This is a genomic window from Nocardioides sp. BGA-UO-ETr-FS32 (genome assembly GCF_059567905.1).
The window spans coordinates 1-56145 of sequence record NZ_JCAQOX010000001.1; the positions used below are offsets into that span (position 1 = coordinate 1).

Annotated in this window: 56 protein-coding genes; 47 read left to right on the top strand and 9 right to left on the bottom strand. The window is 69.1% G+C overall.

The features are described from left to right. Positions 1 to 202 precede the first annotated feature (202 nt). Both AC57BS_RS00005 and AC57BS_RS00010 read left to right on the top strand, forming a co-directional pair. Positions 203 to 514: a winged helix-turn-helix domain-containing protein gene (locus tag AC57BS_RS00005; protein ID WP_496409502.1), complete on the top strand. Its 312-nt coding sequence runs from the start codon at positions 203 to 205 to the stop codon at positions 512 to 514. Further along, complete coding sequence (locus AC57BS_RS00010; RefSeq protein WP_496409503.1) at positions 511 to 948, top strand: hypothetical protein; 438 nt, start codon at positions 511 to 513, stop codon at positions 946 to 948. Before AC57BS_RS00005 ends, AC57BS_RS00010 begins: the two co-directional genes overlap by 4 nt. Positions 949 to 1021: 73 nt before the next feature. Here AC57BS_RS00010 and AC57BS_RS00015 read toward each other — a convergent pair whose 3' ends face one another. The 5 genes from AC57BS_RS00015 to AC57BS_RS00035 all read right to left on the bottom strand — a co-directional run bounded on the left by AC57BS_RS00015 (position 1022) and on the right by AC57BS_RS00035 (position 4486). Next, entirely contained in the window at positions 1022 to 1309 is a 288-nt protein-coding gene (locus tag AC57BS_RS00015) for a hypothetical protein (RefSeq protein ID WP_496409504.1), read from the bottom strand. A gap of 337 nt (positions 1310 to 1646) precedes the next feature. Further along, positions 1647 to 2423 (bottom strand): hypothetical protein, encoded by a 777-nt coding sequence (locus tag AC57BS_RS00020; RefSeq protein ID WP_496409505.1) that lies wholly within the window; start codon positions 2421 to 2423, stop codon positions 1647 to 1649. Next, entirely contained in the window at positions 2420 to 2656 is a 237-nt protein-coding gene (locus AC57BS_RS00025) for an antitoxin VbhA family protein (RefSeq protein ID WP_496409506.1), read from the bottom strand. The genes AC57BS_RS00020 and AC57BS_RS00025 overlap by 4 nt, the downstream gene beginning before the upstream one ends. Continuing rightward, on the bottom strand, positions 2653 to 3771 hold the full coding sequence (locus AC57BS_RS00030; protein ID WP_496409507.1) for a hypothetical protein: 1119 nt from the start codon (positions 3769 to 3771) through the stop codon (positions 2653 to 2655). The genes AC57BS_RS00025 and AC57BS_RS00030 overlap by 4 nt, the downstream gene beginning before the upstream one ends. A gap of 241 nt (positions 3772 to 4012) precedes the next feature. Further along, positions 4013 to 4486 carry a hypothetical protein gene (locus AC57BS_RS00035; RefSeq protein ID WP_496409508.1) on the bottom strand — a complete coding sequence of 158 codons (474 nt, stop codon included), beginning with the start codon at positions 4484 to 4486 and terminating at the stop codon, positions 4013 to 4015. Between the two features lie 322 nt (positions 4487 to 4808). Between AC57BS_RS00035 and AC57BS_RS00040 the strand changes: the two genes are divergently transcribed. From AC57BS_RS00040 to AC57BS_RS00060, 5 genes are all read left to right on the top strand, one after another. Then, the gene (locus AC57BS_RS00040; RefSeq protein ID WP_496409509.1) at positions 4809 to 5516 is read left to right on the top strand and encodes a hypothetical protein; all 708 of its coding nucleotides are present in this window, start codon (positions 4809 to 4811) and stop codon (positions 5514 to 5516) included. A 19-nt stretch (positions 5517 to 5535) separates the two neighbouring features. Beyond that, positions 5536 to 6144, top strand: a complete 609-nt coding sequence (locus AC57BS_RS00045) for a DUF3145 family protein (RefSeq protein WP_496409510.1) — start codon at positions 5536 to 5538, stop codon at positions 6142 to 6144. An 80-nt stretch (positions 6145 to 6224) separates the two neighbouring features. Beyond that, entirely contained in the window at positions 6225 to 7286 is a 1062-nt protein-coding gene (locus AC57BS_RS00050) for a DUF4192 domain-containing protein (RefSeq protein WP_496409511.1), read from the top strand. A gap of 20 nt (positions 7287 to 7306) precedes the next feature. Then, the gene (locus AC57BS_RS00055; protein ID WP_496409512.1) at positions 7307 to 7465 is read left to right on the top strand and encodes a hypothetical protein; all 159 of its coding nucleotides are present in this window, start codon (positions 7307 to 7309) and stop codon (positions 7463 to 7465) included. A 188-nt stretch (positions 7466 to 7653) separates the two neighbouring features. Then, entirely contained in the window at positions 7654 to 8580 is a 927-nt protein-coding gene (locus AC57BS_RS00060; protein ID WP_496409513.1) for a hypothetical protein, read from the top strand. Between the two features lie 305 nt (positions 8581 to 8885). Here AC57BS_RS00060 and AC57BS_RS00065 read toward each other — a convergent pair whose 3' ends face one another. Next, positions 8886 to 10175 carry a DUF1173 domain-containing protein gene (locus AC57BS_RS00065; protein WP_496409514.1) on the bottom strand — a complete coding sequence of 430 codons (1290 nt, stop codon included), beginning with the start codon at positions 10173 to 10175 and terminating at the stop codon, positions 8886 to 8888. 344 nt (positions 10176 to 10519) lie between these two features. Here AC57BS_RS00065 and AC57BS_RS00070 point away from each other — a divergent pair, with 344 nt between their 5' ends. The 10 genes from AC57BS_RS00070 to AC57BS_RS00115 all read left to right on the top strand — a co-directional run bounded on the left by AC57BS_RS00070 (position 10520) and on the right by AC57BS_RS00115 (position 23687). Further along, entirely contained in the window at positions 10520 to 10795 is a 276-nt protein-coding gene (locus AC57BS_RS00070; protein ID WP_217996768.1) for a hypothetical protein, read from the top strand. Positions 10796 to 10968: 173 nt separating this feature from the next. Continuing rightward, positions 10969 to 16161, top strand: coding sequence for a helicase-like domain-containing protein (locus AC57BS_RS00075; RefSeq protein WP_496409515.1), 5193 nt, complete (start codon positions 10969 to 10971; stop codon positions 16159 to 16161). Positions 16162 to 16315: 154 nt separating this feature from the next. Next, positions 16316 to 16657 (top strand): hypothetical protein, encoded by a 342-nt coding sequence (locus tag AC57BS_RS00080; RefSeq protein WP_496409516.1) that lies wholly within the window; start codon positions 16316 to 16318, stop codon positions 16655 to 16657. A gap of 43 nt (positions 16658 to 16700) precedes the next feature. Continuing rightward, the gene (locus AC57BS_RS00085; RefSeq protein ID WP_496409517.1) at positions 16701 to 17168 is read left to right on the top strand and encodes a hypothetical protein; all 468 of its coding nucleotides are present in this window, start codon (positions 16701 to 16703) and stop codon (positions 17166 to 17168) included. Positions 17169 to 17283: 115 nt separating this feature from the next. Continuing rightward, on the top strand, positions 17284 to 18693 hold the full coding sequence (locus AC57BS_RS00090) for a hypothetical protein (protein WP_496409518.1): 1410 nt from the start codon (positions 17284 to 17286) through the stop codon (positions 18691 to 18693). A gap of 143 nt (positions 18694 to 18836) precedes the next feature. After that, complete coding sequence (locus tag AC57BS_RS00095; RefSeq protein ID WP_496409519.1) at positions 18837 to 19277, top strand: hypothetical protein; 441 nt, start codon at positions 18837 to 18839, stop codon at positions 19275 to 19277. Positions 19278 to 19956: 679 nt separating this feature from the next. Next, positions 19957 to 20904, top strand: coding sequence for a ParA family protein (locus AC57BS_RS00100; protein ID WP_496409520.1), 948 nt, complete (start codon positions 19957 to 19959; stop codon positions 20902 to 20904). Between the two features lie 284 nt (positions 20905 to 21188). Beyond that, positions 21189 to 21515, top strand: a complete 327-nt coding sequence (locus tag AC57BS_RS00105; protein ID WP_496409521.1) for a hypothetical protein — start codon at positions 21189 to 21191, stop codon at positions 21513 to 21515. A 274-nt stretch (positions 21516 to 21789) separates the two neighbouring features. Further along, positions 21790 to 22353 carry a hypothetical protein gene (locus tag AC57BS_RS00110; RefSeq protein WP_496409522.1) on the top strand — a complete coding sequence of 188 codons (564 nt, stop codon included), beginning with the start codon at positions 21790 to 21792 and terminating at the stop codon, positions 22351 to 22353. Between the two features lie 299 nt (positions 22354 to 22652). Beyond that, complete coding sequence (locus tag AC57BS_RS00115; protein ID WP_496409523.1) at positions 22653 to 23687, top strand: PDDEXK nuclease domain-containing protein; 1035 nt, start codon at positions 22653 to 22655, stop codon at positions 23685 to 23687. 79 nt (positions 23688 to 23766) lie between these two features. On the opposite strand, the gene AC57BS_RS00120 is transcribed toward AC57BS_RS00115, so the two are convergent. The 3 genes from AC57BS_RS00120 to AC57BS_RS00130 form a co-directional block, all read right to left on the bottom strand. Next, entirely contained in the window at positions 23767 to 25911 is a 2145-nt protein-coding gene (locus AC57BS_RS00120) for a hypothetical protein (RefSeq protein WP_496409524.1), read from the bottom strand. A gap of 587 nt (positions 25912 to 26498) precedes the next feature. Next, positions 26499 to 26918, bottom strand: a complete 420-nt coding sequence (locus AC57BS_RS00125) for a hypothetical protein (RefSeq protein WP_496409525.1) — start codon at positions 26916 to 26918, stop codon at positions 26499 to 26501. A 207-nt stretch (positions 26919 to 27125) separates the two neighbouring features. Beyond that, complete coding sequence (locus AC57BS_RS00130) at positions 27126 to 27500, bottom strand: ArsR family transcriptional regulator (protein ID WP_496409526.1); 375 nt, start codon at positions 27498 to 27500, stop codon at positions 27126 to 27128. A gap of 446 nt (positions 27501 to 27946) precedes the next feature. On the opposite strand from AC57BS_RS00130, the gene AC57BS_RS00135 reads away from it, so the two are divergent. The 30 genes from AC57BS_RS00135 to AC57BS_RS00280 all read left to right on the top strand — a co-directional run bounded on the left by AC57BS_RS00135 (position 27947) and on the right by AC57BS_RS00280 (position 56014). Then, the gene (locus AC57BS_RS00135) at positions 27947 to 28594 is read left to right on the top strand and encodes a hypothetical protein (protein ID WP_496409527.1); all 648 of its coding nucleotides are present in this window, start codon (positions 27947 to 27949) and stop codon (positions 28592 to 28594) included. Positions 28595 to 29058: 464 nt separating this feature from the next. Then, positions 29059 to 29523, top strand: coding sequence for a hypothetical protein (locus AC57BS_RS00140; RefSeq protein ID WP_496409528.1), 465 nt, complete (start codon positions 29059 to 29061; stop codon positions 29521 to 29523). An 11-nt stretch (positions 29524 to 29534) separates the two neighbouring features. Beyond that, positions 29535 to 30266 carry an SAF domain-containing protein gene (locus tag AC57BS_RS00145; RefSeq protein WP_496409529.1) on the top strand — a complete coding sequence of 244 codons (732 nt, stop codon included), beginning with the start codon at positions 29535 to 29537 and terminating at the stop codon, positions 30264 to 30266. Positions 30267 to 30426: 160 nt separating this feature from the next. Continuing rightward, positions 30427 to 31038: a hypothetical protein gene (locus AC57BS_RS00150; protein WP_496409530.1), complete on the top strand. Its 612-nt coding sequence runs from the start codon at positions 30427 to 30429 to the stop codon at positions 31036 to 31038. Beyond that, complete coding sequence (locus AC57BS_RS00155; RefSeq protein WP_129479776.1) at positions 31035 to 31340, top strand: hypothetical protein; 306 nt, start codon at positions 31035 to 31037, stop codon at positions 31338 to 31340. The genes AC57BS_RS00150 and AC57BS_RS00155 overlap by 4 nt, the downstream gene beginning before the upstream one ends. Beyond that, a complete protein-coding gene (locus AC57BS_RS00160) occupies positions 31333 to 32631 on the top strand; it encodes a TadA family conjugal transfer-associated ATPase (RefSeq protein ID WP_496409531.1) in 1299 nt (432 codons plus the stop codon). The genes AC57BS_RS00155 and AC57BS_RS00160 overlap by 8 nt, the downstream gene beginning before the upstream one ends. A 5-nt stretch (positions 32632 to 32636) precedes the next feature. After that, a complete protein-coding gene (locus tag AC57BS_RS00165) occupies positions 32637 to 33539 on the top strand; it encodes a type II secretion system F family protein (RefSeq protein WP_496409532.1) in 903 nt (300 codons plus the stop codon). Continuing rightward, a complete protein-coding gene (locus AC57BS_RS00170; RefSeq protein WP_496409533.1) occupies positions 33536 to 34435 on the top strand; it encodes a type II secretion system F family protein in 900 nt (299 codons plus the stop codon). The genes AC57BS_RS00165 and AC57BS_RS00170 overlap by 4 nt, the downstream gene beginning before the upstream one ends. 136 nt (positions 34436 to 34571) lie before the next feature. Further along, entirely contained in the window at positions 34572 to 34754 is a 183-nt protein-coding gene (locus AC57BS_RS00175) for a hypothetical protein (RefSeq protein ID WP_129479768.1), read from the top strand. Positions 34755 to 34848: 94 nt separating this feature from the next. Next, complete coding sequence (locus AC57BS_RS00180; protein WP_496409534.1) at positions 34849 to 35214, top strand: TadE family protein; 366 nt, start codon at positions 34849 to 34851, stop codon at positions 35212 to 35214. Positions 35215 to 35249: 35 nt separating this feature from the next. Further along, the gene (locus AC57BS_RS00185; protein WP_496409535.1) at positions 35250 to 35636 is read left to right on the top strand and encodes a TadE/TadG family type IV pilus assembly protein; all 387 of its coding nucleotides are present in this window, start codon (positions 35250 to 35252) and stop codon (positions 35634 to 35636) included. Between the two features lie 16 nt (positions 35637 to 35652). Further along, positions 35653 to 36084, top strand: coding sequence for a TadE/TadG family type IV pilus assembly protein (locus AC57BS_RS00190; RefSeq protein ID WP_496409536.1), 432 nt, complete (start codon positions 35653 to 35655; stop codon positions 36082 to 36084). A gap of 275 nt (positions 36085 to 36359) precedes the next feature. Then, positions 36360 to 39371, top strand: a complete 3012-nt coding sequence (locus AC57BS_RS00195; RefSeq protein WP_496409537.1) for a LysM peptidoglycan-binding domain-containing protein — start codon at positions 36360 to 36362, stop codon at positions 39369 to 39371. 403 nt (positions 39372 to 39774) lie between these two features. Then, positions 39775 to 40524: a hypothetical protein gene (locus AC57BS_RS00200; RefSeq protein WP_496409538.1), complete on the top strand. Its 750-nt coding sequence runs from the start codon at positions 39775 to 39777 to the stop codon at positions 40522 to 40524. 78 nt (positions 40525 to 40602) lie between these two features. Continuing rightward, positions 40603 to 40851: a hypothetical protein gene (locus AC57BS_RS00205; protein WP_496409539.1), complete on the top strand. Its 249-nt coding sequence runs from the start codon at positions 40603 to 40605 to the stop codon at positions 40849 to 40851. After that, positions 40848 to 41774, top strand: coding sequence for a hypothetical protein (locus AC57BS_RS00210; RefSeq protein ID WP_496409540.1), 927 nt, complete (start codon positions 40848 to 40850; stop codon positions 41772 to 41774). The genes AC57BS_RS00205 and AC57BS_RS00210 overlap by 4 nt, the downstream gene beginning before the upstream one ends. Positions 41775 to 41789: 15 nt before the next feature. Then, complete coding sequence (locus AC57BS_RS00215) at positions 41790 to 42125, top strand: hypothetical protein (protein WP_496409541.1); 336 nt, start codon at positions 41790 to 41792, stop codon at positions 42123 to 42125. A 1-nt stretch (position 42126) separates the two neighbouring features. Continuing rightward, on the top strand, positions 42127 to 42945 hold the full coding sequence (locus AC57BS_RS00220; protein WP_496409542.1) for a DUF8175 domain-containg protein: 819 nt from the start codon (positions 42127 to 42129) through the stop codon (positions 42943 to 42945). After that, a complete protein-coding gene (locus AC57BS_RS00225; protein WP_496409543.1) occupies positions 42942 to 44375 on the top strand; it encodes a TrbL/VirB6 family protein in 1434 nt (477 codons plus the stop codon). Before AC57BS_RS00220 ends, AC57BS_RS00225 begins: the two co-directional genes overlap by 4 nt. Further along, the gene (locus AC57BS_RS00230) at positions 44372 to 45910 is read left to right on the top strand and encodes an SCO6880 family protein (RefSeq protein ID WP_496409544.1); all 1539 of its coding nucleotides are present in this window, start codon (positions 44372 to 44374) and stop codon (positions 45908 to 45910) included. The genes AC57BS_RS00225 and AC57BS_RS00230 overlap by 4 nt, the downstream gene beginning before the upstream one ends. A gap of 213 nt (positions 45911 to 46123) precedes the next feature. Beyond that, entirely contained in the window at positions 46124 to 46435 is a 312-nt protein-coding gene (locus tag AC57BS_RS00235; RefSeq protein WP_496409545.1) for a hypothetical protein, read from the top strand. Beyond that, positions 46384 to 47973 (top strand): putative type IV secretion/conjugal transfer ATPase, encoded by a 1590-nt coding sequence (locus AC57BS_RS00240; protein ID WP_496409546.1) that lies wholly within the window; start codon positions 46384 to 46386, stop codon positions 47971 to 47973. Before AC57BS_RS00235 ends, AC57BS_RS00240 begins: the two co-directional genes overlap by 52 nt. Before the next feature lie 13 nt (positions 47974 to 47986). Next, a complete protein-coding gene (locus AC57BS_RS00245) occupies positions 47987 to 50647 on the top strand; it encodes an endonuclease/exonuclease/phosphatase family protein (protein ID WP_496409547.1) in 2661 nt (886 codons plus the stop codon). 93 nt (positions 50648 to 50740) lie between these two features. After that, positions 50741 to 51328 carry an ATP-binding protein gene (locus tag AC57BS_RS00250; RefSeq protein ID WP_496409548.1) on the top strand — a complete coding sequence of 196 codons (588 nt, stop codon included), beginning with the start codon at positions 50741 to 50743 and terminating at the stop codon, positions 51326 to 51328. Then, on the top strand, positions 51325 to 51849 hold the full coding sequence (locus tag AC57BS_RS00255) for a hypothetical protein (protein WP_496409549.1): 525 nt from the start codon (positions 51325 to 51327) through the stop codon (positions 51847 to 51849). Before AC57BS_RS00250 ends, AC57BS_RS00255 begins: the two co-directional genes overlap by 4 nt. After that, positions 51849 to 53315, top strand: a complete 1467-nt coding sequence (locus AC57BS_RS00260) for a type IV secretory system conjugative DNA transfer family protein (protein WP_496409550.1) — start codon at positions 51849 to 51851, stop codon at positions 53313 to 53315. The genes AC57BS_RS00255 and AC57BS_RS00260 overlap by 1 nt, the downstream gene beginning before the upstream one ends. Before the next feature lie 89 nt (positions 53316 to 53404). Further along, positions 53405 to 54016: a hypothetical protein gene (locus AC57BS_RS00265; protein WP_496409551.1), complete on the top strand. Its 612-nt coding sequence runs from the start codon at positions 53405 to 53407 to the stop codon at positions 54014 to 54016. 5 nt (positions 54017 to 54021) lie between these two features. Then, positions 54022 to 54726, top strand: a complete 705-nt coding sequence (locus AC57BS_RS00270; protein WP_496409552.1) for a helix-turn-helix domain-containing protein — start codon at positions 54022 to 54024, stop codon at positions 54724 to 54726. A 4-nt stretch (positions 54727 to 54730) separates the two neighbouring features. After that, entirely contained in the window at positions 54731 to 55465 is a 735-nt protein-coding gene (locus AC57BS_RS00275) for a hypothetical protein (RefSeq protein WP_496409553.1), read from the top strand. A gap of 54 nt (positions 55466 to 55519) precedes the next feature. Further along, on the top strand, positions 55520 to 56014 hold the full coding sequence (locus AC57BS_RS00280; RefSeq protein WP_496409554.1) for a hypothetical protein: 495 nt from the start codon (positions 55520 to 55522) through the stop codon (positions 56012 to 56014). Positions 56015 to 56145 lie beyond the last annotated feature (131 nt).

Sequence of the window (56145 nt, forward strand, 5' to 3'; positions counted from 1 at the left end):
CCGGCAAGTTTCAGCACGGAGCGTGGGAGGCCGCTGAGCAACGATGGCCGGGTTGACCTGCAGAAACGTGTTCAGACTCGAGGAACGGGAGTAGTCGCATCCACTTCTACTCCCGTCCTTTCGCCGCCGATAACTAACCTTATGTTAACTAGTGCCCTGATGCCCTCTAGTCCTCACGAGTTATCTGCGCTATGATCGTAGCATGGCTCGCTACCGAGAGATCTACGAAGACTTGCGCCGGCGCGTCCTGTCCGGCGAGTTCCCCGTCGGTGAGCGTCTCCCGTCGATCGCCGACCTGCAGGCGCACTACGACGTGCCCGGGCTCAACACGATCCGCCAGGCGCAGCAGCTGCTCGTCGACGACGGCCTGGTTGAGACCCGGCAAGGCGTCGGAGCGTTCGTTATCAGCCACGAGCCCAGCGACCGCGCGGTCGATATCGTCGCCGAGCTCCGCGCTGCCCGCGCCGCGATCGACAAGGCGCTGACTGCGCTCACTCGAGGTGACGGGCGATGAGAAAGCGCCTGCGGATCATCAAGATTCGTCGCGGACGATTCGAGGTCAGCGTCGACGGACACTCTCTGGGGCACGTTGTTCGCAAGCCCTACAGCTCTGAGCCGTTTGGTTGGTGGTGGGCAGAACCGTCACGCCCGGTGGTCAGCGACAACCGTGAGGTCGACCAGAACCCAGAGAACCCCCTCTGGTGGGGCCTCCGGCTCGTGGGCCGCCCAGGAGTGCGGCCGATGCGGCGACGGACGGAGGCCGTCCTGACCTTGTTCGACATGCAGGGCCTGGTGGAGCCCATCGCTGAAATGCTCTGGGCCGGCCAGGCCGTCGATGAGGCGGACGAAGAGTGGATTGCCCGGGTAGTCGAGGGATTCTCCGAAGTCGACGAGTACCACGCATTCATCGCGGTCTGGAAGTCCCGGCACCGTATTGGCGGATTGTGAACTGATCGGCAACGCGCGGCCCTTGCCATCGGGCACGGCAGAGGCAAGCTCGAGTCCGACCTTGGTTCTGCGCTCAGTCCGCGACGCAAAGGGCCGGCCGGCGGCCGCAAGGGCCGGTGGTGGGCGGCATGCTCTGCGCGGCCTCGACGATCGTGTCGGCGAGGATCGTTGGGAGGTTCGCCGGCGCGTACCCCAGTGCGGTCCGTGGGGTCACGCGCATGACCTCGGCGACGGCATCGATCCGGTTCCGCAGGATCTGGTCGACCACGTCGGGGTCGATCTCCAGGCCGTGCTCGGCCAGCTGGTCCTCGACGGCGCTGGCCAGCTCCCCGAATCGCTGGGTCCTGCGCGTGAGCGCCACAGCTAGGAGCCTAGGCAGCAATCGCACTTGGCGTCTTCCGAACGGGGACGAAGCCGACCCGTGGGACCGTGGCCTAGAGGCTCGTGGGTCGAGCCTCTGAGCGCGGCGGGGAGTCGAAAGAGGCTTCGGCTGGTGTCTCGGGTCACCAGCCGAAGCCGTGGTGGAAACCTACACCTGCATCTCAGGGTCGGGCAGGAGATCGCCCCAGCTGGCGACACTGATTGCCCTCCCTCACCTCGGGTACCGCGGGCAGTACGTGGAGTCGGAGGCTGCAGCGTCCAACACCTCGAGGCTCTCGGGGTTCAGCAGATTGCCCCGAGGGCCGCCTCTACGAGGGTCAGTCGTCGTCGAGGAGCGACCGAATCTCCTCGCGCTCTCTCTCGGGCCAGTCCAGACTCTTGACGCGCTCGAGATAGGCGTCCCGGCACTCTTCCGCGGTCCACTCCCCCGTGGCCGCGGCGAGGTCGCTCCACGTGGCCCCAGCTTTCAGGGCAGGTAACGGCGCGTAGTGCTGCGCGGTGTCTACGGCGTCCTGGATAGCCTCGACCGCAGCGACCAGCGCTGTGAGCGCACGACGGTCCTCGGGTCCGATCTGGTCCCAGCGGCGAGGGCAGTTGGCCCGGACATGCTGGAAGTTCGCGATCGCTTCGTCGAGTCCGCCAACCGTGTGAGCCCACTCCCCCGACAGGTCGAGGCTGACGGTGAAAGTGGACCATCCGCCGACCACCGCGGTGAGGGGGTCGGAGTCCGTTTCACGAGGTGGGGCGAGCTGTCGCTGTTGGCAGGCAGCTCGGTCGGAGCAGACGTACCGCCACGTTCCGTCCTTCTCGACGGGTTGGTAGCGCCGCCACGGTGCGCGCCACTTCGGCGGCTGGGTGGGGTCCACTGGCGTGACGTGGCCGCAGTCCGCGCACGCGGTCGGCTCAGTGACGCCGTGCTCCCGGACGAGCGCAGCGACAGGGTCGATCTCGCGGGAATCGACGAAGGGCCCCCACTCACCGCAACTACACCGGGCCGCGTGGAGGCGACGGCCGTCATCGGTCTGCTGGGGGCGGACGGTTCGGACGAGGGGGATGTGAATCGGGAGGGAGCGTAGGCGGTCGTGATCGGTCATTGAGACCCCCCGGCGAGGGCCAGTGTCGGGCGGGTGCCTGAGCAGCGTCGTGCGTACTCGTCCGGGGTGATCTCGCCGACGACGTACTGCACCGTGTCGTCGACCTCGGCCCGAGTCGGCTCCGTGCCCTCGGGGTGCGTCTGAGCGAGATTGCGGACGACTGTGCGCCTCTGTCCGGGGGTGAGGCCGACAAACAGTTCGGGCCACTGCACGGTGACGCTGAGGCGGCTCATTCGCTCTGTGTCTTCCGCTGGGTCTTGGGCTTGCTCGCCGCGGCGCGGAGTTGGTCGACCTGTGCCTGGAGGCCGCTGCGTTCGCTTCGGAGTTCGTCGAGCTGCTCGCCGAAGCTGGTGCGTAGGTCGGCGAGGCGCTGCTCGCCGTGGCTGCGTTCGCGTTCGACTTCGGCGCGGGCGGCGTCGCGCTCTGCCCTGGCGGTGGCTTCGGCGGCGCGGAGTTCTCCCATCTGCTCGCGAAGCTCGTCGACCTGGCCGCGTGCCACGTCGATCTGCTCGCGCGCGGCGGTGGCTGCCTGCTCAGCGCGGTCGGCGCGGGTGGTCTCGGCGGTGGCCCGCTCGACGGCTCCCCGGGCTCGCTCGTCGGCCTCGGCGCGGGCTGCCTGGGCGGCGTCGAGCTCCGCGGCGAGATGGTCGCGCTCGCCCTCTAGGACGGTGATCCGCTCCTCGAGGCGAGTCTGCAGCGCGGTGAGTTCGTTGCGAAGCGCGGCGATGGTCGCCTCCGCTTCCGCCGCAGCCGTGGCCGCGGCCTCCCGGGTCGAGGAGAGTTCCTCCTGCAGGGCGTTGGCCTCGTTCTGGTAGCCGTCGGCCTGGGCGCTGGCGTCGGCGAGCTCCTCCTCCAGACGTGCGACGGCCTCAGTGGACTCGAGGGCGGCGGCGTCAGCCTCCTCGCGCTCGGCCTCGGCGCGCCGCTGCGCCTGCTCGGCCCGGGATGCTCGGGCCGCCGCGGCCGCGATGCGCTCCTCGGCCTCGGTGGTCACCGACTCGATCTGCGCCTCGGCCGCGTCGAGGTCGCCGGCCGTGCGAATCTCCTCGATCGCTCGGGGCAGCTGATCCAGGAACAACTCGGCCATCCCGGTCAGCTGCGCCGCCAGCTCGCTGGCCCTCCGGCGGGCCGCCTCGACAGGCCGCGCCTCGTCACCAGCATCGCGAGCATCGGTCTGGCCGGTGCCCTTGAGGCGCTGGCGCTCTCTCCACCCCGCCGCCCGGTTGTGGCCGGGATCGTCGCAGTACTCCGGGGGCCGGCCGGTGCCGGCGTCACCTGCGGCCGCGGGGCGGTCGCAGCCGGGGAAGCGACACGTCCGCTGCTCTGTCTGCTGCACCTGATCGCTCATAACGTCACCATAGCATGACGCAATACGTAACGAAACGAAATGACGCAACGAAAGACGAAACCCGCAATCGTCGCCTCGCTCGTCGTTGCATGCGGGTGGCGAGCGCCGGGACGTGTGTCGGCGGTGCGTGCGCTGCTCGCGCCGGAGAGCCCCGTCGCTGACCCGAGACGCCTGCGGGATCTCGGCCTGTTCCGTCACGGCCGGCCCGCCCCGGAGCGCGCACGGGCCAGCCCGCCCGGGCTCAGCGGCTTCGGCGGCCTGCCTTGCGGATCTGCGCGGAGACGTCGGCGACGACCTCACCCAGGGAGACCGGTGCGGAGTCGTCCGCGAGTTGGTCGAGCAATTCTTCCGTGGGCTCTCCGAGTTGTGGGGCGGCGTAGGCGTCCCACAACTCGGTGGCTCGGTCGAATCGGGCGTAGGCCTCGGAGTCGGTGGGCGCTGCCGCGTGCAGCCAGACGGACGCGGTTGTTGTCACCAGGTGCGCGAGTCGGGTCGCCTCTTCGTCCGTGGCCCGAAGCACCTCACGTGCCGCCCGGCGTAGCTGGGCGGCCACATCGTCCGCTGCGGGCTCGTCGAGTGTCGGGGCGACGTACGCGTCCCACGCACTGGTGGCGACGACCAGACGGCGGTAGGCCTCGGTGTCGGCCTTCGTGCGGCGCCAGGCGGATGCCGCCATCGCCACCTGCCGCTCGAGCAGGGCCGCCTCGTCGTCCATGGCCAGCAAGTGTCGACGACTGGGCGCCGACACGGAAGACCACACGCGTCCCCCTCCCCCACTCCCCCGGGTCCACGAAGTTCGCCATGGCTGTCCGATCCAGTGCGCGACCGGTTGCTTCTCCGCAGCAGAGCACACGTCTCACGAGGAGAAGAACCTTGATGAACCAGTCCCCGAACGACTCCCCGAGCACCGCCGGCCGTCCCCACTTCCACCCGGTCGCGCTGCGGGATCAACTGACTCAAACCATGACGGCTGCGAAACAGCTCAGGTCGATCCTCGCCACGGTGGACGACCCTGGTCGCCGGCTGGGTGAGCACCGATGAACGAGCGCGAGGTGCTCGCGGCCGCCGACGCCGTCTTCGACGCGGAGCGAGCGCTGCGGCTGGCCGCGGACACCGTCGACGAGCTCGGCGACCTTGCCGCGTCGTCTCTGCGGGTCCTCGACGATGCCGCAACCGACGCCTTCTACGCGCACCAGGAGGAGCGGCGGGACTTCCACCTGGAGTCCGCCGGCGACCACCTGGCGCGGCTGCGCAACAGGTCCGGTCTGATGAACGAGCTCGGCGAGGACCTCACCCGCCACCTCACCGCCGCCGGCAGCGCCATCGAGCGCGCTGGCGACGAGCTCGCGCGCGGCATCGACGGGGATGACCGTGACACGGACGTCCGGGCACTGCGCACCCAGATCGACATCCTGACCGAGGTCGTCACGCTGGCGCGGCCGGTCGCGGAACAGATCACCCGCCACGCCCAGCACGCCGCTGAGTCAGCGGCCGCGACCGATGCACTGATGCTCCTCGACTCGCGGGTCCACCACGCCGGGCAGGAAGTGACCCGGGCCGACGAGGGCGTGTCGATGATGCGCTCGGTGATCGAGAGCGCACAGTCGCGGGCGCGGACCTCAGCGGCGCTCGCCGGTTCCCTCAGCTACACGGCCACGCACACGAGCAGCCAGTCGTGGTCCAGCGGCCCTCCGCAGCAGACCCACCAGCCCGACAATCCAGCCGACCCCGGCATCGCCATCTGAAAGGAAAGGTGCACGCGCCATGGGTGATCGCACACCGATCGAAGTCATCGTCTACTCCTGCCCACCGGAGAGAGTGAACGCCGTCCTCGAGGTCTTCGAGGAGTTCGGCCTGGGAGACAAGTCTGGCTTCCCGGCGACCCCCGTGCCAGGCCCGAGCGACCAGCGGAGCCTCGAGTTGGGCCGGGGGTACATCCACAGCGACATCTCCGTGGGTTCCAGTGCGGAGATCGCGGCGGCCCTGCCCGCCGAGGCGGCCTGGAAGGTCTGGGAGGACCCGAAGTACGAGCACCTCGGGGAGGTGCACCTGAATCACCCCGACCTGGGCGTGTTCGTCGCGGACTGCGACGCGCAGGGTCACCCGGTGTTCACCAGCGAGGAGGTCGACCGCCTCATCGAACGCACCGACGCAGACCGCGTTCAGCTCGGGCACCTGACGGGCCGCACCTGGGAGATCGCGCTCGAGCAGCTCGATGAGGCGAACAAGGGGATCGTGATCCCAAGCGACACTCCGCCCGCCTCAGCACCGCTGCAAGCCGTCGCGCTCAACCAGCTCGCGGCGGGACCGTCGCGGTGGATGCCCGCCGACGCGCCGGGTCAGGCTCGTTCGACGTCGGCCCCAGATCGGTAGCCGCCCGGTTGTCCGATCCGCCGGTTCGCCGGTTGCTTTTCCAGAAAACGTCCGCGCCAACTTGAACAGGTGGGCCCTCGATGAACAACACGCTCACGATCCGATCGCATGACGAGCTGATCGCCTACGTCCCGCACCTGCTGGGCTTCCAGCGAATCGAGTCGAGCATGGTGTGCCTCGCAATCGGCGGCGGACCGACCGCGCGCCTTGACCTTCCGGACTCCCCCGAGGCGATGAGGCAGTTCCTGGACCAGATGTCCGACGTCTACCTCCGTCGGCACCCGACTCGCCGTGTCGCACTCATCGCGTTCGGCGAGGACGGCCGGGCCTGCATCGAGGCTCTCTCCACCCTGGGCGAGACCTTGGTCGACGGCGACCGCGGTCCCGACGTCGGCCCCATGCTCTGGGTCAACGGCGAGGAGTGGTTCGACGTCCTCGACGGCACCAGCGGGACTGTCGACCCGGCGACCCGCGTCCGGATGGCCGCAGAGTTCGCCCTGATGGGCCGGGCCATGCCGGCCGCCACACGGGAGGATCTCGCCACCGCGATGCAGGGCGACCCCACTGCGGTCGCCGAGCATCTGCCGGCTGCCGAGGCCCGCGTTCTGGACATGGATGCCGCTGCTCTCCGTGCCGAGGTCGGGAGGCTGGGGACCCGGCTTGACCAGTTCCGGAGCGATCGTGAGTACCTCTCCGACGTCGACGCGGCCCGCGTCCTGGCCGTGATCCACGACAGCGGAGCTAGGAACGTGGCCGAGATGCGGATGACGCGTGAGAACGCGCCGGTCTACTCGGAGTTCTGGCACGACCTCGTCCGTCGCGCGCCGGCCGAGGTGCGTGATACTCCGGCGGCGATGCTGGCACTCAGCTCGTACCTGGAGGGCAAAGGCGCGCAGGCGTGGGTGGCGCTCGATCAGATCTCCGAGGCGCGTCCGCCGCTGGCTGACCTCGTGGCGACCGCCCTCGAGCATGCGATCGACCCGCGGGAGTGGGAGCGTGCGCTGCAGCCGGAGGCCCCGGGTTCGCTGATGCAGCAGGCAGCCCTGCGCGACAGGACCGCGCCGGAGCGCCGCACCCACGACCAGCACGACCACAACACCCACGGCGTCGACGGCCCGGAGTCGTCGACCCCTGGCCGTTGAGAAGGACGGAGACCAGACCCGTGCAGAACACTCGCTCTCGACTGGAGAAGCGCCTCGCGCGGCTCCTCGCGACCACTGCCCCACTCGCTGCGCGACCCGCGCCGGGACAGCCCCGGCTCGACGTCGTCTACCTCTCCGGAGCCGACCAGGACCGCCTGGACAGGTGTCTGCGCGAGTAGGCCTCCGGCGCACTTGTCAAGGATCCGACCGGGAACCTGGGGATAGCGACCGGTATCCACAGGCCGCCGACGCTGCGGTTGCGCTGTCGGTGGTTCGCGGCACACTCAGGTGGAAGTGTCGGCGCGTTCGGGTCGTGCCGGCTGGTGGGGATTCATGAAGAGTCCCGCCACGAGGGGACGTGAGGAACATGCGGACGTCGACCAAGTTGATCCGCCTGTGCGCCGTCGTGCCGGCTGGTCTCGCCGGCAGCTTCGTTGCGGTCATCGGCCTGGGCTTCCTGCCCGGCGCGGGCCTGGTGTTCGCGTTCCTGGGCACGCTGGTGGTTTCGCTCGTCTTGGGGTGCGGCTGGTTGGAGGCGCCTACGGCCCGGATCTTCGGGTTTGCGCGCAGCCTTCGTCCCGGGCAGCGCGCCGTCCTCGACCCGTCGCTGGCCCTCCTCGAGAAGCTCGATCTCGCCCCCGGGCGGGTGCTGGTGCGGCTCGACGACGACGCGAGGTTGCCCTCAACGCCGATCGGGCGCCGTACGGTGATCGTGGAGCCGTGGCTGGTGCAGGGCCTGTACGAGCGTCGGCTGACGACCGAGGATGCCGCGACGGCGATCGGGCACGCGGTCGCGAGCCAGCGGGTCGGCCCGTCTCGGTTCGACCTGGGGGCGCGGCTGTGGGCGCTGCCGTGGACGCTGGTGCTTGTGGTTGTGCGGCAGATCGCGCGCATGTTCTCGTGGGTGCCTGCCGGCGGGTTCGCGTGGCATCTGCGGATCGTGGTCGGTGTCATCGCCGTCTTCCAGGGCTTCCAGCCGGGCGGCGATCCTGCGATCGGGGTCGCGGCCGGCGTGTTGGTGGCGATCAGCTACATCGCACCGGCTGCCGATCGGGCCTGGCGTTCGGTGGTACAGCGCGACGCCGACCTCATCGTCGCTCAGCGCGGGCTGGCTGGCTCGTTGATCCAGCTCGCGCAGTGGCAGCACGGCTCCGCCTCGCTGGAGCGAGTGCAGCGGATCCGTGCGGCTGCGGCCGAGCGCGTCCCGTCCACGCCGCCAGAGCGTGCCGAGGGACCGGCGGTCGAGACGGCGTCCGGCGCTCGGGTGCTGACCCTCCCCACCGCGCGACGTTGAACCAGGGAGGAAGGCGACGACCATGGATGACTTGCACCTGGAGGCCGACCGGATCTTCGGGCCCTGCAACGACCCGGCGTGCCCAGGTTCCAGGCCGACGACGGACCGCACGGCACGCCTGGACCTCGACTGGCCCGGGCGGGGGCATCTTCGCCTGGTCCGGGACAGCGAGGATCGCGCCGTGGGAAGCGACGGCGACGAATAGCAGGCCGCCACAGGCCCCTGCTGCTGGTCGCGGTTGTAGCGCGGGTCGCCGACTTCGCAGGGACCAGGCGTTCGGGTCGACGGTTAGGCGATGACGTCGCTCAGTGGTCGCGATGGTGCGTGGTGTGCCGAGGGTCAGCGACGGGCGGGAGCGCCGGCATGTCTTCGCCGAGGACCCACGTCCAGACGTCGGTGCCGGTGTCGGTGGCGATCTGGGCGGCGGTGTCGCGGTCTTCCTCGCTGGTGAGGACGAACGCCGCGGTAGGGGTCTCGGTGTCGGTGAACACCAGGGAGGCCATGGGCTTGTCGGGAGCGAGGTTGTAGCGCAGCGACTTGGTGAACCTGCGGCGTGCGGCGAGCGCGGCGTCGAGAAGGAGCTTGTCGAGGAGCGACTCGTACGGCAGCCAGTGCTCATCGGTCATGACCAGGGAGATCTCCTCGGCGGTGGCCAAACCGGCGCGTCCCACGGAGAAGGTCGCGATCACCATCAGGTGGCCCTTGTCGTCGGCCTGCGCCAGTTCGAGCTCGTCACCGAACCGCTCGTTGAGGCGGGCCACGAGCTTGTCGTCGATCATGAGCGGCGCGTCGGGCAGGTGCCTGACGAGCAGTTTGTGCCCGAACCGGGCCGGCACGATGTCCTTGTATTCGCCGATCAGCATCATGAACTGCTGGCCGGCGCCGTGCTGCTGCATCGGCGCCCACGCGGAGAGCCGCCGCGCGGCGATCTCGGTCTTCTTCTCGACGTTGAACGGCTCGGGGATGTACAGCCTCGTGGCTAGCGGCTTGCCCTTGGCGAATTTCCCGCGGGCGGCCTGGCGCAGGTACCAGGAGACGATGCGCCAGTTGCGTTTGCCGTCCATACCGGGCGTCCAGGTCGCCAGGTCGGCTTCTTGCCACAGGTAGTGCAGGACGGCGCGGAGGGTGAGGCGGTTGGGGTCGGCTGCGACGGAGTCGGCTACTCCCCCGTCCCCGGCGCCGGCCGGGGCTGCTCGCTCAGCCTTGGACATGCGGAACCCCAGCTTGATGGCGGTCAGGCCGCTGTCGGCTTCTTCGGTGATCGCGCTGCCGAGGACCTGGCCGAGCCCGGAGAGCTGTTCGGGCGGCAGGTAGGAGGCGCAGCGGTGCGCGTGTTCGAGTCCGGAGTCGGGCATGCGTTTGATGACGTACTTGTCGGGCCCGATCTTGGCGACGTACATGGCCACGCCGTCGGGGCGGCACAGGCACAGGGGCCGGACCCGGTCGGTGTGCGCGGCCGCGAGGAGCTGCTGGACGTCGCGGTTGTTGATGTGGGTGATCCGGCGGCCGTAGAGCTCGAAGGTCTGCCGGTCACCGTCGTGGTCGCTGCCGTGGTCTGCCCGGCCGCTTGGCGGGGCGCTGTGTGTCGTGGTCATGCCCGGAGAAGCAACGAACCCACGCGCCGATCGGACGCCTCGCGCCGGACCGGCCGAAACTTTTTCCACATTTTCTCGCCGAGGTGTCCGATCTGTGGTCCGGGTGGGTGCCTTTCGTGGTGAGGGCGGTGGTGAGCCGTGGCGTGGGTGTCGCGGCCGGCGTCCTCACCAACGGGTTGGAGGTGCCGGCGTGGCGCGACGGCGTGCGAGTGTTGCTGACTCTGATCAGCTGGCGCTGTGGGATCTTGGTGAGCAACCTGGTGACCCGGCCGGTGAGGTCACCAGCGAGGGCGAGCTCCACACGGGCAGCTCCCTGCAGGTCGTGACGGAGGAAGGGGCTCGGGATGAACCCGTACGGGACGCGGATGCGGGAGCACTACGCGAAGCATCGGGCCACGGAGTTGGCGGCGATCGCCGATCCGGAGAGCTTCTTCGAGGAACTGGGGCTGCAGATCGAGACGGAGATCGACACGTTGGCGGACGAGATCGCCGGCCCGTCGGACCCGTCGGAGGGCTACCTGGAGCGGGTTGGCCGGCTGACAGAGGCGAGGACGACGGCGGAGTCGGAGGTCCTGCGGCAGCACATGAGGCCGGGCCTGACGACTCCCCCGAACACGTAACAACCGCGGCAGACCTCGTCGTCGACGTACAGCCGGCGACTGCGACCGCTCCGACGGGAGCGCCGGCGGTGGAACCTGCTGGGCTGATTCCTTCCGGGGAGTCGCTCCGGTTCCGGCCGGGCTCGCAGCGGGACCTGGCACCGTCGACGCCACGGGAGCGGCTGACCGCGAACGTGGCTGTGCTGGAACTGCTCGCCCAGCTCGACGAGGAGAACAGGCTCCCCTCGGCGTGGGAACAGGGTGTGTTGGCGCGCTGGTCGGGTTGGGGGTCGCTGCCGGAGGTCTTCGACGACACCGCCAACCACAACGAGGCCGCGGCGCGGGCTCGCGAGCTGCTGCAGGGCCGCGTCCGTGCCGCTGCGGCACGGACCACGCTGAACGCGCACTACACCGACGCCGCGCTGGTCAAGGCTGTGTGGTCGGCACTCGGCGGAGCCGGGTTCGACGAGGCCTCCGGGGGCCGTGTCCTGGAGCCCGGTTGTGGGTCGGGGACCTTCATCGGGTTCGCGCCCGACCATGTCCGAGACGTGGTCGGCGTCGAGCTGGACCCGACCACTGCCCGGGTCGCGTCGCTGCTCTATCCGGCCGCGGACATCCGCGGCGAGTCGTTCGCCGAGACCCGGCTGCCCGAGGGAAAGCGGGACCTGGTGATCGGCAACGTTCCGTTCGCCGACGTCGTCCCGCACGACTCCACTCACAACCGGCTCGGGCTGAGCCTGCACAACTACTTCATCTACAAGAGCCTGCACCTGGTCCGCCCCGGCGGTGTGGTGGCGGTGCTGACCTCGCGATGGACGATGGACGCAGCGAACCCGGCCGCCCGGGACGCGTTCTCCGACATGGCGGACCTGGTCACCGCGTATCGGCTGCCGAACCAGACCCACCACCAGGCGGCCGGCACTGACGTGATCACCGACCTGCTGGTCTTCCGGCGACGCCTCGAGGGCGAGGAGCCATTGGATCTCACGCCTGGGTGGCGGAATCCGGAGAGGTTGCCGTCGTTCCGGGCCGGGACCGGGCTCGAGGACGCCGAAGTCAATCTCAACTCGCTGTTCGTGCAGCAGCCGGCCCGTGTGCTGGGACGCCTCACGTCCCGCTCTGGCCGGTTCGGGCCCGAAGTCGCCGTCAGCCCACCGTTGACCAGCGAAGGTCAGAGCCTCGCCGAGCGGGTCGCGGCGGATCTGGAGCGCCAGCTGGGCATCGACTTGTCCAAGTACGCCGCCGTACGGCCCCTGTTCGCCCCTCCCCCGGCCCCGACTCGGCCCACCAGCGCCCCGGCGCCCACGTCGAACCCTGCTGCCGGTCCGTCGATGCCGGGTATGCCGGTTCCGCATCCTCGTCGCGGTGCTGGCGAGGAGGAGCCGCTGGTGCCGCCTGGGGCGGTGGTGCGGGCCGAGGGCCACATCAGCATGGGCGAGGACGGCGGCTGGCTGCACGTGCGCGACGGCGTCCCTGAGCCGCTGGAGGTGCCGAAGTCGCAGGCGAACGAGCTGCGGATGCTCACCGGGCTGCGCGACACGGTCGTCACGCTGCTGGAGGCCGAGGCGACCACGCCCCTACCCGGTGACCTGCCGACAGCCGCCACCTTGCCCAAGGGGCCGAGCGCCGTGGGTGAGGAGCGGATGACCGCGCTGCGGGAGCGGCTGAACCGGCAGTACGACGCCTACATCAAGCGGTACGGGCCGATCAACCGGGTCACCAGCCGCAACACCGGCCGGATCGACCCGAAGACCGGTGAACCGGTGCTCGCGCAGGTGCGGCCGCGGCAGGGAGGGTTCCGCGGCGACCCCCACTCCCCTGCCGTGTTCGCACTCGAGCATTACGACTCCGCGACCGGCACGGCCCGCAAGGCCGACATCTTCACCGAGCGGGTCGTCGCGCCACGGGTGTTGCGCACTCGCGCGGACTCCCCGGCCGATGCGGTGTCGCTGTGTCTGGACACCTACGGCGAGCTACGGACCAGCGAGGTCGCCCGGCTGCTCGGCGTCGACCAGACGCAGGCGGAGACCGAGCTGGAGGCGTTCGCGTTCGTCGACCCCCACACCGTCAAGCGCACCGAGGACGGCTGGACGGCCGCCTGGGTGCCACGCGCGGACTTCCTTTCCGGGAACGTCCGTGCCCGGCTGACCCGGGTCGGAGAGGTCCTCGAGCAGCTCGTCGAGGGCGCTGCCGCGACGGGCGATGAGTCGGCACAGCCGATGGTGCGCCGACTCCAGGGGGCCGAGACGGCGCTGACAGAGGTGCTGCCCGAGGACTTGGGGCCGACCGAGATCGTCGCCCAGCTCGGCGTGCCGTGGGTGCCGGCCCAGACGGTGGAGCAGTTCCTGCGCGAGACGCTCGATGACCGCACCGTTGAGGTGGAGCATCCGGGCGGGTCGGTTTGGTCGGTGCGCGGAAACCGACACTCGGTGGCCGCCCGGAACACCTGGGGCACCGAACGGGCCAGCGCGATCGACATCGTCCAGGCGTGTCTGGAGCAGCGGCAGATCCGGGTCACCGACGAGACCCCGGACGGTCGTCGGATCCCGAACGAGACCGCCACCTTCGCCGCTCAGGAGAAGGCCGAGGAGCTGCAGGAGCGGTTCGCGACCTGGCTGTGGGAGGACCCCGACCGTTGTCAGCAACTGGTTCGCGCCTACAACGACAAGCTGAACGCGATCGTGCTGCGTTCCTACGACGTCGACGAGGACAAGCACTACCCGGGCATGGCCCGTGTCCACGAAGGACGCCCGCTGCGGCTGCGACCGCACCAGCACGCCGCAGTGGCGCGGATGGTGGCCCAGCCCTCGGTGCTGCTGGCCCACGAGGTCGGAGCGGGAAAGACTCTCGCCGCGGTGACAGGTGTCTCGGAGCTGCGTCGGCTGGGCCTGGTCCGCAAGCCGGCGGTGGTGGTGCCCAACCACATGCTCGAGCAGTTCAGCCGGGAGTGGCTGCAGGCCTACCCGCAGGCCCGCATCCTCACCTGTGGCACCGAGGACCTGGTCAAGGACAAGCGACAACTGTTCGTCGCCCGAGCCGCGACCGGCGAGTGGGACGCGGTCATCATGTCCCGCTCGGCGTTCGAGAAGATCCCGGTCTCCAAGGACACCGAGGAGGCCTACCTCGACGAGCAGTTGACGCAGCTGAGGATGTGGTTGGCCGCCTCGAAGTCCGAGCGCGGCCTGTCGGTGAAGCGGCTGGAGGGCACACTGGCGCGGGCCGAGGAGCGGTTGAAGAAGCTGCGCGACGTCGAGCGTGACCCCGCGATCACCTTCGAGGCCACCGGGATCGACTACCTGTGCGTGGATGAGGCGCACGGCTACAAGAACCTCCGACTGGCCTCCAACATCCCCGGTGTCGCCGTGGACGGGTCGAACCGGGCCACAGACCTGGACTTGAAGATGTCCTACCTACGCGGCCGCCACGGCCGGCGGGTGGCCACGTTCATGACCGCGACCCCGATCGCCAACAGCGTGGCCGAGGCGTACACGATGCTGCGCTACCTCGCCCCCGCTGACCTGGAGGCGGCCGGGATCAGCGACTTCGACACCTGGGCCGCCACCTTCGGCCAGGTCGTCACCGACCTCGAGCTCTCCCCGTCCGGGACAGGGTTCCGGATGAAGGCCCGGTTCGCGAAGTTCAACAACGTCCCCGAGCTGCTGCGGCTGTGGCACCAGGTCGCCGACGTCAAGACCGCCGACGACCTCAACCTGCCCACACCCGACCTGAAGGGCGGAGCACCGGAGACGGTCGTGGTGCCGCCGAGCCAGGAGCTGGTCGACTTCATGGCCCTGCTCGCGCAGCGCGCCGATGCCGTTTCGTCGCGGGCGGTCGACCCCAGCGAGGACAACATGCTCAAGATCAGCGGCCACGGCCGCGCGGCCGCGCTCGACCTGCGGCTCGTCGACCACCAGCTCGACGGCCTGGCCGCGTTCTTGGACCGGGAGCCCTCGAAGGTCGACGCGGTCGCCGAACGTGTCGCCGGCATCTACCACGACCACGCCGACATCGCCTTCGGCAACGACCCGGAGCCAGGCGCCCTGCAGCTGGTGTTCTGCGACCTGGGTACGCCGACCGGAGCAGGCTGGAACGCCTATGAGGAGCTCAAGGCCCAACTCGTCGCCCGTGGCGTACCGGCGCCGAAGGTGAGGTTCATGCACGAGGCCAACAACGACCGCGCGAAAGCGCGGCTGTTCGAGCAAGCCCGCACCGGCCACGTCGCGGTGCTCATCGGGTCGACCGAGAAGATGGGCGTCGGCACCAACGTGCAGCGCCGCGCGGTCGCGTTGCATCACGTCGACTGCCCGTGGCGGCCCGCCGACCTGGCACAGCGCGACGGCCGCATCATGCGGCAGGGCAACCTGAACGAGTCCGTCCGGGTGTACCGGTATGTCACCGAGTCTAGCTTCGACACCTACCTATGGCAGACGGTGGAGCGGAAGGCGAAGTTCATCAACCAGCTGATGCGCGGCCGGCTGGATGTGCGCGAGATCGAGGACATCGGCGACTCTGCCCTCTCCTACGCCGAGGTAAAAGCCCTCGCATCGGGTGACCCGCGGATCATGGAGCTGGCCAAGGCCGAGACGGATGCGACCAAGCTGGAGCGCCTGGAGCGCGCCTGGGCGGCAGCCCAGCGCAGTCTCGCGGCGACGATCCGGGAGGCCAAGCCGCGGCTGGAGCGGCTGGCGACCGACCGCGAGCAGCTGATCGCGGCGCTGCCGCTGCGCCGCGACACCGACGGGGACGCGTTCTCGATGCGGATCAACGGCGAGGCGTACGACAAGCGTGCAGATGCCGCCCCTGCGCTGCAGCGGGCCCTGCTAGCGGTGCAGCCGTACCAGCGCGACCCGCAACCGCTCGGCGACGTCGGAGGCCTACATCTGCAGGTGTCCGCGGACTCGTGGATGGGCCAGCCCAGGTACGTCGTCTCGCTCGTCGAGGTACCCCGGGTGCACCTGCTCGTCGAGGCCGGCGACGTGCGTCAACCGAACACCGGCCTAGTGACGCGGGTCGAGAACCTCCCCCGTCGCCTGGAGCGGGTGCTAGACGACGTTGAGATGGACACCACCAAGATCAACCGCGAGGCAGAGAAGGCCCACGCTGGCCTGGTCGATGTCTTCCCGCGTGCCGGCGAACTGGCCGAGGTGCGCGCGAAGCGGGACCGGCTCTCGGCCGAGCTGGCCGCCGACAGCGCCGAGAAGGCCTCATGCGAACAAGCCGCTGAGCAGCCCTCCGCGCCTAACGGATGCCAGCCCCACACGCCCACCACGGTGCCCGAGCCGGCTGGCCAGGCCGGACGGCCCGCGATCGCGCCTCCACCTTCTCCCCCACGGCCGCGGCCGGACGAGGATCCGCGGCCGCCCGCCCCTGTGGGGTGGTCGCGGTGAGCACGGCCACAAGGCCCTCCCCCGTCCACAGGCGGCCAGGCGCGGCTGTTCTCCACCGATCCGGGCGCGCCGGATGCGCTGTGCTGGCCGACTCTGCTCCACTGGTCAGCGGGGTCGAACCTGCGGCCGACCTCTCTCGAAAGGACCACGCCAGATGACTAGCCCCGGAACCTATCGCTCCAGTGAGGTGTACGACGCGTCCCCGGACTTCGTCTATGCGGTCTCGCTGCTCGCCGCGCTCGAGGACGCGACCGGGCAGGAGGGGCACGCCATGGTGTTGCCGTTCCTGGGCATGGCCCGTGCCGAGCTCACTGACTTCGGGCAGCGGCGTCCGGCGCACTACGTTCCGGTGCAGATCGGCGACCTGCGGTCCGGTCTGGCCGACCTCGAGCTGCGCCTCACCGCGCTCCTAGCGGACTCGCAGGTGCTCCAGCACACCTTGCGCCTGGATTCCGCCCGTCGGCTGCTGCGCCGCGGCGTGGCAGCGGTCGCCTAACTGCGATGTCCGATCCGGCGAGTCGGCGGTTGCTTCTCCAGGCATGACGAAACCGCTGCCTCGCGATGCGACCTGGACCGACTACGTCAGCGCCCACGGTGGACCCGAGGCGTCAGGCTGGTGGGTCACCCTGCGCTGGTACGCCGACTCCGCGAGCCCGCGCCCGGAGGTCGTCGGCCCCTACCCCACTCACATGCAGGCCGTGGCTGCGATGCAGGATTCGCTGCTCATCGTCGGCCTCGCCGAGGACACCAACCGCAACGAGTGGCTGGACGACGTGTACGTGGACCCTGATCCTGCCTCGATTGCCCGCATGTGCGCCGACTACCGATCCCGGGTCACTCTGATCGACCCCGGCGACCCGAGCCACTTCGGAGGCCCCGACCCTGAGCCCATGGTCACCGCTCGCAGCGGGAGGTTGCAGGCCGGCGCACTCTCGGACGAGAGCCGCCCGGCCGCTGGAGAGGTCACGGAGCCGGCCGACCGCTCCCCCAGTTCACCGGGCAGGTAATCGCCTCTTCTCCACAATCATTTCCCGCCGCGGTGTCCGATCTGACACCGCGGCGGTTGCTTCTCCTGGGCATGGCAACGACTTGTCCTCACCAGCGACCGGCCGGTGAACCGCGATGACGGTCTCCACGTACGCCGAGCACGCCGAGCACGCCGCCCAGGCACTCAACGCCCTGATCCGTGACGACGTGATCCCGGCCGACGAGCACGCGGTCGACCAGCTGCTGCACTGTCGGGAGGCCGTGGTCGACGCGCTGCGTCAGCGGCTCTACGACGTCGGCCAGGACAGCTGGTACCCGCCGCCGGACCATCTGCCGGCCCGTACGCCGAAGCCGATGCTGGCCGGACTGGACGAGAAGCTCGCGAGCCTGGTGGACAACATCGCCTTCGCACTGCCCACGTTGACGCTCGACGAGCGCCGTCCCCACGCGGACTACCTCACCCCCGCCTCGGAGGACCCGACGGTCGAGTCGTGGCGGACGGCCGCGATCGAGCTGTTGTCGGCCTCCCACGCACTGTCGGCGGCCGAGGAACAGCCGTGGCGCACCGATCCGGGCGCAGGCTGGTGGGTGATGCGCGACGTGGCGGTGGCCCTGGAGGCGGTCCTGGTGCTGGACTCCCGCCTCGACGAGGTCGGGCTGCTGGCAGAGCATCAGCGACCGGAGTTCGCGATGGGCCTGGACGAGAAGCGCATGGTGCTCTCCCAGACCGCACGAGTGGCGACCTGGCACGCCACGAGCGCGAGCCCCGAAGAAGCCACACCGCGGCTCCGGCGAGCCGCCCCATCGACCGTCGTTGAGCCGGTGTCGCTGGTCTCCACGCCGGACGACCTCGCGGCCGCGCAGCGGCGACTCGCCCGGTTCCTGCGCCCGATGCACGCCTCCGATGCGTTCTACGCCGATGAGCCGGAGATCACCGCCGACTCAGCACGGCAGGTCACGGCCAGCCAGCTCTATCTGTGCAGGGTGTTCGCGGAGGCCGCCGGTCAGTCAGCCAAGACCAGCATGTTCGCGGCGTTCTTCACCGAGCGTGCCGAAGTGCTGGAGTCGTTGCAGCCCCAGATCAGCCATCTCTCCGACGTTAAGGCCGACCAGGAGCCGAACATGCGGCGTTTCTGGCAGCAGAGCGAGCTCACCACCTCGGTGGCCCGGATGGAGGACCACGGCGTGCCGATCAGGCTGCAGCCCACGCAGATGGTCGAGCTCGCCAAGGCAACCCACGAGGCGACCCACAACCTGGGCAAGGCTCTGCGGCGCGAACTGCTGCGGAGTAACAGCAACCTGATCGACGCCCACCCGCGCCATCGCGAGGGCCCGGTCCGGGTCGGACGCCGGTCGCGACTCGAGACCACGCTCACCGACCTGGTCAACATGCCCGCCCCCAGCGAGCCAGTGGCCCGGTTCAGCAACCCGCTCCAGCGGGCGGCCCTCCAACAGACCTTGAATCTGACCCCCTCCTCGTCGCCGAGAACCCCGATGCCGTTCCCCGCCGCGCGGAGCGCCACCTACGGAGCTCCGGCGTTCTGACAACTCAACAGCTTGCCCGGCCCCGTCAACGCGGTCAGCGATCCACGAAGGGCACCCATAATCCCCGCCCGTCTTTCGGGGAGGTGTACCTGCGGGGCCGGGCACACACAATGACCCAGTAGTCGAGACCGAAGGAGTTCCCGATGACCGAGCAGGAGTCCCGGTTCACTGACCCCGACACCGCAGTCGACCACGTCCGTCGCGTCGCCCGGGAGACTGCAACAGCGTCGGGGCACCGTGCCGCCGCGTTCGCGGTGATGGACCTGCGTCGGGAGTACCGGATCATGCCGTTGCAGCAGAAGGAAGCGCCTCCCGACCGGCTCGCGACTTGGCAGGCGGTGCGGATGGAGACTAGGTCGCTGGTGCCGATGGCGATGGGCGGCACGACGGACCGGGCGCTGTTCGACGAGCGGGTAGCGACGCCGGCGGGCCAGCCGCTTCCCCAACAGCCGGGTTGGGCGCCCGACCCGTCGCTGGCCCTGCAGGCGGCTGCGCTGCGCGCACCGGCGCACGCGTCGCCGCCTCACCGCCCGGTCCGCTCGCCCGGTCCCGACATGGGCAGGACTCCGCGGCCTGACAGATGACACGCAATCCACAACATCGACCCACCACTTCCGCAACCACAAGTCCCTCCACTCCCCCCGGAGGCTCACTCCCCCGATCGCCCGTGTCGTTGAGCATCTGATCGCAGGCTCATCGGCTCGTCTTGCAACTCGTGGGTGATGACACGCACCGCAGGCCTCATCAGACGCTCTAGAACCGGCCTCTGAGCGCCGAACAGGCCCGGGGCGGGCCAAACCACGCCTCACGAGGCCAACGGCTGAGAGCGCCCCTCCCGCATTCAGCGTTAGTGCGCAGCGCTGCCGCATGGCCCTACCGCCTCGCGCTAATGCGGCCCACTACCGCACGCCACTACCGCGCCGCGTTGGTGCTCGACACGACCGCGCCGCGGCGGTGTGACGCGGTGCCGCTGGCGACCCGCGTTCTCAACATCGCGGAGCGGTCATGCGGCGCGGTGGTTCGGCGCGGTGGTTCGGCGCAGTGGTGACCCGCGTTGCCGTGTGCAGTCGTGCCGGGCGGTGCTGTCGCGACGTGGTGCGCGGCGCTGCCGCCAGGCGCGGGTGCAATGCCGTAGCGCAGTGCGGTGGTGGACGCACTACCGCATCGCGCTACCGCGTGTCGCTACTGCGCTGCGGTGGTGCGCTAGGGGATGATCGGACGCGTTCCTGGCCCCTGAAATCCGCACAGAGAGGCTCTTCTCCAATGGCCTTGACCCAAGATGTGCTCAGCCGAGTCCTCATCTTCGCCAACGGCAAGGGCGGCGTCGGCAAGACGACCACCTCCACGAACTTCGCCGGCCTCTGCGCCGCAGCCGGCTGGCGCGTCCTGTTTATGGAGTTCGATCCGCAAGGGGACGCGGGGGACGATCTCGGATACAAGCGCAGCCCGGAGAACGACCGCGGCGCCCACTTGCTCGAGGTGCTCGACGAGAGCAAGCCACTGCAGCCGGTGCTGCGCGATGTGCGCCCTGGCCTCGACGTCATTCCGATGGGCCGGGTGGCGTTCAAGGCCATCAAGGACATCCTGGACGGCAAAGAGCGGCGCGGTACCGAGTACCGGCTGATGTTGGCGAACGCCTTGGCGCCGCTAGCGCGCGACTACGACCTGATCGTGATCGATACCCCGCCACATGAGCCGGTGGTGCTGCAACTAGTCCTAGGGGCGGCGCGCTGGCTGGTCGTGCCGACGAAGAGCGACCGATCCAGCATCGGCAACCTTGCCGAACTCGCCGTCGAGCTCACCGAGGTACGGCACGCAAACCCGCATGTGGAGATTCTCGGTGTGGTGCCGTTCGACTTCGACAAGCAGGCAACCCGGATCCACCGCGACGCGGTCGAGGACATCACAACCGTCCTTGATGGCGCGGCGGAGCTGTTCTACGACGACTCCGGTGAGGTGATCACCATCCGTCACTCGGTCGCGGCGGTCGACGCCCGGGCCGCCGGCAAGTTGGTACAAGAGCTGGCCGAAATGGCGAACGACGAAGAGGCGGGGGAGCCGTGGTGGAAGGCGCTGCGAGAAGGGCGTGCGCCCGAGAGAATCCCCGGCAGCGTTGGAGCGCTGGCTGACGACCACCTGCTGCTGACCAATGCGATCTTGACTCGGATCGACAAGCTCGAGTCGGCCAACCGACAGGAGGCCAGCGCATGAGCCGCCGCGAACCCATGTCCCCGATCGCAGGCTTGAAGAAGCCCACGGACCTTCCTTCCCCGAGCGCCCGGCCGCGTACCTTGGCGCCGGTACCTGCGCCGAGTCCGGACCCGATCGAGGAGCAGCCGGTCGACCTCGCCGCGAGCCCGTCGCCGGCGAAGGAGCCCTCTGGGGACACTGCGAAGGCTGAGCCGTCGTCCAAGTCGACCGGTCGGCCGAGGAAGTCGCGCACCGAGAAGGCGACCGCGGCGGCACGCAGTGCGAGTGCGGACACCATGCGGCCGGTGTCGGTGTCGGTGCCACTGACCATGGCGGAGGCGTGGCGGGACCGGGCGAAGCGGGACCGCACCTCGCAGGTCGATGTGCTGCTCGACGCGCTCGTGGCGCAGCAGGACGAGTTGACGGACCTGGTGGCGGCGCGCAGCGAGAAGCCGACGGTGAGCGACGGCCTGTTCGACCGGACCCCGGGGGCGAAGGGGGAGCGGTTCGTCGGTGTCTCGCTGCGGATCAAGGCGGGCAACCTCGAGGTGATCGATCAGCTGGCCGACAAGCATGGCGCCGACTCGCGGTCGCAACTGGTGGCCGCGGCCCTGTCGGCGTACCTCAGCTGAACCACTGGAGGGGAGTGCACGGGTGAGCGCACGAGTCGACGAGGCGACGACGCGGTCCAGCCGTCCGCGGCGACCCTTGGGCAAGCCGTGTCGGGCCTGCGGGTCGACCAGCACCTGGGTCGAGTGGCGACGCGAGGTTGACGGCTCCCGGCCCGGGGCAGCGAGGGAGTGGCCGTACGCCGTATGCCAGACCTGCGGTCACACCGCCAGGGGACGGCTCACGCAGTCTCGGCCGCCGGCGCAGCCTGCGGCGGCAACACCGTCGACGGAGGCGGTGTCATCGGCTGAAGCGGACACCGACGACCAGGTGGTCGCCGGCGACGGGCCGCGGGGGAGGTCGCAGCGTCCGAAGGCAAGTGACGAGCGGGTCGAGGAGCTGCTGCAGGCGGCCGGATACAACCGGGCGATCACTCCGGAGGTCCTCGAGGCGCATCGCTGGTTCGCGACGCATGCCGGGAAGCCGGGGCTGCCACGGTGGAAGGCGGCGGTGGCGCTGCTGAACGGCGCGCAGGGCCGCGGCGAAGTGCCGCACGTGCGGGAGATCTATGGCGAGGAGAAGCGCCGTCGCGAGGCGAAGCGGGCACGCGCGGCCGAGATGCGCAAGCGCGCGGGTGCGCTCGCTGACGACCACGCGGAGGCGGCTCGGGAGCACGTAGCGCGGGTGTGGGCCGAGACGGGAGCGGGGCCGACCTGGCGCGAGTTGGCCTCGGCGCTCGGCGTACAGGGGCCACTTGCGTCGGCGATGATCGACATGCTGCACCGGCGCGGTGTGCTCGCGTCGACGAAGGAGCCCCGCTCTCTCGCGGTGACCCCGGACTGGACGCCGACGCCATCGTGACTGGCGGTGTGTCGACGCATAGGTGCGTATAGGTCCGGGCGAGTTATACACACCCTGAGTCGGCGATCTGCTGCGTTCGTCCACCGTGGTGGTGGACGAACGGGGTGGGACCGAGGGTCGGTCGGTGCCGGGAGGCAGGATGACCCCACCATGAACGCACGTGACTTCGAGGTCGACGGGTCTACCAGGGGTTCGACTCGTGCAGCAGCATGCTGGGGCCTCTCGACGACCAAGTGTCGGTGCCTGCGGGCAGATTGTTGCCCCGGCGAGGCAAGAGTCGTCGACGACCGGAGTGAGTCATGAGCGAGTTGGTGCCGGGCGATGACATCCCAGAGGACGAGCAGGCGCTGCTGGGGTATCTCGTCCACATCGTCGAGGAAGGGCGCCGGGTCGCGGCCGTCCAGGTCAACGCCACTTTGACCGTGACCTACTGGTTGGTCGGACGGGCCATCTCAGTCAACATCCTGCGCGACGGCCGCGCTGAGTACGGACGGGCGATTCTTGCCTCAGTGGGGCAAGAATTGGGCGAGCGGTTCGGTTCTGGTTTCGACCCGTCGAACCTCAGCCGCATGGTGATGTTCGCCCGTCTCTTCCCTAACTATGAGAAGGTCACCGCTCTCGCGCGTCAATTGAGCTGGACCCACGTGAAGGCACTCCTGGCGATCAAGTCCGACCAGGCACGGGCGTTCTACGCCGAGGAGGCTGCGGCCAAGCACCTCAGCGTCCGCGAGCTTCGAGCGGCGATCAGCCGCAAGGCCTACGAGCGCCGTGAGATTGCGAATTCCCAGATCCCCGAGGGGTCGGCGGTGCCGCGTGACACGTTCCGCGACCCACTGATACTCGACACCCTCGGCCTTAGGGACACCTACCTGGAGAAGGACCTGGAGGCTGCAATCCTGCGCGATCTGCAGGCCTTCTTGCTCGAGGTCGGTCGTGGCTTCGCCTTCGTTGCCAGCCAGAAGCGGATGGTCATCGACGGCGACGACTTCTACCTCGACCTGCTGTTCTTCAGCCGGCCCTTGAGGCGCCTGGTCGCCGTCGAGCTCAAGATCGGGAAGTTCGATGCTCGGTTCGAGGGTCAGATGAAGCTGTATCTGAAGTGGCTCGACCGGCACGAGCGGCAGGAGGACGAGGACGCACCGATCGGGTTGATCTTGTGCACGGAGGCCAGCCGCGAGCAGGTCGAGCTCCTGGAGATGCACAAGGACGGGATCGTGGTGGCCGAGTACTGGACGGCTCTACCGCCCAAACACGAGTTGGAGCAGCGGCTCCAGGCCATGCTGCGCGACGCACGTGAGCGGCTCGCACGCCGGGAGCTGCCCTCCGGCGAGTGAGCTGGAGAGGTTGTGCACGAACGCGTTGCACAAACCTGACGTCTGGTTGCCCCGTCCACGACGGTGGGCCGGGCTCGTTCTAGCCCGCGGCCTGGCGTTCGGTGTCGTCGAGAAGGTTGCCCTGGCGCTCCAGGAACGCTGCATCGCGTTCGGCGGCTCCCTCGGGCAGGAGTGTTGCCTGCTCGACGTCGGGGGTGACGGGCCGCTCGTCGAGCGGGGTTGTGAGTCGCTGGACTGTGAGTCCGTACCGGAGCCGGTGTCGGTCCCATGCGGCCACGGAGGCGCCTCGTTCGGCGGGGGAGAGGTCCTGGAAGCGCTTTTTGCGGTCTAGGCTGCGCGCGACGTACTCGTCGGCCGGGAGGCTGCGTAGCCACGTCTGGTAGTTCTCGAGCTCGTCGAGGCCGGCGCGGATGCGGCGCTCGGCGAGCTCAGCCTTCCGTTGTGCCTGCTGGGTCAGGGACATCTGTTCGAACTCGAGACGCTTAGCCGCGGCGCGTTCGGCTCGGGCGGCGGGGGAGACGTTGTCCCACCACGCCTTCTCCCGGGCCTTGGCAGCCTTGATCGCTCGTGCCCGGCCAGCGGTCCAGCTCGACGTCGTTCCGGAGCGGTAAGCGGCTCGCTCGGCTTCGATCATCTCCAGTTGGCGAGCGTGCGCTGCGGCCGCGTCCTGTTCGACCTGGAGCGACCTCGGACGGGTGGCTGCCTGCCAGCGTCCGTGCTCGTCCACCCGGGCCTTTCCGGCCTTGCTGAGCGCGACCAGTGCGGCCTTGGCGGTGGCTCGTTGGGACTTCGACGGCTCATCCGCGAGGTTCTCCACCAGTCCTGCCTTCACTGCCAGGTCAGACAGTTCGAGGGGGCCCCCGGTGGTCAGCAGGGTGCGCCAGAGGCTGTGGCTGGCGCGGGGGAGGATGGCCCAGAGGCCGCGGGGCGTGGGGGGTGGGTCAAACACAGGTGGGGGGATTTGCCGTCCCTCCCGGTCTGGTGGGGAGTTGATTTCGAACTCATAGCTCGTGGAGTCCCGCTCGGTCGGGGACAGGCAGTCGGTGTGCAGCGTGCCGAGGCGGCCGTTGAACCTGGCCAGGGCAGCCCGGACGGTCTTGCGGTCGCCCAGGCCGGTGTCGAGGAGCAGATCCCGCTCCGGGCAGGGGACCCGCAGCCTTCCCTCACGCAGCACCCGGTCGAGCAGCTGGTGGCCGACCAGCAACAGGGCGGCCCGCTGGCGGGCAGGGACGGTCCACTTCAGCTGGTCCAACTCCTGGCGGGCGGCCGCGACGGCGTCGAGGACCTCAGCCGGCGGCGCTTCGACCTGCTTGGGCTTCTCGGGTGTGGTGTTGAACTCGCTGGCCGAGCGGATGAGGTCGTTCCACACGTAGCCGAGCCACCAGGAGTAGCCCTGGTGCTTGGCCTTGGTCATTGCCTTTGGGTGCGACTCACGGATGATCCGCCAGGCCATCTCCGGGTCGCCGATCGCCCACACCATCTCGCGGGTGCAGGCCGCCTCGACGAGGGATCGGTCGACCTCGACCGCCGTGCGGGTCTTCGTCGCGCCGGCGGCCCACGACCCGGCCGGGATCTCGCCGGTCAGCAGGTAGTTGCGCCATTCGGTGCGCAGCTGACGCTTCCACCGCTGCAATGCCAACGGCACCACGAGGCCCGAGCCGGGCACTGCAAGGGACTTGTGGCCAGCGTTGGCGGGCTTCACCTTGGCGCGGGGCCGCAACGGCGACGGCGACGGCGGGTCTGGGAGCAGCCGCTTCAGGCCGCGCAACGCCTCACGTAGCTCGCCCTTCGGCCTGGTCACCGCACCGAACCGGTGCGGTGAAGAAAGAGGGCGCACGGCGTCGCGCAGGTCGAGCTCGCTGCGCGGAACCTTCACGTCCTCGGCCAGGGCTGTGAGGAAGTCACTGACCGCGGCCGCGAGCCCGGTCCGGGCAGCAGCGGGGGCGTAGTGGAAGTCGGGGTGCGCGAAGAAGATATGCCAGCGGCCCTTCGCGCCGCCGGAGGGCCGCTCCAACACCCAGCAGTCGCGGCGGGCCAGCCAGTCGGACACCTCGGCCGTGAGGAAGTCACCGAGCGGGCCGGGTACGTCAACGTCGACCACGCCCACGCCGTCGCGCAAGTGACCAACCAGGGCGGCGATACGGCCCTTGCCGATCAGCTCGAGCCCGTCGACCAGCGACGGCACCACGGTCCTGGGGACAGCCGTGTTGCCGGAGTCGATCACCAGCCACTGCGACGCGTCAGGGTTGAACAGGTGCTCATCCAGCGCCAGCAGTCCCGGCGGGACACGCCGACCTGCATCAGGGTGTGCGGCATCGCCATGCGACGCCGGTACAGTTACCGGCAACAAGTTGTTCTACCTCCTTCCAGAGGCACCCACCGAGGAATCCAGTTGGCGCTGGCTCTCGGTCACTAAGACGGTCAGGTCCTGTTGGCGCAGGACCTTTCGTCATTTCTAGGGCGATCCACGCCCGCTGCGGCTACCGCCGGCGGCGCCCACCTCCCTCCACATGCGACGGGTCGGGAAACTCGTGGGCCGGGTCCGGGCGTGCAGCTCGACGGGCAGGTCAGCAACGGCTCGCGTTCCGAGCACCAGCGCAGGAGCGGGCACGACGAGCGCACGGAGAGAGTCGACACGCCCGCGGCGGAATGACTTCCCCGCGGCGTGGACCTGCTCTACAGTGGGCAGCACAAAGCCTCCTCTGGTGGTTCTCATAACTTCGCGAAACCGGGGTGCAACCCGGTGGAGCTTCCGACTAGGCCCCGTTCCAGCGGGGTCTTCGTCGTTTTCAGGGCACTGCCCTGACCCGATCAACCCGTCATCGGCAACTGCTCCCCGGCCTCGTCGGCCATCTGCCAGGCCCGGAGGGCCTTCTTCTTGACACGGGGCTCGAAGGGAACGGCGAACCGGTCGCAGAGGACCTTCGCGACGTAGTCCCCCAGGGAGTTGCCGCGACGCGTGGCTTCGACGATCAACAGATCGGCTGCCTCGCGGGGGATCATGGCGCGATACTTGAAGCGGCCATCGGCGCCGGGCATTGGATCCGGGTGGTCAGTGACCTCACCAAGGGGCACCTCAGCGGGCACGTTGAAGTGGTCGCAGACCACCCAGCCGATGTAGTCGCCGATGTAGCAGCCGAGCTTGGAGGCTTCTGCCTTCACGATCTGCGCCGCTTCGGCAGGCATGCTCGTGAAGATCGTGTGCCGATCGCCCTTCGCCTTGCGTCCCATGCACAGAATCCAACCGCGATTCGCCCGGTTCGCCCGGTAACCTCGGATTAACGGCGTGTTGGAAATTTCGCGAAATTTCGGGGACGTGGATGTCGTCGCCGACCTGGTGACACAGGTAGTCCGAGAACACCTCACGTCAACAACAGCAACATGAGTCACACCGGATCGGACACTCGCCCCGAGATTCTGTCTCACTGGTCGTGACTCCTACCGATCCTGAGCGGTGTCGGGGGAGTGGCGTCCGGTGACGTAGCTGATCCAAAGGTGACCGACTTCCTCGGCACGCTTGACGTCTGTACTCCAGAGGACGGCCCGACCGCGACCGCCTGGGCGACGCTCGTCAGGGGAGCTGTCTGCGACGACGAGGCCGAGCTCTTCGAGAATGGCGAGATGCTTGCGCACCTGGCTTACAACGGTGCCCGTCGCATCGGCGAGCTCTCGGACGCCGAGGGGGCGATCGGCTAGTTGTCTGAGGATCTCGGTGCGGACGCTGTGCCCGATCGCGTCAATGATGACCTTCACCTCCGTCGGCATGTCGCGGGGTGCGGGCAACGACGGCATGGTGCGCATTGTGCCCGACATTCCACTTTTGAAAGGGTCGTGCTACACGTCCGTTTGTGTGATGATGACGGTACCTCAAACTCCAGCTCGGTAGTGGGACGACCCAACGGAGGTCACGCCGAAGCCTGGGTTTGACAGCAACAGGGCAAGCAATGCCGCGGTTCGGGCCGCAGAAGGAAGGGACGCCATGGGGATGCGTCAGCAGCGAGGATCGCGAGTCGCGACCGCCGTCCCGATTGACGATGCGACAGCTCGGGTGACCGACGCGCTGGGAGGCGCGTTCTGAAGTGACTACGCCTCGGGTGTCCGATCCGCACCGCTACCGGTTGCCTTCCTTGGTTAGAGAGCGCCCACGAAGGGAAGGACCCCATCTTGAAGTTCAGAATCGCGCTTCGTCCGCAACACCGCGGCGAAGCGTTCGGCTCTACGCTTTCCAGAACTGTCGCCTACTCGGGAAGGCAACGCCCATGCGTGCCCACACCCTTCGCCGCCACGCCCTCACTGTGACCCTGCTCGGCGTGCTGGCTATGTCCACAGCTTGCGCCGGCGACGACCCCGAGACCGCACCCCCGGACGGACCCGCGACCAGCGCCACCACCACCACCAGCCCTGAACCCACCACGTCGCCGACCCCCACCAAGGACCCCGACGCCTGGAAGACCAGGTTCAGCCCAGCCCAACTCGAGGCCTACGACGCAGCCCTCCGACGCTGGGAGTCCTACGAGTCCCGCTCCGAACCGATCTGGGCCAAGGGCCAGGCGACGCCCGCGGCCGAGAAGCTCTTCAAGGAGTTCTTTCCGCACCCAGCTTGGGAGACGTACTTCGAGCGCCTCGAGACGTACGAAGAAGTCGAGGTGAAGAGCGAGGGGCTCGCATCCGTGTACTGGTCAAAGGCGCAGTCGATCTCCAAGCAAGGCAATTCTGTGCAGATCGTTCAGTGCGTCGACTACACCACGATTCAAGGGATCCAGCGCGGGGAGCCTGTCACTCGCCCGGGATGGCTGGAGAAGCCCCAGTTGCGCAAGCTCTATCTGAGCAGGCCAGAGGGATATGACTGGCTCATCTATGGAATTGTCGATGCCTCGACCGGAAAGCCCGCGCCATGCGAGCCATGATCCGAGGCCTCGTCGTTGTTGCCATCGCGGTGGCGCTTCTGGGGCTAACCGCTCCTTCGTCACTCGCTGACGATCCTCCAAGCTGCCCGGCAGGAGAGGTTCCTAGCGCCGGGCCCCTGGGTTGGATCTGCGTCCCTGCTACCGATCCGGGCAACGGGGGGGACCCGGGCGACGGGGAACCTGGCGACGATGGGTCGACGCCTGGCTCAACGGCGTGCCACAACGCAAGCGGTGCCGAGATCCCGTGCACGGACGAGTACGGGGCAGTATGGAACTCCGCGCAGCAGTGCTACGCCTTCGCGGTCGTCCCGCAGCCCCCGGCGGGGGATCCGATGTGGGAGGGGCACGACCCCAGCGAAGGAGCCGTCTGGGGATGTGATCGGACCGTTTCCATCCCTGAGAACACCTGGTTTGTCCCTGGCGGCGAGGCTCCGCCCGACCCTGGGGAGATGGCGGAAACGATCGTGAAGTCGATGCCGTTGGTGAAGCCGACCGTTCACATGGCCCCGCAGCCGCCGCTGATGACGTACGTCGGGCTACCGACCTGGTTGTGGATGGGCGAGAACCAGTGGAGCAACGTCACCGCTAGCGCCACGATCGGGAGCACCACGGTCACCGTGGTGGCCGAGCCCATCCGGGTGACGTGGGATCTGGGCGACGGTATGGAGACGTGCACCTCGGCTGGCCGCAAGTGGCAGAAGGGCATGAGCTCGGACGAGCAGACGGACTGCTCCTACGCCTTCCGGCACGTATCGGACTTCGAGCCTGACGGCGTGTTCAAGGTGACCGCGGTCATCTCCTACGCCGTCAACTGGACCTGCTCTGGCACTTGTCTCTCAACCGCAGGAACGCTCGGCGAGGTGCCGGGCTTCACCAGCGACGCGACCACCATCCAAGTCGGCGAGCGCCAATCCGTCGTCATCCGATGAAGGGCAGAACTGTGAGCGACACGATGACCAAGCAGGACCGCAAGGCAGCCCGGGGCATGCATGCTCCCGCGCCAGGACTCATGGCCTCCGGCGAGCGACGCGCCACTCAGGGCGGTCCCCGCCACCGGTCCTGGGGCCTGGTGACGGTTGCGGCCTTGAGCGTGCTGGGCACCGGGCTCGCGGTCGCGGCCTGGGGACTGCACGCAGGGCAGAAGGAGTCGGTGCTCGCGCTCGGGGAGCCGGTCTCCAAGGGTCAGGTGATCGCTCGTGACGACTTGGTCACCACGTCGGTGTCGGGTGTCTCCGGGGCGATCCCTGTCAGCGAGATCAACACCGTGGTGAACCAGACCGCGGCCGTCGACCTGGTCGACGGGCAGATCCTGACCTCCCAGATGTTCGCAGCCTCCGCGGTGCCGGCCTCCGGAGAGGCCACCGTCGGGCTGGCACTCGACCCGGCACGGGTCCCCGGGGCGGGTTTGGATCCTGGCGACGTGGTCGACGTGATCGCCGTCCCCGGGGGCGACACCGCCCAGAAGGACCCCGCGGCTCTGGATACACCGGAGGTGCTGGCCGCTGATGCGAGCGTCTACAGCGTCGAGGGTGCTGCCACGGCCGGGGGTCAGGTGCTGGTGACTCTGGTCGTCGACGCGGCCGACGCCGCCCGGATCTCCGCCTACTCCACCCAGAACCGTGTGGCAGTCGTGGAGACCGCACCGGCCGGCGCAGAGACGACGGGGGAGTGAGCTCGTGCTCATATCAATCGCCTCAGTGAAGGGCTCCCCAGGCGTCACCTCGACAGCGTTGGCGCTGGCAGCCGTGTGGCCGCGCCCGGTCGTGTTGCTCGAGGCAGATCCGTCCGGTGGCGACCTGGCATACAGGTGCAAAGCAGCTCACGGCGGCCCTGTGGCTGCAAACAAGGGACTGCTGCAACTCGCCGCCGCGGTACGGGGCGGACTTCCCGGTGCGGGGGTGGTGGTCGATGAGGCGCAGCTGCTCGCCTGCGGGGTGAACCTCGTCCAGGGCGTGACCCGGGCCGGACAGGCCAGAGCTTTCTCCGCACTGTGGCCCACGATCGCCACCGCCTGCGTGGACGCCGAGGTCGACGTCATCGCAGACCTCGGCCGACTGGACCGGGCCAGCGCCGTGATGCCACTGGCCGAGCACTCCACCCACCTGCTTACCGTCGCCGCGGCAACGCTGGAGTCGGTGATGCACCTACGGGAGGACGTCCAAGACTTGATGGGGGCCTTGGCGCAGGTCGCAGCAAACCCCGTCTGCCCGGTGCTGGTGGGACCAGATGCCCGCGCCGGTCGCGACCGTGCGGACCTCGACCAGGTGCTCGACGATGCGGGGATGGCCGTTCGGCCTACGGCTTCCGTGCCCTTCGATCCCAAGGCGCTCGCCCGGCTTGAGCAGGGAGAGTCTCCCTCCGGTCGGCTGGGACGCACACTGCTGCTGCGCGGAGCGAAAGCACTCGCGGCGTCTCTCGGCATGGTTGAGGTGGTGCCGGCATGAACGCCGAGCCGACTCCTGCAGTGCTCAGCGACGACGAGCAGGTCGGCGCTCTCATTCGTGCTCACCAGATGCAGCAGCGGCGGTTGACCATGTGGATGGGGGTGTTCGTCGCTGCGCTCTGTGGGATTGCCGCGATCGTCCTGCATGCGTCGCCCGCCAGTGTGGCAACGGCACTGGGCTTCGGCCTGTTCGTTGTCACCGCGATGCTCGCCAGCGCAGCTCGGGCGCTTGGGCATGACCTCAAGCGGGAGCCTTCGATTCCGGTGTACCGACGAGACCAGTGGGTGAAACGCGATGGTTGATCCAGATCTGCTTCGCACCGTTCACCGCGAGGTCGGGGACCGATTGCACCGCGAGCAGCAGAGGCGGCTTCGCAGCGGCCAGGGCGAGCTGGCCGGCGCCAATGAGCAGCAGTACACGCGCCGGCTGATCGCTGACGTCATCCGCGAGCACGCCGAGAAGCTCCTGGCGGTGGGGCAGTCTCCGCTGAACCCCGAGATCGAGCAGGAGCTCGCCGAAGGTGTGCATGCACGCATGTTCGGTGCCGGGCGCCTCCAGTCGCTGCTGAACGACGAGTCGATCGAGGAGATCGCGATCAACGGCTACGACAACGTCTGGGTGTCCCGGGCCGAGTCGAAGACGCCGTGGGAGCGGGCTGAGTCGGTCGCGAGCAGCGACGAGGAACTGATCGAAGTGATCCAGGGGTTGGCCGCGTACGCCGGCCTAAACTCGCGGCCCTGGGACGCGGCCAACCCGGAGTTGGACCTCACCCTGCCGGATGGATCGCGTCTGTCGGGGGTCATGGGGGTCGCCCCGTGGCCGTCGGTGTCGATCCGTCGACACCGCTGGGAGAAGGCCGAGCTGGCAGACCTGGTCGGCAATGACACGATCACCGATGAGGCCGCCGACTTCCTGCGCGCGATCGTCCAGGCCCGTTTCAACATCATGATCGCCGGCGGCACCAAGAGTGGGAAAACCACCCTGCTCAGGGCTCTGGCGGCCGAGATCGGGCCCGAGGAACGCATCGTCACCGTGGAGAACGCGCTCGAGCTGGGGCTGCACAAGTTCGAGGACCGGCACCCCAACTGTGTGCCGATGGAGGTGCGGCTGGCCAACTCCGAGGGCCAGGGCTACATCGGCATGGACCGCCTGGTGCGGCGCACCCTGCGCATGGCGCCCGATCGGGTCATCGTCGGTGAGGTCCTCGGCCCCGAGATCGTCCAGATGCTCAACGCAATGGGCCAGGGCAACGACGGGTCGATGTCGACGATCCACGCACGCAGCTCACGTGAAGTGTTCGAGCGGATCGCGACCTACGCCATCCAGTCCCAAGAACGGCTCCCGCACGAGGCCTCGTTCCGGCTCATCGCCGGCGGCCTGGACTACGTGGTGTTCATCAGCCGCCACCCCAAGACCGGCAGGCGGCGCCTGGACTCCATCCTCGAGGTCAACGGCTACGAAGACTCGGTGCTGGCCTCGGAGATCTTCTCCGCGGGCCCGCACGGGTCGGCGACCTGGACCGGCACCACTCCGCAACGACTGGACTACCTGGCTGCCGCCGGGTGGCAGCAGCCGAGCACCGGAGGGTGGTGAACGGTATGTCCCTGACGGCGGTCTCTGGTCTTCTGCTCGGGCTCGCGCTTGGTGGCAGCATCCTGCTCCTGGCCGCCGCCCTGATGGGGTGGCGGCCTCCGATACGGACACGAGCCAGCAAGGGTCGCGGGAACGCGCTGTGGGGCAGCGCGGCCCGTCGACGTGCGCTCATCGCGCTCGGCGTCGCGGTGCTGGTCGCGGTCCTCACCAGGTGGCCCGTAGCCGCAGGCGCGGCCGCCGCGGTGATCTACCTGTGGCCCACCATGTTCGGCGGCGGCAAGACCGCGACCGGGCAGGTCGAGCGGGTCGAGGCCTTGGCCACGTGGACCGAGTCGCTGCGTGATTCCATCGCCGGGTCGGTGGGACTCGAGGACGCGATCCGGCACTCCCTGACTGCCGCACCGCCATTGCTCCAGCCGGCGCTCCAGCGGCTCGAGGGACGTCTGCGAGTGCAGATCCCGCTCACCCAGGCGCTGGCTGCGTTCGCGGAGGAGTTCGAGGACTCCTCCGCCGACCTGGTCGTGGCGGCACTGATCCTCAACTCCAAGCTGCGCGGCCCGGGCCTGGTGGCCACCCTCACCGCCCTGGCGAGCGCGGCACGCGAGGAGGTCGACATGCGACGTCGGATCGAGGAGGGCCGCAAGAGTCTGCGCCGGACCGCGTTGATCATCGTCGGTGCCACCGCGATCTTCGCGGGCGGGATGGCGGTGTTCTCCCGCGACTACGTCGCCCCGTACTCCACGCCGCTGGGCCAGTTGATGCTCGCGGTCGTGCTCTCGGTCTTCGCCGGTGGCCTGATGTGGATCAGGTCCGCGGCGAACCTACGCCCGCCTGAGCGGTTCTTGGTCGGGGTTGACCAGGTCGACGCGGCGTTGCAGCCCGGGCTTGCTGGAGGTGGGACCCGATGACGTTCGGACTTCTCCTCGGTGCCGCCCTGGGCGCCTCGCTGTGCCTGCTGGTGTTCGCGCTGGTGCCGCCCCGGCCGGCGTTGGCCAGCGTCGTGGGCCGGTGGGAGCGGCAGCGGGCCCGCCAGGCCGCGGTCGTCGAGCTCGACGTCCACGACACCAGCTGGCAGGGCCGGCTCGGGCGTTGGCTGGTTGCGCAGCTCGCGCAACGGGGCATCACGCTCGGCAAGCTACGCGCCGACCTCGAGCTGACCGACTACACCCTCGAGGGGCACTTGGTCCGCAAGATGACCTACGGGCTGCTCGGGCTGCTGCTGCCGACGATCTTGACCGTCACCATGATGGCGATCGGGGTGACCCCTCCGCTGACGGTGCCGGCGGTCGGTGGCCTCGCGCTCGGTGCACTGTTCTTCTGGGTACCCGACCTGTCGGTCGTCCAGGCGGCTGAGCAGCGGCGGCACGAGCTGCGTCGGGCGTTGTCGTGCTACCTCGACCTGGTGGCCATGTCGCTGGCCGGTGGCCGCGGCATCCCCGAGGCTCTGCCCACGGCGGCGCGGATCGGCACGGGATGGGCTTTCGAGCTGCTGCGCTCGACGATCGACCGCGCCCGCCTGGTCGGGGACACCCCATGGGCGGCGCTAGCCGACCTGGGCAAGCGCACAGGCATGCAGGAGCTCCAGGACCTGGGCGGGGCTTTGATGCTGGTCGCCGACGACGGCGCCAAGGTCCGCCAGTCGCTGACGGCCCGAGCCTCCACCCAACGACGCCGCCAGCTGGCCGAGGCCGAGGGCGCCGCGGCCAAGGCGGATCAGTCCATGGAGATGGCGCAGGTGGTGCTGTTCATCGGCTTCGTGCTCTTCCTTGGGTTCCCCGCGGTCGTCGCGGTGATGGGGATCTGAGCCATGGCCGGCGTCCTGTCACATCAGACCTCGCTGTGGGACCTGCCCCCAGCGAGCAACAACAACTTCCCGGGCGCTTGGGCGTCTGGGCAAACAGAAAGGTAAGCCGATGGTTCTCAACTCTCCCGAGGTCCAGATGCTGCGCACCTACATGAGTGTGCTGGCGTCATCTCTTAGCGGCGGCCGCGAGCGTGACGAGCGCGGCGAGATCGCCCAGACCGTCATCATCGTGGCGATTCTGGCGGCGGCCGCGATCGCAATCTGCACCATCATCGTCACCAAGTTCACCAACAAGGCGAACACCATCCCGACCGAGTGACCACCGATTGGTAACCAGGCTCTGACTTCGAGGGAGGGATTCGCGGGTGAAGCGGCAGGTGCAGCGAGCAGGAGACCATGACGAGCGCGGGGCAATGTCCCTAGCGCAGGTCGTCATCACCGCGCCCGCGCTGCTGTTCCTGCTCATGCTGATCGTGCAGTTCGGGCTGATGTTCCACGCCCGCAACATCGCGGAGCAGGCGGCCCAAGAGGGTGCCGCCGTGGCACGTCGCTTCGATGGGACCCAGACTCAGGGTCGCGAGAAGGCGCTCCAGCTGCTCACCGCCGTGGGGGAGGGCACCCTCAAGAACCGCGACGTCACCGCCAGCCGGACCGCCGACACCGCCTCGGTCACCGTTACGGGGACGGTCGTCTCGGTGGTGCCGGGCTTCTCGCTGTCGGTATCGGAGAGCGCCTCGGGACCGGTCGAGAAGTATGTGCCTCCGGTGGACAACCCATGATCCGCAGGCGTCCGGGCCGCCGTGATGAGCGGGGGGTGTCAGCGATCGAGCTGACTCTGATCGCACCGGTGCTCATGGTGGTCTTGCTGTTCGTGGTCGGGTTGGGACGGATGGCGCATGCGCGGCAACAGATCGAGGCTGTCGCCGCCGATTCGGCTCGAGCCGCGTCTTTGGAGCGCAACACCAGTCAGTCCGCCCATGCCGCCGAGGTCGCTGCCACCCAATCGCTAGGAGACGCCGGGGTCAGCTGCACCAACCTCAACGTGGACGTGGACTTGTCGAGCTACCAGCCCGGTGGCCGCGTCACGGTCACCGTGTCCTGCAAGACCAAGCTCAGTGACGTGGCTCTGGCCGGCTTCCCCGGCAGCCGCGTGTTCTCCGCGACCTCGTTGGTCCCGATCGAGACGTACCGCGGTGGCTGAGGCAATGGGGAACGACATGAAGATCTCGGACACCATTCGGCGACCGCAGCGGCGACAGGATGAGCGTGGGGCCGCGACCATCTTCGTGGTCCTGTTCACCGTGGCGCTGCTCGCGGTCGCAGGCCTGGTCATCGACGGCGGATACGCACTAGGCGCCAAGCGCGAGGCAATGAACAACGCCGAGCAGGCCGCCCGGGCCGGAGCCGACGCCCTCAACCAGGGTGCCCTCCGCGACGGACAGACCATGGTCGACCCGGGGCGGGCGGTCAACGCCGCACAGGCCTATCTGGCGCTGGTGGGCGCGCAGGGAACGGTGGATATCGCCGGCGGTGAGGTCACCGTCACCGTCACCGGGCAGCAGGACACCAAGCTGCTCTCCGCGGTCGGGGTGGGCTCCATCCCAGTCAAGGCGACCGCCACTGCGCTCTCGATCGACGAGGACGACTAAAGGAGGCCCTGTGCGCCACGGCGCGCCAGGAGACAGCCTGTTCGACAGAGAGGACAACAACGATGCGACACATCAAGGCACTGCTAGCAGGGGGCGTGTTGGCTGCCCTCGTTGTCGGCCCGCCGTGGGCGCTGCTCCGATACATCGGCAACCCTTGGCCGGCCGAGGGCGTCTCGCTGTCGGCGCCGCTCACCGATGGAGCGATCGTTGGCCTTCTCGCCGTCGTCGTGTGGATCTTGTGGGCCCAGCTGATGGCATGCATCGCCGTGGAGGCGATGGCCGCCCTCACCGACGATCGTGTCCGGCTCGACGTGCCCTTCGCGCTCGGTGTGCAGCAGCACCTCGCGCGGCGACTCATCACCGCTGTGGTCATCGCGACCGTGGCTACGCCCGTCGCCTCCGGCGTCGCTACAGCGGCGACGGCCAGCGGTGGGGCTCTCACGACAAACAGCGCCACACCCGCTGCCAGCTCCAGTAGTACTCACACGCAGGTGGCTGCAGCCGAGCAGGATCGAGGTCGGGCTAGCGAGGACACCTCGCAGCAGCAGCGGGAACACCGCACTGCCCAGGTGACGGTGATGCGGCTGGACTCGCTGTGGTCCATCGCGGAACGCCACCTAGGCGACGGTGCTCGGTGGCCAGAGATCGCAGAGCTCAACAGAGGGCTCACCATGAACGACGGCACCACCTTCGTGGCTGCGGATCACATCAAGCCAGGCTGGGAACTGCGCGTGCCGGCCGAAGGCGCGGGGCCCGACATGGGCGCGGTCACCGTGCGACCGGGCGACACCCTGTCGGAGATCGCGCGGGAGACCACTGGCGACGCGGACAACTGGGAGGCGCTCTACAAGGCCAATGAGGACGTGGTCGGAGGCGACCCAGACCTGATTCGTCCCGGTCAGGTGCTCGTGTTGCCGGGTGCCGGTGCCGTCAATCCGATCGAGGATCATCTTCCGCAGTCCCGGGGGCGTCAGCGGGACGACGCGGACGGCTCAAGCGGCAACGCCACTGATGAGCGGCAAGGCGGCGCACACAGGGGCAGCACAGACCATGCGGCTGGCCAGGACCAGCCACCGGTTCCTTCGACGGCTCCTTCGGCCTCGGTTAGTCCGGCCGTCCCGCAGGCAGAGGTGGAGCAGGGAGACCCCCGCCTCTCGGAACAGGCCCCGGCCGAGGCCGGCGAGTCTGAGGACGAGGGTGAGATGACCGCGCTGCGGGCACTGCTTGCGAGCGCGGTATGTCTCTCAGTGGGTTCCTTGGGACTACTAGCAGCGAACCGTCGTCGTCAGTTCCGTAGCCGCCGGATCGGGCGGACGATCGCCTCGACGCCCGACGAGCTCACGGAGGTGGAGCAAGCACTGGTCGAAAGCGGCGCAAACGCACAAGCTGACGTCGAGTTCCTCGACCGGGCACTGCGGCACGTGTCCGCTTCTTGCAAGGCGACGGGCAGCCCTCTGCCACAGCTGGGAGCCGCAGTACTCGGCGAGGAAGACCTGACCCTGCTGTTCACCCACTCCGCCACCCGCGAGGTGCCAGAGGGCTGGACGGCCACCGAGGACGCGCGCGCGTGGATCCTGCCGCGCGAGACCTTCCTCGAGGAGGACCTGGAGACCCAGCCCGCTCCGTACCCCGCCCTCGTGAGCGTTGGACTGGACGAGAGCGGCCGCACCTGGATGCTCGACCTGGAGACGTTGGGCATGTGCGGCATCGGCGGCGAGCCGCAGCAGGTCGCCGACCTGATCCGCTTCATGGTGGCCGAGCTGGCCGTCAACGACTGGGCCGAGGGCTGCGAGGTGCTGCTGGCTGACGAGTTCGCGGCCGAGACAATTCGCATGAACCCGGGCCGGCTCCGTCAGGTCAAGCGGAGCGACGCCCTGGCCCGCGCCGCTGTGCTCACCAGCGAGATGGGTGAAGTCGAGCAGAACTTGAACGCCGACGTGCTGACCCGTCGGCGCGACGGGCTGCTCCTGGACACCGCCCACCCCGTGGTGATGGTCCTGGCCTCCCGACCCGAGGGCGAGTTCATCTCAGACATCGAACCTCGCGACCGGTCCCGAGTGGTGCTGGTGCACGGCGACGAGGAGTCCCCGGTGGTGGAACTGGGACTCGACGGGATGGCGTTCCTGCCAATGTGGGGGATCAGTGTCAAGGCGTTCACGATCCAGCCGGAGCACGCGGCACCGATGGCGGACCTCCTCACCGCCACCCGCAACCTCGAGGACGAGCCGGTGCCGGCAACCCAGTCCGATGACGGACCGTTGGGCAAGTACGCCCGTGCCGACGGGGCGCTGCGCGAGGAGTACACCGAGCCCCGGCACACCGAGGGCAACGACCCGACCTCGCAGCTGCCTGAGGCCGATGAGATCTACATGGCGACGGCGGCAACGACCCCGGAGGACCTCGCCGCAGGGGCGCCCAGCGTTCCGGCGGAGATCCGCGCGGAGATCGATGCCCTCGACCCGACCTTGGACCAGGACGTCGCCGATTGGTTCGACGAGTCCTCCTCGCGACCCAAGGTGCACCTGCTGGGACCGGTCGAGGTGACGTCGCTCAACGGAGGCGACCCAAGCGCCATCGGCAACCTCAGCGGCACCGTCTCCTTCATCGCCTACCTCGCCGTTCAGGACCACGGAGTGACAGCCGAGCGGGTCGCCGCTGCCTTCGGGTGGAAGACCCAGAAGACGGTCCAGAACCGCGCGACCAACGCCCGGTCGCTGCTGGGCACGCGACCCGACGGCACCGACTGGTTGCCGGACGCAAGCATGAGCGCCGGGGCCCGGCGAGGCACCAGCCCGACCTACGAGCTCGTCCGAGACTTCGATGGGGTGCTCACCAGCGCAGACTTGTTCGTGCGGCTGAAGTTCCGGGCTCAGAAGCGCGGCGCCCACGGTTGCGAGGAGGACCTGCTGACCGCCCTATCCCTGGTCACCGGCGCCCCGTTTGAGGCCGCCAGCGAGCACCGTTTCAAGTGGCTCTTCCAGGCTGGCCAGCAGCGCCATGACGAGATCCTGGTCGGCGCAATCCATGACGCAGCCCACGTGCTCGCCACGCGAGCGATCGCGGAAGGTCGCACCGACCTCGTCCGGCTAGCCTGCGACGCGGCGCGGAAGGCCAGTCCGCACAGCGACATCCCCTGGCTGGATCAGGCCGCGGCGACCGAGGCAGAATCCGGCCGCGACGCCGCTGGCGAGCTGGTCCGGGAGAAGGTTCTCGACCTCTTCGACGAGGACCTCCCGCTGCGCTCGGAGACCATCGTTGAGCAACGTGAGTGGGGCGCCACCGGGTAGCCCCCGACCGGGCTCCTAACGCCTTCGGCCCCGTCTCACCCTCAACCGGGTGCGGCGGGGCCGAACGCTTTTCCAGGCCGGCGCTACCCCCTGCCGCCAAACTTTTTTCGCAGTTTTCATATCGGGAGGCGGTGGGCCCCGCACAGGGTCTGACCTGCGGTTTTGCGCGTTGGTGAGCGCGGTGGTGAGCGGTGCTGTCACCTCGTGGGGCATCGGCGGCGGCGTTAGTGAGCGAGGTGGTGAGGGGTTGGTTCTGCAGTAGGCGCGTCCTGCTCGCCTCTGCCCTCGGAGGACCGCCATGTCGGCCAGTCGCCCCGCCTACGAACTCACCCACGGCCCCACGTGCCCACCTGCCACCGAAGCGCCCCCGAGCGAGGGCCAGAACAACCGGGCCCAAAGCGCCTTGGCCACCTCCGTCGTCAGCAGCCTCCACCGGTCCGAGAAGTGGGCTCAGTGGCAGCAGGAAGAGCCGCGGCTGGTCGGGTTCGACAGCCTGGAGGAGGCACTCGAGGGGTGGCGTCGCCGCGACAATCGCTGCTACCAGGTGGTGGCCGGGTTGACCGCGCTGGGGTCGCGGCGCGGCGGCGATGACGACGACGCCGCCCTAGCGGTCGCGGTGCTACTCGAGGACGGGGTGAACCGGGTGGCCACCACCCTGACTGACGTGTGGGAGACCGACGACGTCAACACCACGGTGTGGGAGGAGGTCAAGGCAGCCGAGCCCCAGCTGGGCAGCCAAGCCGCCCGCTACCTGCTGCAGCGGGCCCGACAGCGGCTCAGCCGGCCGGCCGCAGGCATGGTTGCCCGGGTCAACACGACGTCCCTGGACGCGCGGGCCGGCATACAAGAAGCGCCCAGCGAAGCAGGCCCGGACCGCGACCTCCGCATGGCGGTCCCCGCCGTCGAGGACCCGGTCGAGGACCTGACGGACCTGTTGACGTGGGCAACCGGGGTCGGGGTCATCGGCAGCGAGGACGTCGACCTGCTCCTAGAGCTTCTCGCCGAGGAGAACGGCGGCTTGGCACGCGAGGAGGCGCAGCGGCTCGTCGGCGAGCGGCACGGTGTGGCCATGCGCACGATCCGGCGGCGCCGGGACCGCGCGGCCGCACGGCTTCGTGATGCGGCTCCGAGGTACTTGGCCGAGATCGCCTGAGCACTCCGGTCCCGGAATTTCTTGAAGACTTCGCCGCTCCCTGTCCGATCCGGACAGGGAGCGGTTGCTGTTCCCCACATGAGCGAGCAGGCCCCCAGCACAGTCACCGCCTCCGACCCGACCCCGGAGATCGTCGCGCAACTGCTGGACGTGGTAGCCGACCACAACGTCGACCACGCACTGTCCGACATGGAGCGGATGCTTGAACGCCTGCGTGCAGACGCAGCACAGGCCGCCGAGGCTCGTGCGGTGCTCCGCACCACCCCCGCCCCGGTACTGCGTGAGGCGCTGCGACTGCGGGCCGCCCGGATCGAGACAACGCGATGAGGACCAGCACCACGCCCCGGTACTCCACCCGCGAGCTCCAGGCCGCGGCAGCGGCGCTCGCGGACGGTCGCTTCTCGCCGACGACCTCTCGGGCAGGCGCCCCGGCAACGATCGACGACCAGCCCACCCATCCGCACCGCCGCCCTGACGGCACCGCCGACGAGGGCGAGCACCGCACCGAGAGCACCCCGGTCGAGACAGACCCGGCGGCCATCTCCATCGGGTCGGCACCGCTGGTGCGGGTGCGAGCCGCCAACGCTGGTGCGGGCGCGTCGACGATCGCACTCGCGCTCGCCGACGTCGCCGACGCCGCAGGCATCCGAGCACGGGTGCTCGATGCGGCCACCCCGGCTTGGTCAGGACTCACGGGCGCCACCGTCACCGAGCTGGGAGCTGCCGAGGGCTGGCGCCGCGGCCGCCGAGGTGCGGGCGTGCTGATCGACCGCGTCGACGAACTCGTCCATATTCCGGCGCAGGTGCCCAGCCCGCGGCCTGCTGAAGGCGTCGACCTCACGGTGTTGGACGCCGGCTGGTCGATGCGTGAGCTGGCGGCCAGCGGAGCCGACACGTGGGTCTCAGCAACCCTCGCGAACGTCGAGGTCCTCGTGACCCGTCCACACGCGCTGGCGCTCAGTCAGAGCGAGGCTGCGCTGATCGACCTCGAGGACCAGCTGAACGCCGGCCAGGTCCTGGTCGTGGTCGTGGGCGCCAGCCGATGGAGCGATCGCGAGCTTGCGAGCGCCGGCCAGCTTCTTCGTGCCGCCCACCGACAGGACGCCGTGCTATTCGCGCCGCTGCTGTCCGCCAAGACCCTGCCGGGCCTTGGCCCCGACCCGCTGCCCAAGCAGCTCACTAACCCCTCTCAGCGCCTGCTGGAGCGGATCACCACGATCACCGGGCCGCTGACGGCGAACCGGACCTGAAAGAAGGAGACACAGATGTACATCGAAGCAATCTCCGAGGTCGTCACCCAGGTGACGGCCCTCGCCGGAGGCGCCATCCAGGCCGAAGGCATGGGCAACGTGTGCGCCAAGGCCCCCCAGGGCGTCCAGACCTACGCCAACGACGTCGTCGGGTGGATCAAGTGGGGTGTCATCGTCCTCATCATCGGCGCCGGCTTCGCCTCCGTGGGGATGATGGTCGCGGGCAAGATCAGCTCGAGCGGGCGCGCCGCTCAGATCGGTGCCTCAGGGATGTTCTGGACCGTGATCGGCGCGATCGCGTTCGTGACGATCTACGCCATCCTCAACGGCATCGTCGGGAACGGCTGCTGACATGCTGAAGCGTTCCCGCGACGTCTACCAGTCCAGGCTGGTCGACCCCGACATCGAGTGGAACCGTCGCAGGCTGCAGCTCGTGCTGGGGGTAGCCGCTGTCGTCGTCCTCGCCCTGGTGGCGGGCGGCGTGTGGTCGGTCGTGGGCATGCTCACCTACTCCTCCACCGACAAGAGCACCGGGTCGGGGTCGGCACAGCCAGCCCACGACCAGCTCGCCGGCAAGCAGCTGCCCGAGGCGCCGCTGGAGGCCGCTCAGCCCGGAAGCCTGTCATCGGGCACCACCGGCACGCTCGAGATCCCTGCACCGATGGAGGTGGGGGAGTTGGGCGTGGCGACCGGGTTCCCGCACACCCCGGAAGGGGCGCTGGCCCAGCTGGCCGCGATCGATACGACCGCGCTGAGCTCCGCCTCAGTCCGGGTCGCCCAGGACGTCATCACTCAGTGGGCAACCCCGGGCGGTCCGACGCCCGAGAGCTGGACGGGTGTGCAGGCGGTGGCCGCACTTCTGGAGTCGGCTGGCATGTCCTCGGATGCCAAGAACACGATCACCATCGCTGCTGAGCCGAAGATGGGGTTCATCAAGGGCACGGTCGGAGATGACTTCGTCGTCCCGTGCATCGACTTCATCATCACCGCCACCATCGCGGGGGGACAGCCGCAACAGGTCGCGGCCGCCGACTGCCAGCGCATGGTCTGGCACGAGGGGCGCTGGATGATCGGCCCCGGTGATGAGCCCGCACCGGCTCCCTCGCTGTGGCCCGGCTCCCAGGCCTCCTTCGACGCCGGCTACCAGTGGCTGGAGGTGCCGCAGTCATGATGAGTCAGGCCATGGGTCATGTGGTGACCATCGTCCCGATGTTCAGCCTCAACCCCCTGAAGTGGCTCGGCGGCAAGGCCAAGGAAGCGTTGGCCGAGGGGTTCACCTCGATGATGATGGGCATCTGGTCGGCGGGAATGTGGCTGCTCAAGACGGCCTTCGGGCTGATCGACAACTTCACCCCCAACGTCGCCGACCCCGACCTGGGCAAGCTCTACTCGGTCACGTTGTGGGTCTCGCTGGTCATCGCCCTAGTGATGGCGTTCGGACAGATCGGCCTAGCGGTTCTGCGGCAGGACGGCCGCGGGTTCGGGACCCTTGCTGCAGGGGTCGTGCAGTACGGCGTCGTGCTGTCCTGCTGGGTGGGAGTTTCTGCGGGGCTCATCGCAGCCGCGTCCGGGCTCACCGAGGGCATCCTGGACACCCTGCTCGGCGTCGACAGCTTCTCCGGATACGCGGCCGGGGACGGGTTCGTCGACACTGTCTCGGGGAGCGTGGCGGCAGCCACGCTCGGGGTCTGTTCGCTGTTCATCCTGATTCCGGCGGCCTTCGGGCACATGGTGATCATGATGGTGCGGTCCGCTGCGCTGCTGATCCTCGTTGCCACCATGCCGATCGCGGCCGCCGGAGCCTTGTCGGAGGGCACGAAGTCGTGGATGTGGAAGTCGATCCGCTGGTTCATCGCGTGCGTGCTGATGGAGCCGCTGTTGGCGCTGGTGCTGGGGGTGGGCACCCAGTTCGCTTGGGCAGGCATGCCCGACGGCAGCGAGAACGGGGCCTCCTCCAGCGCTGAGAACATCGGCATGTCCGTGATCGGGTCGATCATCATGTTGGTGGCCTGCTTCATGCCGATGGTGCTGTTCCGGCTGCTGGCCTTCGTCGACCCCGGCACCGCCTCGGGTGCCTCGTTCCGCTCGACGATGGACGCCAACGGCGGCGTTGCCGGCCTGGTGAAGGGCAAGGGCGCCGGCGCCCAGTCGGCCGGCTCGGGTTCCGGTGCCGCCAGCGAGACCTCCTCGGACGGGCGCACCACCTCGGAGAACGGCGCCGAGGCGGAGAACGCGAACCGTTGGCAGTCCTCGAAGATCTCCAAGGTCGGCGGCGCGGTCGGCGGCGTCGTCGCCGGCGCGATGGAGAAGACCGGAAAGGTCGCCCAAGCCGGCGCCTCGATGAGCGTCGACGTGCTGGGTCAGAGCGGGATCGGCAACCAGGGCTACTACCCCACCGAGCACCACCCCAAGCAAAGACGACAGGGCTCCCCGAAGCAGGGCTCGTCCCAGCAGGGCTCGTCCCAGCAGGGCTCGTCCCGACAGGGTCAGGAGCAGGGGCACACGTCGAAGCCTTTCAACGACACCAACGGCGACGGCATCGCCAACGACATCAAGCCCGTGGCCACAGAAGCCATTGAAGATGGAGCGTTCCTAGCATGAGCGTGTACGGAGCATCAGCGACGCGAGACAGGCAAGCCTGGCTCTTTGGGCTGACCGGCCCTCAGTTCTTCCTGATCCTGGCCGCCGGGTTCCCGACTTGGATGGCCATCGCCATCGGGCAGTGGGTGACGCTGCTCGTCCTCGTCCCGCTGTGGGGCGTGGTCGGTCTATTGATCTGCCTGCCGATCCGCGGCCACTCGGCGTTCCAGTGGATCGGGGTCCTGTTCCGGCACTTGGCTGGGGCAGCGTTCGGGTGGTCGCGGTTCCAGTCCAAGGCCGCTGCCGGCGACCTCGACCTCGGCGACGGCGAGAACGACCAGGACGACGGCGACGCCGGGGAGGCGGACCTTCCCGGGATCTTGGCCGGCATCCAGATCCACGACGGCCCGCCGATGACGGGGCAGACCGCCCGGCCGGCGATCATCCAGAACCACGCGACTCGCACCTGGGCGGCCACCGCACGGATCGTCCACCCCGGTATCGGGATGAGCGACGACTCGGACCGGTTCCGCATGGGTGCCGGGCTGACCGAGATGATGGAGGCCGCCACCGCAGGCACTCAGATCGACCTGGTGGTGGTCCAGGTTCGCACCGTCCCCGACGATGGCACCGAGCGGGCCGAGTGGGTGCGTCACAACGCCCGCACCGACGAGCCGCGGGTCTCGGCCCAGGTCAACGACCAGCTCGATGCGATGACCGCCGGGGCGGCGGTGCGACGCGAAGCGTTCGTGACCGTGGTGGTTCGTGAGGACGTCATCAACAAGGACGCCAAGCGCGCCGGACGCGGCGTGATCGGTCGGGCGCGCATTCTGTACTCGGTGCTGGCAGAGGTCGAGGCCCGGCTGACCGGCTCGATCGGCTGCACGCGGGTGAACTGGCTCGACAGCTCCGAGCTCGCCGTGGCGATTCGCACCGGGTTCGAGCCAGGCGATGCGCCCGCGCTCGCGGACGCCGCGATCCACCACCGCGACAACCCCTCGATCGCGGCCGGTGTCCCGGTCGGCGCCGCAGGTCCCACCCATGCGTCGACAGCGCTGCGCTCCTACCGGCACGGTGAGTGGGAGTCGATCTCCTCCACCATCCTGCTGCCCCGCAAGGGTGCCCGGATGGGTGCACTGGCCCGGGTGCTGGTGCCTTCCCAGCCCGGAGAGCGACGCGCGCTGACCGTGTTCTACCGGCCGGTCTCACAGCAAGCCGCAGACCGGACCACCGGTCGCGCGCAGATGTCGGCGGTGATGGCCGGCACGCTGCGCGAGAAGGCTGGTGTGGTCGGGCGGGCCAAGGACCGGCATTCGGTCGGCAACCTGCACGAGCGCGACGAGAAGCTGGAGAGTGGCCGCTCCTTGGTCAGGGTGTCCTCCGCGGTGTCGGTGACGGTCCCGGCGGAGTGGAACGTGCAGGACTTCGGCCGCCGTCTCGACGCGTCGATCCGCATCAGTGGCTTCACACCTCTTCCTCTCGATGGGGCACACGACGCGGCGTTCGCCGTGTCCTCCATCCCCTTGGGGGCGGGCCTGCCCCGGAAGCGACGCTAACCCAGGGATCGGGGGCGCTGCGCTCCTGAAACAGCCCGGCCGTCGGATGTCCGATCCGACGGCCGGGCTGTTGCTTTTCCAGACACCGCAGCACCAACACCCGACCCAATGAAGGAAATGCCCATGATGTCGTCGCGCTCGAGGACCTACCCGGCCGGGAGCACGCAGCGGCCCTTGGGAGGCCACCTGCACGAGATGGCCACCACGCGCCCCGTGCCCACACCCCGAACGTGGTGGCACAGCCCCTACCTGGGTCGTCAGGGCCTGATGCTCGGCCCGCAGACGTTCGTGCTCGGGCAGCCCGGCTCGGGTAAGGGGCGCAGGCAGCCCGGACACGGCAAGACCGCGCTGGTGCGCGAGCTTCACATCGAGGCGAGTCGGCGCCGGTTCGGGCCGTCGGTCATCTTCGACGAGGCGGCAGTCTTCACGCCGGTCCTGCCCTTGGTCGCGGGCGGCGCGATCGACCCACTCGCGTGGGCGCCCCGCCGCTCGACGTCTTCGGCCCGCACGGCGGGGGAGTGGTGAGCGTGGCGTCGACCAGGAGCCGCGCCCGCGGCGGCGCCAAGAACCCCGGCGCGGCGTCGCGGACGATCGACGACCTGCTGGCGGACTTCGGGACCACGATGCCGCGCAAGTTGCCGCCCGCGGCGGAGCTGCCCATGGAGAAGCTGTTCCCCGGCTCGGTCAAGCCCAAGGGGGTACGGCGGATGGGGCACGGCTGGGCCGCGAGCCTGCCGCCGCTGGCCGGCTATCAGATGACGTCGGAGGAGACCCCCGTCCTGTGGCCACTGATCTCCGGGGACGGGCTCCCGCCATGGGGCGCGGAGATGGGCTACGACGCCCTCTCGGGCGGCAAGTTCTACTGCGACCCGATGGGTTGGGTGCTCGACGACGCGATCCCCGTCACCAACCCCAACATCTTCATCTTCGGCAAGCCGGGCCGCGGTAAGTCCGCGACCGTCAAGGCGTTCATGCTCCGCATGATCCGCTACGGCTACCGGTCCCTGGTGCTTGGCGACGTCAAGGACGAGTACGAGGACCTCGCCCGCTTCCTCGGCGTCGACCCGTTCCGTATCGGCCCCGGCCTCGCCGGCCGGATCAACCCCCTCGACTTCGGCCCGCTCGGCGGGGACTGGGACAAGCAGACCCGCGAGGAGCAGCACCGCCGCGCGACCGTGATCTTCAACCGCTGGCTCTTCTTGATCCGCGGCCTGGTCGGCTCCCAGGGCGTGACGTTCTCCCCGACCGAGGAGCGGGTGATCAACAAGGTCCTGCGACACCTGACCGGCTGGTCTGCCGGCGCCTCCCAGCTCAAGCCGGTGACCATTCCCCAGGTGTGGGCGGCGCTGGACTCGCCCAGCAAGGACCTAGTCGCGGACTGCCGCTACTCCTCCGAGCAGGACTTTTTCGACGGCACCCGGCCGTTGCGCGACGCTCTAGGTGCCCTGTGCGAGGGGTCGCTGCAAGGCATGTTCGACACCGAGTCGACCTACCGCCCCGACTGGCGTGCCCCCATCCAGACGCTGTCGCTGCGGTCGCTGCACGAGACCGGCAACAAGGTCGCCGTCGGCATCGCGCTGATGTGTCTCAACTCGTGGGGCCAAGGCATGCGGGAGACAGCGTCGGCCGGCGACCGGCGGATCGTGCTCCGCGACGAGGCGTGGCTGCAGACCCGATTGTCGCTGGACGCGGTCATGGCGCTGGACTCCAACCTGCGACTCTCCCGCACCGAGGGCGACATCCAGATCGTGACCTACCACAAGCCATCGGACCCGCTGTCGGCCGGCGACCAGGGCAGCCAGGCGGCCCAGATCGCTAAGGACCTGCTCGGCCTCTCCGACGTCCGCATCCTGATGGGGCAAGACGAGTCGGTCGCCGACGAGCTCGGCAAGCTGATGGGCCTCTCAGAGATGCAGCAGGGCGTGATCACCGGCTGGGCAATGCAGGACAAGGGCCGTGCCCTGTGGATGGTCGGCGACCAGCGGTACAAGGTGCACACCCTGCTGACGCCTCTGGAGAAGAAGCTCACGTACACCAACGACGCGATCGCCGCGGACGCCTGAGGGGGTCGCAGTCGTGAAGAAGGCCATCCTGCTCGGCCTGCCGCTTGTGCTGATCTGTCCGCTGCTGCTGCTCATGCTCGGCATGGGCAACGCCAACATCGAGGCCGTCCGCGCCGCCTGCGCCGCCACGGCGAACAGTGTAGGCGGCTCCTTCGGCATCGGCACCCTGAACTGGCGTGGCGCGTCGCACTACGACACCAATCCGCACCCCGGCGAGCGGCCCTACGCCGAACGCGTCCCGAACATGGTCACCACGATCGGGGCCTCGGGGTCCTCAATCATCGGGTTCCAGGAGTTCGAGCCGCCGCAGGCGCAAGCCTTCCTCGAGGCCACCGACGGTGCGTGGGCGATCGTGAAGGGTAAGAACGGCCAGGGCAACCCGTCTACCGCCAACGCGATCGCCTACCAGCCCGACGCATGGGACGTCGTCGAGGTCCGCTACGTCTCGGTCAAATACGGCCGGCCACTGGTCCAGATGCCGATGGCCCGGTTCACCTCCACCACGGGACTCGGGTCGATCTGGGTCCTGAACGTGCACAACCCGGCCGACGCCGTCGGGGGAACCGATGCGATGCGCGACGCCGCGGTGACCGCCGAGGCACAGGCGTTGCAGCAGCTGCAGGCCACCGAGCCCACTACCCCGCTGTTCCTGACAGGCGACATGAACGACAGGGCCCGGTTCAAGCGGGTGTTCTCGTCGCTGGCTCAGGGCTGGTCGAGCGCCAACCCCAGCGACGAGCAGATCGACTGGATCATGGGCAGCCCCGCCGTCACCTTCTCCGGAACCGTCGTCGATCAGAGCACCAACGACGGCGCACACAGCTACACCGACCACCCGTTCGTCCACACCACCGCGCAGCTGACCGGTCCCGCGACCAGCGGGACGCAGGACGGCGCTGGTCTAGGTGTGATGCCTGCCGTCGAGGCGACACCCGGTGGCCCGGTGGACGGTGAGGTGCTGGTCGCGAACGCGAACATCAAGACCCGCGGTGGCTTCGACCCCGGTGTCCGCGCTCTCGCTGCGCCGTCGCCGGACTTCATCACCCTCAACGAGGTCCGCGACGTGCCGCTGAGCCAGATGCGCGCGGCCGCGCCGGGTTATGACGCCTACCGCGAGGAGGCGGTCGATGACACCCCAGGAGGCCGTGAGCAGTCGATGAACAACGCGATCATGTGGCGCACCGACACCTGGACTCTGCTTGACGGTGGCCGCGTGAAGATCGTTGACGACGACCACGTCGTCGTTCGGGACGGCGACAGGTTGTGGGATCGGTATGCAGCTTGGGGGTTGTTCCAGCGCACGGATGGGGCCGTGGTCTCGGTGATCGCGGTGCACCACATGACGAACGCCTACCGGTATCCCCGCCAGTGGGGGACGCCGCCGATGACCCGCGTCGAGCAGTACGGCCTTGGCATGGATCACCTGATCGAGCTGGCTGGTGTCCTTGCGCCGTACGGGCCGGTGCTGGTGGGTGGCGACCTGAACTCGCACGCCGAGGACGGCCCCCAGGCGGCTGCGCCTCGGATGGAGGCGGCCGGCTACCGCTACACCAAGGATTCCGGGGTTATCTACAACTTCTACACCGCGCCCGTGACGGTCGTGAGGACCTGGGAGATCAGTGCGGCCGCGGTGCACTCCGATCACCCGGCTCTGTTCACGCGGATGGCCATGAACGGAGCCGGGCCGGGGGCGGGATCACTCACCGGGCCCGGGGCGACCACGCCGGCGGGTTGTCCGCCGTGTCCGACCAGCAGCGTTGTGGCGGTGTCCGACCCTGCGGGGACGCTCACCGGCGAGCTCGACGCCGCGGGCGTCGCCGCCTCGGCAGCCCACGCCGCGGGGTTCCGTGGGGAGGACCTGGTCACTGCGGTGGCCATCGCCCGCGTGGAGTCGGGCTGGAACCCGGACGCGGCTAGCGGAAGCCACTTCGGGCTGTGGCAGATCGCCCGAGAGCACCGGGGCAAGGTCCCTGGATGGGACACCCCGGCTGACATCTTCGACCCGGCCCTTAGCGCGAGGTACGCCTTCGCGCTCTACTCCGCGCGGCCCGGGTCGGGCGAGGCGAAGTTCGCCGACTGGATCCCCTTCCAGAAGACCGACTACCACCAGTACCTCGACGCCGCCCGTCAAGCGGTGGCCGCCACCGCTGTCAGCGTCACGAACGGCGCCGCCACCAGTTGCGTCACGTCACCGATCACTGTCGCCGGCGACCTGTCGGCGGCGCTCAGGGCCCGTCTCGACGCGATGATGAACACCCCTCTCGGTCTGTGCGGGCTGTCGTGGACCTCGGGGGCACCCTGCACGTACGACAACCAGTGCCCCAAGGTGGTTGACGCGCTCTACGGCGGTCCCGGCGTGGGCCGCGGCTACGGCGACGGGCAGGACGTCGCACAGGGCATCATCAACGCCGGGCTAGCCCAATCTCACGGAACCGGGCTCGACCCGCTCCCACCCGTGGGTGCCGTGGTCTCCTACAACACCGGCAACGGTGTCGGCCACGTCGCGATCTACGTGGGCGGCGGCAAGATCTTCGGCAACGACTACGGCTGCGCTGCGAACGGCGTCTACGGCTGCGTCGGGTTCGCTGACGTCGCCACACCTGGTGGCTTTGTGACGTGGGCGTTGCCCAAGCAGGCGTTCGACCTCGGCGGGATGCCGGCCGTGGCCGCATGACCCACGCCTGTCATCAGCGGGGTGCAACAGCAGTCGGTGAATCGGTGGCGCCTATGTGTCCGATCTGCGCAAGTGCGGGTTGCTTTTCCTGGCATGGACGTACGCATCGGCACCACCTTGGACGGCCAAGCCGCCAGGTTCGACATCAGCACCCCGCGAACGCTGCTGCTGGTCGGCGATGTAGGGCGGGGCAAGACCACCACCGCGCGCTACCTCACCCGCTGGTGGCTGGCCAATACAGCGCGGCACGCGCACGTCTATGCCCAGACACCCAGCGAGTGGGCCGATCTTCGCTGCAGCGTCGAGCTTCCCGAGCAGTTGCATCGCCAGGTCGGACGCGCCTGCCGCCGCCGAACCTGCCTGGTGGTGATCGACGACATGGACCTCATCGACGACGAGCAGCTCGCCCTGCTGCCGTTGGGAACGGGCACGACGATCCTGACCTCTCATGGCGGCAACAGCCTCACCGGCCAGACGCTGCTCGGCGCCAATCTCAGTTGTGTGGGCTTGGTGCGACCCGACCACTCCGACGCATCCGAGGCCGCGGTCCTCGACGGTCAGGGGCGCCTGGACTGGCCGATCGACACGGTCGCAGTCATCGCGGACCAGCGTGGGCCTGTGGACTTCCCGTGTCATCGGTGGCAGGTCCCGAGCTGCGCCTCGATGGCGGCGGCGCTATGAGCATGGAGCGCGCACGGCGCGACCGGTTCACCAGCATTGCCCCGTCGGCGGGCGAGTTCAAGGCAGCCTGCATGGTTGCCGGGCTCTTCTTCTTCCTGGTGACGCCGCTGGTCGTCCAGGCCGTGATCGGGTTCGCGACGTCGGGGCACTTCGCGTTGCCGAATGCGCACCTCTTGGACGCCTACGGCGGGCTGCTGCACGGGCAATTCGGTGTGGGTCTGCGCCCCGGCGTTGCCGAGACTCTGCCGCCGCATGCACTGATGTGGGTGCTCACAGCGGTCGGCGAGGTGCTGGTGCTCGGTGCTGCGGTCGTCGTCGGCATGTGGATGCGGGGCCTGACCGGCGCCACTTCGTTGCACGGCCTGGCCACGCCGGCGCAGGCCGCGGAGGCGCTCGGGGTGCCGCGGCTACGCAAGAGCGCCGCCGTCGTCCGGCCCGACCTCTACGCCCGCTCCCAGCGCAGGGGGCCAGTCCGCAGCAAGCGGCGGGCCGCCAACCAACCGGAAGAGAGGACCCTCTGATGGCCACAGGCCTGAAGAACGTGAACCCAGACGAGGTGGGCTGGCGGCTCGGCCGGGCCGGGCGCAACGGTCCCGAGCTGTGGGTGCCGTTCGACCGGACCACGTGCGTGATCGGCCCCCAGGGGTCGGGCAAGACCCTGGACCTGCTGGTGCCTGCCCTGCTGGATGCCCCCGGCGGCGCCCTGGTGACTCTGACCAAGCCGGAGGACCTGTTCCTCACGCTGGAGGCCCGACAACGTGGCGGGCGCCCGGTAGTGGTCCTGGATCCGTTCAACGCCGCCCCCGGCACCCCGGAGCTGGTGTGGGACCCGATCGCCGGCTGCGAGGACGCGATGCACGCCGAACGGCGCGCGAAGGCGTTCGCCAACGGCACCATCAAGGGTGCCACCTCCCAGTCCTCGGATCAGGCGGCCCGGTTCTACGCCGGTGAGTGCGCGAAGGTCCTGCAGGCCTTCTTCCACGCCGCGGCGATCGCCGGCATCGGTCTGGATGAGGTGCTCATGTGGGTCTCCAGCCCGCGGGAGCATCCCCAGGCAGAGGAGATCCTGCGCACCCACCCGGCGGCGGAGCCCCTATGGGACGGCCTGCTGCGAGGAGCCCTGTACGGCGACGAGCGGACGGCCGGCAACACGATCACCACCGTCCAACAGTCCATGGCGCTGTTCTTCCAGCGCTCGATCCGGGAACGCTGCGTCCCCTCCGCGACGCGGCCCGCGACCGACCTCGAAGCACTGATCAAGGCCGGCGGCACGATTTACCTGCTGGGTCGCGACGACCCGTACGCAAGCGCGTCACCGCTGATGACGGCTGTCACCGAGCAGATCCTGGACACGGCCAAGCGGCTGGGCGAGACCTCCCCTCATGGACGGTTGTGCCCCCCGTTCCTGGCTTGCCTGGACGAGCTGCCCTCAACAGCGCCGATCCCCACACTGTCGACGCGGATGGCCAACGAGCGCGCACTGGGGCTGTCCTTCATCCTCGCTGCCCAGACCTGGCGGCAGTTCGTGGTCTCCTACGGCGAGGACGAGGCACGCACCATCTACGGGTTGTCGAACAACCTGGTGGTCTTCGGTGGCGGCAAGGACATCCGCTTCTACCAGGAGCTCTCCGACCTGATCGGATCCACGAGCCACACCGAGACCCGGTACTCGGCGCGCGGCCACGAGTTGTTCGGCGTGATGGACCGGTCCTTTGACCAGCGTCGGGTGCCGATCCTGGAGCCGGCTGAGCTGCGCCGCATCGAGCAGCGCAAGGCCCTGGTCCTGGCCGAGATGTACGACCCGATCATCGCGAACCTGCACCGCTGCATCGACGGCAAGCGCGGGAAGGAGCTGCTGGCTGCGCAGAAGCGTGCCCGGCGTGCGGCCCGCAGCCCAGTCACGGAACCCACCGCCCCGGCAGCGGACCAGCCCACACCGACCGAGACCGTGTCCCGGACCCGACAGCGCCTCGGGATGCCGAAGTAGGGAGGGGAGCAATGACGACGATGCACCCCTCACAGGTCGCCTCTCGCGCAGCGGGCGGAACTGCTGTAGCCCCCGGCGGGAACGCGATGATGCCTCTGGTCGGACTCATGGTGCGGCCGTTCCCCGAGCCCGGGCCGACGATCCGGACCGCGATGGAACAGCTGCAGCAGGCCACCGTCGAGCCGCCAGCCGACGAGGAGGCGCTGCGCGAGCTCGCGCAGATGCCGCGGCCTTGGGACCCGGCCACGTGTACCGGTTCTATGCGTACCGAGCTCTGGGCGTGGCTGGACATGGTCGCGATGTGGGTCAACGAGCAGCACCTGTGGAACGTGACCCGCACCGGCATCCCCGAGTGCTGGCCCGCGCACCCCCACCTGGTGCATGACCTGGCGGTGCTGGCGTGCAGCCGCTACTACACCAGCTTCGCCGTCACCCCGGCCGCGCTCGAGGACTGGCACCGATACGGCCTGCCGGGGTTCCTGGAGAGGTTGCGTGACCGGCTGGGCGACGGCTGCCAGCCGGGCAAGCACCAACCGAGGCCCCGAAACGAGCGCGACGAGACCCACGCCTCGACGCCGGTCCGCCGCGGCCGCCGGCAGCGCTACCTCGACGACGTCGACCGCGCCGGCGAACTGGCCGCGGCCGCCACTCAACCCGACGACACCAAGCCCGCCCACAACGATCTTCACGAAAGGTGGTAGCCGCGATGGCCACTCCAGACAACAGCACTCGGCGGCTCCGGCTCGTCGACGACCAGCAGGACCAGCCCGCCGATGCGGCTGCACCAGATGGCGAGCTCACCACCAAGCAGGCGGCGGCATTCGCCGCCCTGGTCGCCAACGCGAATCAGTCCGCCGTCGAGCGGACGCTCGACCAGATGAACGCCGAGCAGCTGCGATCGCTCGCGATCGCACTGGCCACTCAGGTCAACGCCGCCGAGACCGCGACTGGCGAGGTGGCCGACGTCGGACCCGACGGCATCTGCGCGATCGCGATCGCCACCGCCGCGCAGTCCTTCGGCACCACCCGCGACGCGGTGCTCAGCGCCGACCGCCACCGCGCGGTGACCGACGCCCGCGCCGTGGCCATGACGGCAGCCCGGCGCGGCGGCCTGACCCTGCCGGCGATCGCGGCCTACTTCGGCAACGACCACACCAGCGTCATGTACGCCCAGAACAAGGTCGCGAACAACCCTCGGCTCAACGCAGTGTGCTCCCGCATCGTCGACCAACTCGATGAGCACTATGCGGAGCCGACCCGCATCCCCGCCGAGGACCCCACGGCCCCCGAGAGCGGGCGCAGCACAACGCTGCAGCTGGCCGCCCTCGACCAGGCCCACCACGAGACCGCCCGTCGGCACCAAGACGAAGACGGTCAGCGGCTCGCGGTCTCGGCCGCGCCCGCCAGGTAGGGCAGTGCCGAGCGCGATGCTGAACCGGGACCAGCAGAACTTGCTGGGTGCACTGGGCTCCGCAATGGCAGCCGACGCTCTCCTCGATAGCCTCCGCGAACGCGGGACACTGGAAGGCGGCCGTTCCGCACCGCAGGAAGGCTGCTGGATCAACTACAACCGCAAGGCGGTCTGGCTCGAAGACCACTCGGGGTTCTCCGAGGCGATACAGGCGGCCGGCACCGACACGGAGGCCTGGCGCAGGATCAGGCCGAAGGTCGTGTTGAAGGTGACCTGGGCCGAGGCCGCAGCGTACGGCGCGGCCCTGCCGCAGGAGCTGCGGAACGAGCTGGACACGCTGCGCCGGAACGAGCGCGACGAGAACCGCCGATGGAGTGAGTTCAGCGATGCACGCGGCGGCTGGCCATGGCGCAGACGCTTCGACTCCGACGACGAGCACCAGGAGGCTCAGGCGGAGTGGGACGAGGTCTACAGCAAGCACCTCGTCGCACTGCGTGAAGTTCGGGACCGCCAGAAGACGGCGATCTCGCGCGCGCTCCCGCTCACCGTCGATGACGAACCCGTCGACCTCCTCGAGCTCCTCGACCAGCAACCAGCCGCACCGGCCGCACCGACCCGATCCGCCGCCCTGCAGGCCGGCGCGCTACTGGCCCCGACCACCGCTCAGTCGCCGACGGTGGCACCGGACGAAGGACTCTTCTTCACCCTCCCGGGCTCCAGCCCGGCGACTGGCCGCTGAGCACCGCGGCAAGGACCGCACCCAAGTGTCGGTGCCGGCGTCTACGTTGGCCGCATGCAGCTCACGGCGGACGAGGTTGACCGGTTCTGGTCGCGCGTCGTGAAGGGCCCTCGGGAGACCGACTGTTGGTTGTGGGCCGGGGGCGGCACAGCCGCGATTGCTGATGACGGGTACGGGCGCTTTTGGATATCGCGGGAAGGTCGCCAGAGGGTGCTGAGGCCTCATCGAGTTGCCTGGGCGCTGGCCGAGGGGGTGTCGATCGACCTTTCCCCGGTGGTCGAGCACGTCGTGTGCGACAACCCGATCTGCGTACGCGCCGAGGGCACCCTCCTGGATCACCTCGAAGGGTCCACACAAGCAGCGAACCTTTCCCGGATCGCGCAGCATGGCCGCGGCGGTGCGCGCGGCTACCGCAGTCGAATGTTCGGCCGAGAGGCGATGTACCGCCGGTCGCTCGCGCTGCGAGCCGCGGTTGCGGACGGCTGGGATGACGAGCGAATTGCCCGCGCGCTGGCGTCGGTCGACGAGGCGCAGATGACGTTGTTCTGAGGCGCCTCTAGCCGGGGGCCAGCCATGGCGCCCCCTCAACCAGCCGTCAGTCGCTGGCTGTCGAGACGCAAGAAGGATTGGCGGGTTCTACGCGGGGAGCCTTGACGGATCGAGCTCGTCAGCCGGCGGCC

Excerpts from the sequence above, each read along its gene's own strand:
- AC57BS_RS00005 (WP_496409502.1), top strand. The coding sequence starts at position 203 with ATGGCTCGCTACCGAGAGATCTACGAAGACTTGCGCCGGCGCGTCCTG.
- AC57BS_RS00010 (WP_496409503.1), top strand. The coding sequence starts at position 511 with ATGAGAAAGCGCCTGCGGATCATCAAGATTCGTCGCGGACGATTCGAG.
- AC57BS_RS00020 (WP_496409505.1), bottom strand. The coding sequence starts at position 2,423 with ATGACCGATCACGACCGCCTACGCTCCCTCCCGATTCACATCCCCCTC.
- AC57BS_RS00025 (WP_496409506.1), bottom strand. The coding sequence starts at position 2,656 with ATGAGCCGCCTCAGCGTCACCGTGCAGTGGCCCGAACTGTTTGTCGGC.
- AC57BS_RS00030 (WP_496409507.1), bottom strand. The coding sequence starts at position 3,771 with ATGAGCGATCAGGTGCAGCAGACAGAGCAGCGGACGTGTCGCTTCCCC.
- AC57BS_RS00035 (WP_496409508.1), bottom strand. The coding sequence starts at position 4,486 with ATGGACGACGAGGCGGCCCTGCTCGAGCGGCAGGTGGCGATGGCGGCA.
- AC57BS_RS00040 (WP_496409509.1), top strand. The coding sequence starts at position 4,809 with ATGAACGAGCGCGAGGTGCTCGCGGCCGCCGACGCCGTCTTCGACGCG.
- AC57BS_RS00045 (WP_496409510.1), top strand. The coding sequence starts at position 5,536 with ATGGGTGATCGCACACCGATCGAAGTCATCGTCTACTCCTGCCCACCG.
- AC57BS_RS00050 (WP_496409511.1), top strand. The coding sequence starts at position 6,225 with ATGAACAACACGCTCACGATCCGATCGCATGACGAGCTGATCGCCTAC.
- AC57BS_RS00060 (WP_496409513.1), top strand. The coding sequence starts at position 7,654 with ATGCGGACGTCGACCAAGTTGATCCGCCTGTGCGCCGTCGTGCCGGCT.
- AC57BS_RS00065 (WP_496409514.1), bottom strand. The coding sequence starts at position 10,175 with ATGACCACGACACACAGCGCCCCGCCAAGCGGCCGGGCAGACCACGGC.
- AC57BS_RS00070 (WP_217996768.1), top strand. The coding sequence starts at position 10,520 with ATGAACCCGTACGGGACGCGGATGCGGGAGCACTACGCGAAGCATCGG.
- AC57BS_RS00080 (WP_496409516.1), top strand. The coding sequence starts at position 16,316 with ATGACTAGCCCCGGAACCTATCGCTCCAGTGAGGTGTACGACGCGTCC.
- AC57BS_RS00085 (WP_496409517.1), top strand. The coding sequence starts at position 16,701 with ATGACGAAACCGCTGCCTCGCGATGCGACCTGGACCGACTACGTCAGC.
- AC57BS_RS00090 (WP_496409518.1), top strand. The coding sequence starts at position 17,284 with ATGACGGTCTCCACGTACGCCGAGCACGCCGAGCACGCCGCCCAGGCA.
- AC57BS_RS00095 (WP_496409519.1), top strand. The coding sequence starts at position 18,837 with ATGACCGAGCAGGAGTCCCGGTTCACTGACCCCGACACCGCAGTCGAC.
- AC57BS_RS00100 (WP_496409520.1), top strand. The coding sequence starts at position 19,957 with ATGGCCTTGACCCAAGATGTGCTCAGCCGAGTCCTCATCTTCGCCAAC.
- AC57BS_RS00115 (WP_496409523.1), top strand. The coding sequence starts at position 22,653 with ATGAGCGAGTTGGTGCCGGGCGATGACATCCCAGAGGACGAGCAGGCG.
- AC57BS_RS00125 (WP_496409525.1), bottom strand. The coding sequence starts at position 26,918 with ATGGGACGCAAGGCGAAGGGCGATCGGCACACGATCTTCACGAGCATG.
- AC57BS_RS00130 (WP_496409526.1), bottom strand. The coding sequence starts at position 27,500 with ATGTCGGGCACAATGCGCACCATGCCGTCGTTGCCCGCACCCCGCGAC.
- AC57BS_RS00135 (WP_496409527.1), top strand. The coding sequence starts at position 27,947 with ATGCGTGCCCACACCCTTCGCCGCCACGCCCTCACTGTGACCCTGCTC.
- AC57BS_RS00155 (WP_129479776.1), top strand. The coding sequence starts at position 31,035 with ATGAACGCCGAGCCGACTCCTGCAGTGCTCAGCGACGACGAGCAGGTC.
- AC57BS_RS00160 (WP_496409531.1), top strand. The coding sequence starts at position 31,333 with ATGGTTGATCCAGATCTGCTTCGCACCGTTCACCGCGAGGTCGGGGAC.
- AC57BS_RS00165 (WP_496409532.1), top strand. The coding sequence starts at position 32,637 with ATGTCCCTGACGGCGGTCTCTGGTCTTCTGCTCGGGCTCGCGCTTGGT.
- AC57BS_RS00170 (WP_496409533.1), top strand. The coding sequence starts at position 33,536 with ATGACGTTCGGACTTCTCCTCGGTGCCGCCCTGGGCGCCTCGCTGTGC.
- AC57BS_RS00175 (WP_129479768.1), top strand. The coding sequence starts at position 34,572 with ATGCTGCGCACCTACATGAGTGTGCTGGCGTCATCTCTTAGCGGCGGC.
- AC57BS_RS00180 (WP_496409534.1), top strand. The coding sequence starts at position 34,849 with ATGTCCCTAGCGCAGGTCGTCATCACCGCGCCCGCGCTGCTGTTCCTG.
- AC57BS_RS00190 (WP_496409536.1), top strand. The coding sequence starts at position 35,653 with ATGAAGATCTCGGACACCATTCGGCGACCGCAGCGGCGACAGGATGAG.
- AC57BS_RS00195 (WP_496409537.1), top strand. The coding sequence starts at position 36,360 with ATGGCCGCCCTCACCGACGATCGTGTCCGGCTCGACGTGCCCTTCGCG.
- AC57BS_RS00205 (WP_496409539.1), top strand. The coding sequence starts at position 40,603 with ATGAGCGAGCAGGCCCCCAGCACAGTCACCGCCTCCGACCCGACCCCG.
- AC57BS_RS00210 (WP_496409540.1), top strand. The coding sequence starts at position 40,848 with ATGAGGACCAGCACCACGCCCCGGTACTCCACCCGCGAGCTCCAGGCC.
- AC57BS_RS00215 (WP_496409541.1), top strand. The coding sequence starts at position 41,790 with ATGTACATCGAAGCAATCTCCGAGGTCGTCACCCAGGTGACGGCCCTC.
- AC57BS_RS00220 (WP_496409542.1), top strand. The coding sequence starts at position 42,127 with ATGCTGAAGCGTTCCCGCGACGTCTACCAGTCCAGGCTGGTCGACCCC.
- AC57BS_RS00225 (WP_496409543.1), top strand. The coding sequence starts at position 42,942 with ATGATGAGTCAGGCCATGGGTCATGTGGTGACCATCGTCCCGATGTTC.
- AC57BS_RS00230 (WP_496409544.1), top strand. The coding sequence starts at position 44,372 with ATGAGCGTGTACGGAGCATCAGCGACGCGAGACAGGCAAGCCTGGCTC.
- AC57BS_RS00250 (WP_496409548.1), top strand. The coding sequence starts at position 50,741 with ATGGACGTACGCATCGGCACCACCTTGGACGGCCAAGCCGCCAGGTTC.
- AC57BS_RS00255 (WP_496409549.1), top strand. The coding sequence starts at position 51,325 with ATGAGCATGGAGCGCGCACGGCGCGACCGGTTCACCAGCATTGCCCCG.
- AC57BS_RS00260 (WP_496409550.1), top strand. The coding sequence starts at position 51,849 with ATGGCCACAGGCCTGAAGAACGTGAACCCAGACGAGGTGGGCTGGCGG.
- AC57BS_RS00265 (WP_496409551.1), top strand. The coding sequence starts at position 53,405 with ATGCCTCTGGTCGGACTCATGGTGCGGCCGTTCCCCGAGCCCGGGCCG.
- AC57BS_RS00270 (WP_496409552.1), top strand. The coding sequence starts at position 54,022 with ATGGCCACTCCAGACAACAGCACTCGGCGGCTCCGGCTCGTCGACGAC.
- AC57BS_RS00280 (WP_496409554.1), top strand. The coding sequence starts at position 55,520 with ATGCAGCTCACGGCGGACGAGGTTGACCGGTTCTGGTCGCGCGTCGTG.